At 68.8% G+C, this 55632-nt stretch carries 53 protein-coding genes and 1 riboswitch (2 of these 54 cut by a window edge); of the genes, 13 read left to right on the forward strand and 40 right to left on the reverse strand.

The window, feature by feature from the left end:
* Both B146_RS0103440 and B146_RS0103445 read left to right on the forward strand, forming a co-directional pair.
* On the forward strand, positions 1-79 hold the final stretch of the coding sequence (locus tag B146_RS0103440) for an SDR family oxidoreductase (RefSeq protein WP_019995019.1). Its footprint begins 815 nt before the window's first position; the window shows 79 of its 894 coding nt (coding positions 816-894); the start codon falls outside the window, past its left edge; the stop codon is at positions 77-79.
* Positions 80-292: 213 nt separating this feature from the next.
* Entirely contained in the window at positions 293-664 is a 372-nt protein-coding gene (locus B146_RS0103445; RefSeq protein WP_244498122.1) for a septal ring lytic transglycosylase RlpA family protein, read from the forward strand.
* Between the two features lie 133 nt (positions 665-797).
* Here the strand turns inward: B146_RS0103445 and B146_RS0103450 are convergent, their stop codons facing one another.
* From B146_RS0103450 to B146_RS0103540, 19 genes are all read right to left on the reverse strand, one after another.
* Positions 798-2219, reverse strand: coding sequence for an HD-GYP domain-containing protein (locus B146_RS0103450; protein WP_019995021.1), 1422 nt, complete (start codon positions 2217-2219; stop codon positions 798-800).
* Between the two features lie 206 nt (positions 2220-2425).
* Complete coding sequence (locus tag B146_RS0103455; protein WP_019995022.1) at positions 2426-2944, reverse strand: Ros/MucR family transcriptional regulator; 519 nt, start codon at positions 2942-2944, stop codon at positions 2426-2428.
* A 432-nt stretch (positions 2945-3376) separates the two neighbouring features.
* Positions 3377-4048 (reverse strand): thiaminase II, encoded by a 672-nt coding sequence (tenA, locus tag B146_RS0103460; protein ID WP_019995023.1) that lies wholly within the window; start codon positions 4046-4048, stop codon positions 3377-3379.
* Positions 4045-4698 (reverse strand): TenA family protein, encoded by a 654-nt coding sequence (locus tag B146_RS0103465; protein ID WP_019995024.1) that lies wholly within the window; start codon positions 4696-4698, stop codon positions 4045-4047. The genes tenA and B146_RS0103465 overlap by 4 nt, the downstream gene beginning before the upstream one ends.
* A complete protein-coding gene (gene thiD, locus B146_RS0103470) occupies positions 4695-5543 on the reverse strand; it encodes a bifunctional hydroxymethylpyrimidine kinase/phosphomethylpyrimidine kinase (protein ID WP_019995025.1) in 849 nt (282 codons plus the stop codon). The genes B146_RS0103465 and thiD overlap by 4 nt, the downstream gene beginning before the upstream one ends.
* Positions 5540-6481 (reverse strand): ABC transporter substrate-binding protein, encoded by a 942-nt coding sequence (locus tag B146_RS0103475; RefSeq protein WP_019995026.1) that lies wholly within the window; start codon positions 6479-6481, stop codon positions 5540-5542. Before B146_RS0103475 ends, thiD begins: the two co-directional genes overlap by 4 nt.
* Positions 6439-7269, reverse strand: coding sequence for an ABC transporter permease (locus B146_RS0103480; protein ID WP_019995027.1), 831 nt, complete (start codon positions 7267-7269; stop codon positions 6439-6441). Before B146_RS0103480 ends, B146_RS0103475 begins: the two co-directional genes overlap by 43 nt.
* A gap of 145 nt (positions 7270-7414) precedes the next feature.
* A riboswitch (TPP riboswitch) is annotated at positions 7415-7556 on the reverse strand.
* Positions 7557-7868: 312 nt separating this feature from the next.
* On the reverse strand, positions 7869-9254 hold the full coding sequence (locus B146_RS0103485; protein WP_019995028.1) for a UDP-glucose dehydrogenase family protein: 1386 nt from the start codon (positions 9252-9254) through the stop codon (positions 7869-7871).
* Positions 9255-9491: 237 nt separating this feature from the next.
* Positions 9492-10295, reverse strand: coding sequence for a 3'(2'),5'-bisphosphate nucleotidase CysQ (cysQ, locus tag B146_RS0103490; RefSeq protein ID WP_019995029.1), 804 nt, complete (start codon positions 10293-10295; stop codon positions 9492-9494).
* 125 nt (positions 10296-10420) lie between these two features.
* A complete protein-coding gene (locus B146_RS24930; protein WP_019995030.1) occupies positions 10421-10747 on the reverse strand; it encodes a hypothetical protein in 327 nt (108 codons plus the stop codon).
* Positions 10748-10957: 210 nt separating this feature from the next.
* Positions 10958-11485 carry a hypothetical protein gene (locus tag B146_RS0103500; RefSeq protein WP_019995031.1) on the reverse strand — a complete coding sequence of 176 codons (528 nt, stop codon included), beginning with the start codon at positions 11483-11485 and terminating at the stop codon, positions 10958-10960.
* Entirely contained in the window at positions 11482-11877 is a 396-nt protein-coding gene (locus B146_RS0103505) for a response regulator (RefSeq protein ID WP_019995032.1), read from the reverse strand. The genes B146_RS0103500 and B146_RS0103505 overlap by 4 nt, the downstream gene beginning before the upstream one ends.
* Before the next feature lie 17 nt (positions 11878-11894).
* Entirely contained in the window at positions 11895-12941 is a 1047-nt protein-coding gene (locus B146_RS0103510) for a protein-glutamate methylesterase/protein-glutamine glutaminase (RefSeq protein ID WP_019995033.1), read from the reverse strand.
* Positions 12938-13801: a CheR family methyltransferase gene (locus B146_RS0103515; RefSeq protein ID WP_051091483.1), complete on the reverse strand. Its 864-nt coding sequence runs from the start codon at positions 13799-13801 to the stop codon at positions 12938-12940. Before B146_RS0103515 ends, B146_RS0103510 begins: the two co-directional genes overlap by 4 nt.
* 2 nt (positions 13802-13803) lie before the next feature.
* Complete coding sequence (locus B146_RS0103520; protein ID WP_019995035.1) at positions 13804-14268, reverse strand: chemotaxis protein CheW; 465 nt, start codon at positions 14266-14268, stop codon at positions 13804-13806.
* Positions 14269-14274: 6 nt separating this feature from the next.
* Entirely contained in the window at positions 14275-16518 is a 2244-nt protein-coding gene (locus B146_RS0103525) for a chemotaxis protein CheA (protein ID WP_019995036.1), read from the reverse strand.
* 13 nt (positions 16519-16531) lie between these two features.
* Positions 16532-16897 (reverse strand): response regulator, encoded by a 366-nt coding sequence (locus B146_RS0103530; protein WP_019995037.1) that lies wholly within the window; start codon positions 16895-16897, stop codon positions 16532-16534.
* Entirely contained in the window at positions 16897-17652 is a 756-nt protein-coding gene (locus B146_RS29695; protein WP_019995038.1) for an STAS domain-containing protein, read from the reverse strand. The genes B146_RS0103530 and B146_RS29695 overlap by 1 nt, the downstream gene beginning before the upstream one ends.
* Positions 17652-19640 (reverse strand): methyl-accepting chemotaxis protein, encoded by a 1989-nt coding sequence (locus B146_RS0103540; protein ID WP_019995039.1) that lies wholly within the window; start codon positions 19638-19640, stop codon positions 17652-17654. Before B146_RS0103540 ends, B146_RS29695 begins: the two co-directional genes overlap by 1 nt.
* Before the next feature lie 475 nt (positions 19641-20115).
* Between B146_RS0103540 and B146_RS0103545 the strand changes: the two genes are divergently transcribed.
* From B146_RS0103545 to B146_RS0103580, 8 genes are all read left to right on the forward strand, one after another.
* Positions 20116-20394, forward strand: coding sequence for an STAS domain-containing protein (locus B146_RS0103545; protein ID WP_019995040.1), 279 nt, complete (start codon positions 20116-20118; stop codon positions 20392-20394).
* A gap of 91 nt (positions 20395-20485) precedes the next feature.
* Positions 20486-20854: a response regulator gene (locus tag B146_RS0103550; RefSeq protein ID WP_026358289.1), complete on the forward strand. Its 369-nt coding sequence runs from the start codon at positions 20486-20488 to the stop codon at positions 20852-20854.
* Between the two features lie 5 nt (positions 20855-20859).
* The gene (locus tag B146_RS24935) at positions 20860-22917 is read left to right on the forward strand and encodes a chemotaxis protein CheA (RefSeq protein WP_019995042.1); all 2058 of its coding nucleotides are present in this window, start codon (positions 20860-20862) and stop codon (positions 22915-22917) included.
* 11 nt (positions 22918-22928) lie between these two features.
* Positions 22929-23393, forward strand: coding sequence for a chemotaxis protein CheW (locus B146_RS24940; RefSeq protein WP_019995043.1), 465 nt, complete (start codon positions 22929-22931; stop codon positions 23391-23393).
* 66 nt (positions 23394-23459) lie between these two features.
* Complete coding sequence (locus tag B146_RS24945; RefSeq protein WP_019995044.1) at positions 23460-23981, forward strand: chemotaxis protein CheW; 522 nt, start codon at positions 23460-23462, stop codon at positions 23979-23981.
* A gap of 4 nt (positions 23982-23985) precedes the next feature.
* Complete coding sequence (locus B146_RS0103570; RefSeq protein WP_019995045.1) at positions 23986-24882, forward strand: CheR family methyltransferase; 897 nt, start codon at positions 23986-23988, stop codon at positions 24880-24882.
* A 5-nt stretch (positions 24883-24887) separates the two neighbouring features.
* Positions 24888-26000, forward strand: a complete 1113-nt coding sequence (locus B146_RS24950) for a protein-glutamate methylesterase/protein-glutamine glutaminase (RefSeq protein ID WP_019995046.1) — start codon at positions 24888-24890, stop codon at positions 25998-26000.
* 55 nt (positions 26001-26055) lie between these two features.
* A complete protein-coding gene (locus B146_RS0103580; RefSeq protein ID WP_019995047.1) occupies positions 26056-27807 on the forward strand; it encodes a hypothetical protein in 1752 nt (583 codons plus the stop codon).
* 77 nt (positions 27808-27884) lie between these two features.
* Here the strand turns inward: B146_RS0103580 and B146_RS0103585 are convergent, their stop codons facing one another.
* The gene (locus B146_RS0103585) at positions 27885-28766 is read right to left on the reverse strand and encodes a LysR family transcriptional regulator (protein WP_019995048.1); all 882 of its coding nucleotides are present in this window, start codon (positions 28764-28766) and stop codon (positions 27885-27887) included.
* Positions 28767-28875: 109 nt separating this feature from the next.
* On the opposite strand from B146_RS0103585, the gene B146_RS0103590 reads away from it, so the two are divergent.
* Together B146_RS0103590 and B146_RS0103595 are read left to right on the forward strand one after the other, a co-directional pair.
* A complete protein-coding gene (locus B146_RS0103590) occupies positions 28876-30372 on the forward strand; it encodes a CoA-acylating methylmalonate-semialdehyde dehydrogenase (RefSeq protein WP_019995049.1) in 1497 nt (498 codons plus the stop codon).
* Between the two features lie 251 nt (positions 30373-30623).
* Positions 30624-31550: an AEC family transporter gene (locus B146_RS0103595; RefSeq protein WP_019995050.1), complete on the forward strand. Its 927-nt coding sequence runs from the start codon at positions 30624-30626 to the stop codon at positions 31548-31550.
* Positions 31551-31552: 2 nt separating this feature from the next.
* Here B146_RS0103595 and B146_RS0103600 read toward each other — a convergent pair whose 3' ends face one another.
* The 16 genes from B146_RS0103600 to B146_RS0103675 all read right to left on the reverse strand — a co-directional run bounded on the left by B146_RS0103600 (position 31553) and on the right by B146_RS0103675 (position 49183).
* On the reverse strand, positions 31553-32197 hold the full coding sequence (locus B146_RS0103600; RefSeq protein ID WP_019995051.1) for a nucleoside triphosphate hydrolase: 645 nt from the start codon (positions 32195-32197) through the stop codon (positions 31553-31555).
* Between the two features lie 42 nt (positions 32198-32239).
* Positions 32240-33772: a siroheme synthase CysG gene (gene cysG, locus B146_RS24955; RefSeq protein WP_019995052.1), complete on the reverse strand. Its 1533-nt coding sequence runs from the start codon at positions 33770-33772 to the stop codon at positions 32240-32242.
* On the reverse strand, positions 33744-36416 hold the full coding sequence (locus tag B146_RS0103610) for a nitrate reductase (RefSeq protein ID WP_019995053.1): 2673 nt from the start codon (positions 36414-36416) through the stop codon (positions 33744-33746). The genes cysG and B146_RS0103610 overlap by 29 nt, the downstream gene beginning before the upstream one ends.
* A 6-nt stretch (positions 36417-36422) precedes the next feature.
* Entirely contained in the window at positions 36423-36776 is a 354-nt protein-coding gene (nirD, locus tag B146_RS0103615) for a nitrite reductase small subunit NirD (protein ID WP_019995054.1), read from the reverse strand.
* Complete coding sequence (gene nirB, locus B146_RS0103620; RefSeq protein WP_019995055.1) at positions 36773-39229, reverse strand: nitrite reductase large subunit NirB; 2457 nt, start codon at positions 39227-39229, stop codon at positions 36773-36775. Before nirB ends, nirD begins: the two co-directional genes overlap by 4 nt.
* Positions 39230-39411: 182 nt before the next feature.
* The gene (locus tag B146_RS0103625; RefSeq protein WP_019995056.1) at positions 39412-40212 is read right to left on the reverse strand and encodes an ABC transporter ATP-binding protein; all 801 of its coding nucleotides are present in this window, start codon (positions 40210-40212) and stop codon (positions 39412-39414) included.
* A gap of 33 nt (positions 40213-40245) precedes the next feature.
* Positions 40246-41151, reverse strand: a complete 906-nt coding sequence (gene ntrB / locus B146_RS0103630; protein WP_019995057.1) for a nitrate ABC transporter permease — start codon at positions 41149-41151, stop codon at positions 40246-40248.
* A 77-nt stretch (positions 41152-41228) separates the two neighbouring features.
* Positions 41229-42539, reverse strand: a complete 1311-nt coding sequence (locus tag B146_RS0103635) for a CmpA/NrtA family ABC transporter substrate-binding protein (RefSeq protein WP_019995058.1) — start codon at positions 42537-42539, stop codon at positions 41229-41231.
* A 345-nt stretch (positions 42540-42884) separates the two neighbouring features.
* The gene (locus tag B146_RS0103640) at positions 42885-44138 is read right to left on the reverse strand and encodes a CmpA/NrtA family ABC transporter substrate-binding protein (RefSeq protein WP_019995059.1); all 1254 of its coding nucleotides are present in this window, start codon (positions 44136-44138) and stop codon (positions 42885-42887) included.
* The gene (locus B146_RS0103645; RefSeq protein WP_019995060.1) at positions 44135-44737 is read right to left on the reverse strand and encodes an ANTAR domain-containing response regulator; all 603 of its coding nucleotides are present in this window, start codon (positions 44735-44737) and stop codon (positions 44135-44137) included. The genes B146_RS0103640 and B146_RS0103645 overlap by 4 nt, the downstream gene beginning before the upstream one ends.
* A 92-nt stretch (positions 44738-44829) precedes the next feature.
* Positions 44830-45258: a GlcG/HbpS family heme-binding protein gene (locus tag B146_RS0103650; protein WP_019995061.1), complete on the reverse strand. Its 429-nt coding sequence runs from the start codon at positions 45256-45258 to the stop codon at positions 44830-44832.
* 101 nt (positions 45259-45359) lie between these two features.
* A complete protein-coding gene (locus B146_RS0103655; RefSeq protein WP_019995062.1) occupies positions 45360-45611 on the reverse strand; it encodes a DUF2798 domain-containing protein in 252 nt (83 codons plus the stop codon).
* A 144-nt stretch (positions 45612-45755) separates the two neighbouring features.
* Positions 45756-47015 (reverse strand): Hsp70 family protein, encoded by a 1260-nt coding sequence (locus B146_RS0103660; RefSeq protein ID WP_019995063.1) that lies wholly within the window; start codon positions 47013-47015, stop codon positions 45756-45758.
* 260 nt (positions 47016-47275) lie between these two features.
* Entirely contained in the window at positions 47276-48346 is a 1071-nt protein-coding gene (locus B146_RS0103665) for a catalase family protein (RefSeq protein ID WP_019995064.1), read from the reverse strand.
* Between the two features lie 105 nt (positions 48347-48451).
* Positions 48452-48964, reverse strand: coding sequence for a hypothetical protein (locus B146_RS24960; protein ID WP_019995065.1), 513 nt, complete (start codon positions 48962-48964; stop codon positions 48452-48454).
* 27 nt (positions 48965-48991) lie between these two features.
* Complete coding sequence (locus B146_RS0103675) at positions 48992-49183, reverse strand: hypothetical protein (RefSeq protein WP_019995066.1); 192 nt, start codon at positions 49181-49183, stop codon at positions 48992-48994.
* Positions 49184-49257: 74 nt separating this feature from the next.
* Here B146_RS0103675 and B146_RS29700 point away from each other — a divergent pair, with 74 nt between their 5' ends.
* A complete protein-coding gene (locus B146_RS29700) occupies positions 49258-50418 on the forward strand; it encodes an MBL fold metallo-hydrolase (protein ID WP_019995067.1) in 1161 nt (386 codons plus the stop codon).
* On the opposite strand, the gene B146_RS0103685 is transcribed toward B146_RS29700, so the two are convergent.
* The 4 genes from B146_RS0103685 to mutM form a co-directional block, all read right to left on the reverse strand.
* Positions 50394-51464 carry a lipocalin-like domain-containing protein gene (locus tag B146_RS0103685; protein WP_019995068.1) on the reverse strand — a complete coding sequence of 357 codons (1071 nt, stop codon included), beginning with the start codon at positions 51462-51464 and terminating at the stop codon, positions 50394-50396. The genes B146_RS29700 and B146_RS0103685 overlap by 25 nt on opposite strands.
* Positions 51464-53995: an FtsX-like permease family protein gene (locus B146_RS0103690; protein WP_019995069.1), complete on the reverse strand. Its 2532-nt coding sequence runs from the start codon at positions 53993-53995 to the stop codon at positions 51464-51466. Before B146_RS0103690 ends, B146_RS0103685 begins: the two co-directional genes overlap by 1 nt.
* Positions 53992-54732 (reverse strand): ABC transporter ATP-binding protein, encoded by a 741-nt coding sequence (locus B146_RS0103695; protein ID WP_019995070.1) that lies wholly within the window; start codon positions 54730-54732, stop codon positions 53992-53994. Before B146_RS0103695 ends, B146_RS0103690 begins: the two co-directional genes overlap by 4 nt.
* A 112-nt stretch (positions 54733-54844) precedes the next feature.
* A protein-coding gene (mutM, locus tag B146_RS0103700) for a bifunctional DNA-formamidopyrimidine glycosylase/DNA-(apurinic or apyrimidinic site) lyase (protein ID WP_026358292.1) crosses the window boundary here: on the reverse strand, positions 54845-55632 show its 3' portion. 118 nt of this gene lie beyond the right edge of the window; only the last 788 of its 906 coding nucleotides appear in the window; its start codon lies beyond the right edge, outside the window; it ends in the stop codon at positions 54845-54847.

Here is a 55632-nt window from a genome sequence, read left to right on the forward strand (position 1 = left end):
AAACGAGCGTCTTAAATCGCTCGGATACGAATTTTTTTTCCCGACATTTCGTGAAGGGCTGGAAGCCCTGAAGCCCTGAATTGCAGGGGATTCGATCACCGATTATTTCATAAATATTTCATTAGGTTATTTTTCGTGATGGAACCGTCCCTTTTTCGCCTTTTCCGGCCGGCACTCCGCCCTGGTCGAACGGCGGGGGCCACGAGGGGATTTCGTTAAGGAATTCAAAGGCTCGGCCCGCGCCCGTATGAAACGGATCAGGTCCGGACATTTGAACGCAAGAACGCTCGTCGTGGCAGCTTCCACCTTGGCCACGCTCACTCTCCTCGCCACCCCCCAGGCGGCCGAGGCCGCCGGCAAGACCACCTGCGGGGGCGCCTCCTGGTATGCGCTGACATCGCGCACCGCGTCGGGCGAGAGAATGAACCCATCGGCCATGACGGCGGCCCACAAGACGCTGCCGCTCGGCTCCAAGGTGAAGGTCACGAACCTGCGCAACAACCGCTCGGTGGTCGTTCGCATCAACGATCGCGGTCCCTTCATCAAGGGCCGGCTGATCGACCTTTCGAAGGGCGCCGCCGCCAAGCTCGGCTTCGTGTCCGCCGGCCACACCCGCGTTCAGATCGAGCCGGCCGACGGGTCGGGCACGATGAGCTGCGGCTGAGCCTTTTCGCCTGCCTTGAACTATTCCGTCCAGACCGCCGCTCGGCGGCTCGGGACGCGACCGAACCGGGCGGCGCATGGCCGCCCGTTCATCCTTTTCCCGGTTTCCGTCCTCCGCCCCGGCGGGCCGCTTGTCAGGCGACGATCCGCGTGGGAAGGGCGCCTTGTCCGGCCTTCAGTTCGGCCGCCGCGCCCGCGCCGACCAGCGACAGGTCGATCCGCGCCAGCCCCTGTTTCAGGGCGGCGACGCAGAGCGGGTCCACCGCCGTGCCGGTTTCCTTGTCGAGAATGGCGAGCGCCTGGCTGATCGGCATGGCTGCGCGATAGGGCCGCTCGGCCGTCAGGGCGTCGAAAATGTCGGCCACCGTCACGATCCGTGTTTCCAGGCCGATCTCGTCGCCCTTCAGCCCGCGCGGATAGCCCTTGCCGTCGAGCCGTTCGTGATGGCCGCCGCCGATTTCGGCGAGCTCGGCGAAGGCCGTGATCTGGGACAGGATCGTCTCGCTATGGCTGGCATGGAGCCGGACCTGCGCGAATTCCTCGTCCGTCAGCGCGCCCGGCTTGTCGAGGATCGTGTTGGACACGCCGAGCTTGCCGATATCGTGCAGGAGCGCCGCGCGCTTCATCTTGCGCCGCTGCTCGGGCGAGAAGCCGAGCGCCTCGCCGATCAGATCCGTGAACAGGGCGACGCGCTTGCAATGGCCCGACGTGAAGGGGCTCTTGGAATCCACCACTTCCGAAAAGGCTTCCGCGATGTCGTCGAGATAGGCGTCGTCCACGAGGGCCGAGAGGTCCTCCTCGGGCGGGAACAGCGCGGCCTCCGGGCCTTCCAGCTGGCTCCAGAAGCCGACCCGGCTCGCGGCCGCCTCGAAGGCGCGCACGAGCGCGGGGTCGAACCAGCGCCCGCTGCGCGCCGTCACCTCCGCCAGCGCCGCGTTCCGCCCGCCGCCCCGGTGAAAGACGTCGGCGACCTGCGACAGGAGCGCGATGCGGGCATAAAGCGGAATGGCCTCGCCCGCGCGGCCGAAGGGCCGGCCGTGGCCGTCCCAGTGCTCGTCCAGCGCATGGATGCCGAGCGCCACGGGCTCGGAAAAGCGCAGGCGGCGGGCGATCGCCGCGCCCCGGTCGCAGCGCGTCTCGATCAGCTCCTGCGCGATGTCGCCGCCATTGCGGAAGATATGGGCGATGGCGCGAAAGCGCTCGGCGAGGCCCGCCGTCAGGCCGGTCTGTTCGATCACGAAGCGCAGAACCTGCGGCAGCCCGTCGTCCAGCCGCTTGAAGGCCCGTTTGAAGGCGACGTCGTCGGCGAGATAAAGCTGGCAGAGCCGCGCAGCGTTGGAGGAGCAGCCGAGATCCTTCAGCGTGATCGTGTGGCGCAGGTCCTGAAGCGCGGCGGCGTCGAGGCCGATCTCCAGCCCGACGCGCGTGCCGATAAAGGCGGCGCGCACGCAATGACCGGCCGGCTGGCCTTCCGTCATGTCGAGGGCATGGCTGAGCGCGCCGACGAGTTCCGAAAGCCGGACGGACGGCGTGGATGGGGGAAGGATGGAGAGCATCGACACCGGCGGAAGAGATTCTGCCGGTGAGCCTAGTATGGCGAGATTAAGGCCTGTTTACGGAACAAGAAAATCTCTGACGGAAAGGTCGTGCCGTCATTATTTTCCAAGTCGTCGACAACCAATCGGGTCCGCGGGCAACGAAAAGCCCCCGCCGGGCGAACCGACGGGGGCTGAAGGGCCGAGGGGGGCGCCGGGCGTTCGCCTCAGGCCTCCGCCGCCGCCTTGGGCTTGCGCGGCGCTGCGCGGCGCTTGGCGGGCTTTTCCGCTTCCGGCTCGGGCTCAGGCTCGGGAGCGGCCGCGACTTCGGGCGCGCTGATCTTGCGGCCGAGGCCGATGCTCTTGGCGAGCTCCGAGCGCTTGGCCGCGTAATTGGCCGCGACCATCGGATAATCGGCGGGGAGCCCCCATTTCTGGCGATAGGCTTCCGGCGTCAGATTGTAATGCGTCATCAGATGGCGCTTCAAAGATTTGAACTGCTTACCGTCTTCGAGGCAAACAATATAATCCGGCGTGACCGACTTCTTGACCGGAACCGCAGGGACAAGAGGCGCCGCTTCGGCCTGCGCCGCGTCGGCGGGCGTGTCGAATTTCAGCGCGTCAAACACAATGCCGATCAGGCTGGGGAGATCGTCTCGCGGGACATGGTTGTTGCTGACATAGGCTTTGACGATCTGCGCTGCGAGATGGCGGCGCGACGAAACCTGGTCCGAGTTGTCTTCCATATCCTGACAGACCTTTCACCAGTTGGAAGTGCCACCGGGAGACGTGGCGCGAATGAACTGGTTTGTATTTGCCTTCAACGTTCTTCTGTTTCAAGCCGATACTGAAAAATCACCGGACGTTTTGCCCTGTGATCGCTTTTCGGAACCCGATCGAGTTGGATATCTGAACGCGAGAGACGTGGTGCCCCTGCCGAGTGCACGCGGTGCGGGTGGCGGCTCGCGGAATCGAATCACCCGAATGCTTTTGCGAGCGACCTTGAGCGAAAGTAGGGCGGCGCGTCCAACTTGCGTGGACGAGCAAGAAGGTCGGGATCGCCGGAACTGCAGCAAGGCAATTCAGTAAAATGAGGAGAAAAATGGGCGCGATGGAACAAGGTTTTCTTCGCCGGCTCGATGCGCGAACCGGCGAAGCGGGCGAAAGACGCCGTTTCGTCAGGCTTGCGTCTCGAGACCCATTTGCCAGAAGTCGGCCTCCAGCCGGCAGGCCTGCGCGAACATCTCCCCCAACGCGCCGAAGCGCCGCTCGGTGAGCGAGCGGGCGGCGAGATCCTCCAGATGAAGGCGCGCCGCCTCCGCGACGCCCTGATAGGGCGCGCCCGCATATTCGCCGATCCAGTCGCGATAGGGATGCGCGGCGAGAGCGTCGGGCGTCAGCGCGGCGGCGAGCCGGGCGCCGATCTCGCCATAGCCGATGACGCAAGGGGCGAGCGCCACATGCAGGTCGAGAAGATCGCCCGACGCGCCGCAATCCAGCACGAAGCGCGTATAGGCCGTGGTGGCCGGTTCCTCGCGCGCCCGTTCCAGATCCATCGCCGACAGGCCCCAGCGCGCCGAAAGGCGCACATGGAGGTCCAGTTCGACATCGAGGATCGCCGAAAGCGCGCCTTGCGCCCGGCGCATGTCGGCGAGCGTCCGGCTCTTGTAGGCGGCGAGCGCGTTGGCCCGCGCGAACTGGATCAGGAACAGGTAATCCTGCACGAGATAGCGCCGGAAGGCGGCGTCCGGCAGCGTCCCGTCGCCCATCCGTCGAACGAAGTCATGCTCGACATAGCGGCTCCAGTCCGCGCTCGCGGCCCCTTTCAGCCGCTCGAACACGGCGCTCATGCTGGCCTCGGCGCGTCGTAGGCGGCGTCGAAAAAGGCGCGCTCCAGCGCGACCGCTCGCCGGAACAGGGTCTCGCAGAGCGCGCGCTCCTGTGGCCCGACGCGGTCGAGCTCGATGCGCAGAAAGGCGACGAAGTCGCGAAAGCCAGGATTGTCGTGCAGCGTGATCCATTCGCGATGGACGAAGCCGTCGGGCAGAGGCGTGGGCGCGCGGGAGGCCCAGTCGAGATAGAGCCATTCGGCGACGGCGAGGACGCTGAGCGCGGCGGCATAGGAGCGATGCTCCGCCGCGTCCCGCATCAGGGCCTTGAACCCGGCCGTGGCGGCGCTGTCCGGCTCGCTCGCGCGCCGTTCGGCCGAGACGCCGAGCGCCTCGAAGGCGCGCTCGAAATAGGTGTTCTCCTCGCCCGCCACGAGGCCGGCGAAGCGCGCGAGCCGCAGGCGCGACTCGAAGCGGTCGCTCGTCGCCATCGCCGCGCCGATCAGCATCAGGAACCGGTCCACGAAGCGATGATCCTGGACGAGATAGCGCGCCATGATGTCGGGCGCGAGCGTGCCGTCCATGAGCTCGCGGGTGAAGCGATGCGTCGCCGCCTCGCTCCAGTCGGGCTCGGCGAGATCGCGAAGATGCTCGGTGAAACGCTCGCTCATGGCTTGTCTCCTTCCCGGCCTTCAGGCCAGAGGGCGTGGAAATGATGGACGGGACCCCGGCCCGACCCGAGCCGCCAGCCTGCCCCGGCTTCGAGCGCGCCTTGCAGGAAGAGCCGCGCCTCGCGCACCGCGTCTTCCAGCGCCAACCCTCGGGCAAGGCCGGCGGCGATCGCGGCGGCGAGCGTGCAGCCGGTGCCGTGGTCGTTCCGTGTGTCGACGCGCGGCAGGGCGAGGCGAAGCTCGCCCGCCTCCGACAGGAAGAGATCGACGCTTTCCGCCCCTTGCCGGTGGCCGCCTTTGACCAGAACCGCGCGGGGGCCGAGCGCGCGAAGCCGCAGCCCCTGCGCGCGCTGGGCCGCTTCGCTTTCGGCCGGGCGCTCGCCCAGAAGCAGCGCCGCTTCCGGCAGGTTCGGCGTCAGCACCTCGGCGAGCGGCAGAAGCTCGTCCTGGAGCGCGCCGGTCGCGTCCTCGTCCATCAGCCGGTCGCCCGAGGTCGCGACCATGACCGGGTCCACCACCGCGCGGCGGCCATGGGCGCGCAGGCGCTCGGCGATGGCGCGGATCACCGGCACGCTCGACACCATGCCGATCTTGATGCCGCCGACCGCGAAATCGCCGAGCACCGCGTCGATCTGCGCCGCAACGATGGCGGGCGACAGGGTTTCCACGGCCGAAACGCCGCGCGTGTTCTGCGCGGTGACGGCGGTGAGGACGCTGGTGCCGAAGACGCCGAGCGCCGAGAAGGTCTTCAGATCGGCCTGGATGCCGGCCCCGCCACCCGAATCCGACCCCGCGATGGTGAGCGCGACCGGGATCGCGCCGGCCTGCGCGCCTTGAGCGTTCATCGCTTCAGCTCCACGGCGTAATCGGCGACGGTCGGAACGGCCGAGAGGACGCCCTCGTCCTTCAGAAAGGCGGCGAAGCGCTCGGCGCGCACCGTGTCGAGCGCGCCGGGCCGCTTGGCGAAGCGCGGCAGCGTGTCGGCGAAGGCGGTGCGGTTCAGTGTGTCGTCGAGATCGGGATAGGCCTTGAGGAAGAGCGGAAGCGCCTCGTCCGGGTGGTTGGTCAGAAACAGCGTCGCCTCCTCCACCGCGTCGAGAAAGCGCGGCAGGCGCGGGTCGGCGAGCTTGTCGCGGCTGGTGACGAAGATCAGCTCGTCATAGGGCGGCACGCCGTTTTCCTCGGGGTAGAAGAAGCGCCCCTCGTGGTTCTCGAGGCGCATCTGCGTCGCCTCGAAATTGCGATAGGAGCCGATGGTCGCGTCCACATTGCCGGAGGCGAGCGAGGCGGTGAGCGCGAAATTGACGTTGACGAGTTGGACGTCGGAGAGCTGGAGGCCGGCCGAGCCGAGCATGGCCGAGAGAACCGCTTCCTCCACGCCCGCCACGGAATAGCCGATCCGCTTGCCCTTGAGGTCGGCGAGCGAGCGGATCGGCCCGTCGGCGAGCACCGCCACCGTGTTCAGCGGCGTTTCCACCAGCGTGCCGAAGCGCACCAGCGGCAGGCCGTTGGCGTGGTCGAGGAGGAGATTGGGCTGGTAGTGAACCGCCACATCCGCCTGACCGGCGGCGACGAGGCGCGGCGGGGCGGACGGGTCGGCGGGCGGCACGAGATCGACGTCGAGCCCATGGCGCTCGAAGAAGCCCTTTTCCTTGGCGATCACGAGCGGCGCGTGGTCCGGGTTCACGAACCATTCGAGAAGCACGGTGAGCTTGTCGGCGGCGAGCGCCGGGCTGGCGATCAGCGAGAGGGCGAGCGCTGCGGCGGCGCAGAGGGATCGCATGAGGCGGGTTTCCTTCGAAACAGGAGGGTGGAAAGGGGAGGGGCGGCGTCCTCGCTCGCCCAGGGGGCAAGGCGCGGGGCGAACTCGTCCACCAGCGCGCGCAGGAGCAGCGTCATGGCGGCGAGCAGGATCAGCGCGGCGAACATGAGATCGGTCTGCATCCGCGCATTGGCCTGGATCATCACGAAGCCGAGCCCGCCGGATGCGCCGACCCATTCGCCGATCACCGCGCCGAGCGGGGCGAGCGGGGCGGCGACGCGCAGGCCCGTGACGAGGGCGGGCATGGCGAGCGGAATGCGCACGAGGCGCAGCGTCTGCCAGTGCGTCGCGGCCGTCAGGGCGGCGGCGTCCACGAGGTCGGGCTCGGTGCGGCGCAACCCGTCGGCAAAGGCGGAGGCGACCGGAAAGAAGATGACGAGCGCCGCCATCACCACTTTCGAGACGAGGCCGAAGCCGAACCAGAGCACGAGAAGCGGCGCAAGCGCGAAGACGGGCATGGCCTGAAGAACGAGAAGAAGCGGCCAGGCGACGCGGCCGAGGCGCGGCCAGAGCACGGTGCCGAGCCCCGCCGAGGCGCCGGCCAGCGCGCCGAGCGCGAGGCCGAGCAGCGTCTCGACGAGGGTCAGCCAGCCCTGCGCCAGAAGAAAGCCCGACCGCGCCCAGAGCACCGCGCCGACGCGAAGGGGCGAGGGCAGCATGTAGGGCGGCGGCGCGGCGAGCGCGACGAAGAGCCCCCAGGCCAGAAGCACGGCGAGAAGGCCCAGAAGGGTGGCGCGAAGGGCGCGCATCGGCTCCGCCCGTCAGGCCGGATGGGGACCGGGGCGGGGTGTTCTGTGTGGGGGCGGCGTGCGATGGCGCATATGATCTCCTCAGCCCCGACAAAGGGTCCGCAAGAGATCCGGAGTGAAGCGAAGAAGGTGCGCGGGCCGCCGACAAGCCGCCCATTCCCGTTCCTACGCCGGTATGACCCGGATCAGGTTCAAGGGTTCGGCTCGCGCCATCTCAGCGCCCTGGAGCGGCGCGGGTCCCTCGAAAGGGCCAGCCATCGCTCCGAGGCACACCCCTCGGAATGATCGAAGTGATGCAGGGCAGGGGCGGCTTTGTCAACCGGCGCGCGGATGCGCCGGACGGCCGGGGGGCCGGCGGCTCATGGCGCCGCGCCCGTTCGAGACGCCGCGGGCCATGACGAGCCACCCCGGACGCCGCGCCTGTCGAAATGGCGTTCCCTGAAGAGGACGATGTCTGCGACCTCGCATCTGGCCGGGTTCAAGCCGGGCTTGGGGGCCTCCCATGAGGAACGGAGCGATCCTCTCCGTCCCCATGTGGGGCGCCCTGCGGAAAGCCAATCGATTCAAGACGCAGGGCGAGGAAATGACGCCCTGTCCCGTCAGGCCACTTCCAGAGCGGGTGCGGCCGGCGCGGGCGCGGCGACGCCGGCGCGGCCGATCGAGACATAGCCGAGGCCGGCCCTCGCCATGTCGGCGGGCGCGAACATGTTGCGGAAATCGACGATCAGGGGCCGGCGCAGGGCGCGCTTGTAGTCGGCGAGCGGACGGTCGGCGAATTCCCGCCATTCGGTCGCCAGGACGCAGAGATCGGCCCCATTGAGCGCCGCGTCCATGCTCGGCGCATAGGCCACCGCGTCGCCCAGAAGCTCGCGCGCATGCGCCATGCCCTGCGGGTCGTAGGCGCGCACGATCGCGCCGCGCGCGGCGAGTTCCTCGGCCACGAGCAGGGCGACGCTGTCGCGCACGTCGTCGGTTTCCGGCTTGAAGGTGAGGCCGAGCAGCGCGATCACCTGACCGCGCACGTCGCCGCCGGCCGCCGCCACGACCTTGGCCACCATGCGATGGGGCCGGGCGCGGTTCACCGCGATCACCGCTTCCACGATCGTCGCCGGGCTCAGGGCCTTTTCGCCCAGATGCACCATGGCGAGCGTGTCCTTGGGAAAGCAGGAGCCGCCATAGCCGGGGCCGGGCTGGAGAAAGGCGCGCCCGATGCGCCGGTCCGACCCCATGCCGCGCGCGATGTCGGCGATGTTGCCGCCGACCTTCTCGCAGAGATCGGCCATCTCGTTGATGAAGGAGACCTTGGTGGCGAGAAACGTGTTGGCGGCGTATTTGATGAGCTCGGCCGAGGTGATGTCGGTCGCGATCAGCTCATGCCCTCGATCGGTGAAGGGGCGGTAGAGCGCGCGCAGGGCGGCGAGGGCGCGGGGCGTCTCGGTGCCCACCACGATCCGGTCGGGCCGCATGAAGTCCGACAGCGCGTTGCCCTCGCGCAGGAATTCCGGGTTGGAGGCGATGTCGAAATCGAGCGCGGGATTCTCCTGCGCGATGAGGCGCCGGATTTCGCGACCCGTGCCGGCCGGCACGGTGGACTTGGTGACGATCACGGCCGGATGGGTGAGCGCGCGGGCGATGTCGCGGCTGGCGGCGAAGACGTATTGAAGGTCGGCGTTCCCGTCGAGCTTGCGGGTGGGCGTTCCCACCGCGATCATGACGAGATCCGCGCCGGACAGGGCCTCCGCCACGTCGGTCGTGAAGCCGAGCCGGCCGGCCTCGACATTGCGCCGCACGAGATCGGCAAGGCCTGGTTCGTAGATGGGAATCTGGCCGGCCCGCAGGCTTTCGATCTTGCTCGCTGCCCGATCGACGCAGACGACGCGGTGGCCGACCTCCGCGAGACAGGCGCCGGATACGAGACCGACATAGCCGGTGCCGATCACGGCGAGCTTCAGGGCGGGACGTTCAGGCGGTGGCATGTCGCGCATGGCGCACTCCATCCTTGCCGAGACCAAGTTCGCCGACCGCGCCTTCTTGCAGGCGCAGCATGAAACAGGGGCTTTTTACGCCTCGCGGTCAGTCTCGACAATCGAGGGAAGTGTGAAACTTTTATGTTTGCTTGGAAGCTCGGCGCGATCGGCCCTGCCGTTCCTTCGAGGACTCCGCAGCCCCGCCTTTAAGCTCTGCCGGCCGAAGTATTCGCCTGCGTGTCGTAGTGGGTGCGGTCAGTCCGCGAGAGCGAGAAGCGCCGGGTCGCCGAAGGCCAGAAAGGCGCCGTTCTCGAAATCCGTCTCCGGGCTCGCGCCGCGTTTGCCGTAGCGCAGCGGCTCGCCGCCGGGCGTGACGACACGGCCGCCCGCGCTCTCCAGAATGGCCTGTCCCGCCGCCGTGTCCCATTCCATCGTGCGGCCGAAGCGGGGATAGAGATCGGCCTCGCCCGCCGCCAGAAGGCAGAATTTCAGCGACGAGCCGCGCGTCGCGATATGGCGGATCGCACGGCGCGCCAGCCAGTCGGCGGTCTCGGGCGAGGGGTGGGAGCGGCTGGCGACGGCGACGGGCTCGGGCGGCGCGGCGCGCACGCGCATCGGGCGGCGGTCCGCGACCGTGCCCTCCGCCGTGACCTCTCCCTGCCAGGCCGAGGTGCCGTCGCCCGCGAAGATGCGGTGGAGGCAGGGCGCGAGGATGACGCCGGCGACGGGAACGCCCCGCTCGATCAGGGCGATGTTGACCGTGAACTCGCCATTGCGGCCGACGAACTCGCGCGTGCCGTCGAGCGGGTCCACCAGAAAGAAGCGCTCGGCGATGTCGGGAACGCGGCCGGCCGACGCTTCCTCCTCGGCGACCACCGGAACACCCGGAAACTCGCGGGCGAGCGCTTCGAGGATGATGGCCTCGGCGACGCGATCGGCTTCGGTGACGGGCGAGCCGTCCGCCTTCCATTCCGGGGCGATGCATCGCTCGTAGATCGCGGTCGCGGCCGCGCCGGCGCGGAGCGCTGCGCAAACGAGGGGGGCGAGAGGGTCGGACATGGCGCTCGGGGCCTGGCTAGCGAAGTCGAAGCACCCGACTTCTCATTGTTTCGACCGGGCGCGCAAGGCCCGCGCCGCTCCGGCCCGGCCGCGCGGAGCTTTAGCTCAAGCTGGTACGGGGCGGCTCAGAAGAAATCCACTTCGCCCGATTCCGCCTGCTCTTCCGCTTGGCCGAGAAGGCGCGCGCGAAGGCCCGACAGGGTCATCGCCTCGAAACAGCCGGCGGGAGCTTCGGCCTCGCCCGCCGAGGCCGCGAGGCATCGCAGAAGCGCGCCGAGTTCGGCCAGATGCTGCGAGGACGTGTCGATGGTCTGCGCGCTGACGAGCGTCTCGTCGGCCGGGCGGCCCTCGGCGAGGGCATGGAGACCGCGCACGGCCTCGGCCTGTTCGGCGAGTTCGCCGCCGATCCGTTCGAGAACGAGCGACAGGCGCGGAGCGATCGTGTGGGGCATGGCGATGTTCCTCGGCCTCGATCGGCCGTGATGAAGAGGGGCCCGGATCGGGCGTCCGGCTCGGCGACCGGAGGGCAGACCCGTCCCGAACCAGATCGGGGCGGGCGTCGGGGCGGGGTGGTCCCTCGCCGAAGAGGCGCTCCGGGCCGCCGCGCGGCGCGGGAGCCTTCCTTCGCGACGTCCGGATGCGAAAGCCGACCCGGCCTTCGCTCAGAAGAACTCGACCTCGCCGAGATCCCGCTCCTTGGGCAGCGGGGCGGCGGTGGGCGTCGGATCGGGCGCGTTGATATAGAGCTGGCGCGCCCGTCCGGTCGCCGGCCAGAACTGGACGCGCCGAACCTGATTGCCGCCGAGGCTCGCGCCCACGAGCGGAATGTTCTCCATGGCGAGAAACCGCTTGGCGAAGGCGCCGTTGGCCACGCCGATCTCGCCCCGGCCGAGCCCGGTGCAGGCTCCGCCGAACAACTTGCCGAGCAGCCGCTCGCGCCGCGCGCCGCGCTCCAGAAGTCCGTTCACCAGCACTTCCATGAGGTAGACGCCGTAGCGTTCCGCCTCCCCGCTGCGCGGGCCGTCGTCGCCCGCGAGCAGGAAATGGTTCATGCCGCCGGCCGAGGCCAGGGGGTCGAAGATGCAGGCGGCGACGCAGGAGCCCAGGATCGTCGTCAGGCAGACGCTCTCATGGACCCCGAAGCAGATCTCGCCCTGTGGGACGTGAATCCGCTCGTCCGGCCCCCTCATCCGGGCAGATTGCCGGTAACCGCCTGGATGGCCTTCTGCAGCGCGGCGGGCTGCACGGGCTTGGGCAGGTAGTTGTTGACGCCGAGCTTCACCGCCTTCTGCAGCACTTCGCGATCGCCCGAGCCGGTCAGGAGAATGAAGGGCGTGATGCGCGTGGCCGGATAGGTGCGGATCGCCTGGAGGAGCTGCAGGCCGTTGAGCTTGGGCATGTTGTAGTCGGACACGACGATATGAGCCGGGCTCGACATCATCATCTTCAACGCTTCCTCGCCGTCCTTGGCGAAGGGGATGTTGGCGAAGCCGATCTGCTGCAACGCGTCCCGCATCAGAAGGCGGCTCGTGGTCTGGTCGTCCACGATCAGGATCTTGATGGTCTGCTTGGTGAGCGACATGGAGTGAGGCCTTCGTATCAGGCGCCGAAGACGGCGCGGTGTATCGTTTCGAGTGGATGTTCTTCTTCGATGGCGCCGAGCGCGAAGGCCGCGCGGGGCATTCCATAGACGAGGGACGATTCTTGGTTCTGACCGATTGTCCTCCCTCCGGTCTTACGAATCTCCAAAGCTCCCTGCGCCCCGTCGCTGCCCATGCCGGTCAAAATCACCGCAAGGCTTCTTTTTCCGAAACGACGCGCTACGGAGTGGAACAAAACGTCCACGGAGGGGCAATGACCGCTGACCGGGGCCGCTTCCACCAGCGAGCAGACCGGCACGGCGCCGGTCGCCATCAGGTGTCGCTTGCCGCCGGGGGCGATGTAGATCGAGCCCCGTTCCAGGGGCATGCCGTCCTCGGCCTCCACCACGCGGGCGGGCGACAGCCGCTCCAAGCGCTGGGAGAAGCCGCGCGTGAAGCCGGCCGGCAGATGCTGCACGACGAGCGTCGGCGGGGCGTTGTCGGGCCATTCGGAAAACAGCGCCGTCAGGGCCTCGATGCCGCCCGTGGACGCGCCGATGGCGATCACCTCGGGCTCGACGCGCGCGGAGGCCGCGCGCTGGCCGAGCGGGCGCGGGGCGTCCTGGCGCTGTTCGGCCGTGCGGGCCCGCCGGGCCGAGATGCCGAGAAGACCCTGCCGCGAGGCCGCCGCCGCGCGCAGGGTCTGGCCGAGCCGCGCGAAGGCTTCGTCCTGTGCCCGCCGGGGCTTGGCCAGACAGTCGAACGCGCCGATCGACAGCGCCTCGATCGCGGTCGCCGTGCCCGGCCCGGTCTGGTTCGACACCATGACCACGGGCATGGGGCGCAGGCGCATGATCTTTTCGAGAAACTCGATGCCCGGCATTCCCGGCATCTCGACGTCGAGCGTGACGACGTCGGGGTCGAGCGCCTTGATCGCGGCGCGCGCCTCGCTCGCCGTTCCCGCCTCGCCGACGACCTCGATGTCCTCCTCTTCGCGCAGCGCCGTGCGGATCAGCATTCGCATGGTCGGCGAATCGTCGATCACCAGCACACGAACCGGCGTCATTTTGCGTGTCTCCGATAGGTGGTGGTGGCCTCGTGCGAGAAGAGCTGTGCCGCCGCGCCCGTGATGCGCTCGGAATGGCCGGCATAGAGCCAGCCGCCCGGCCGGATATGCTGGGCCATGCGCACCCAGAGCGCTTCGCGCAACGGCTGGTCGAAATAGATCGCCACGTTGCGGAAGAAGACGATGTCGAACTGCCCGTTCATCGGCCAGTCGTCGAGAAGGTTCAGCTCGCGGAACGTAATGAGCGCGCGCGCCTCGGGGCGCGCTTCCGACAAGCCGTCCTCGCGCGGGGGAAGAAAGGCGCGCTCGCGATCGGCCTTCGGCACGGCGGCGAGCGTCGCCTCGTCGTAGAGGCCGGCGCGCGCGGTGGCGAGGACGTTGCGATCGATGTCGGTGGCGAGAATCTTCACGTCGTGGCGCGCCGCGTCCGGGGCGACGGCCAGAAGCGAGAGGGCGATCGAATAGGTTTCGTGGCCCATGGAGCAGCCCGCGCTCCAGATCCGCACGCGCTTCCCGCGCGCGGCCTCGGCCATCAGCCCCGGCAGGACCTCGCGACGCAGATGCTCGAAATGGTGCGGCTCGCGCAGGAAGAACGTGTAGTTGGTGGTCAGCGCCTCCACCATCTTCTTCAGCTCGCTCTTGCCCGCGGCCGACTCGACGAGGTCGCAATAGGTGCTGAAGGACGCGATGCCGACCGCCCGCAGCCGCTTCACGAGACGCGAGTAGACGAGCGAGGTCTTGGCGTCCGCCAGATGAATGCCGGCCTCGTCGCGAATGATGCGCGCGATGCGGCCGAACTCGGCCACGGAGAGTTCGGGGTCGTCGGATGCTCGGGTTGCCGGGGAAAAAGCGAGCGACATCGTCAGTTCAGCCTCAGCCGCTCTGGCAGCATCCGCTCGGGCATGATGCGGGCGATCATCCGGTCGTCCATGGCGATCACCGAGGAGACGAAGGCCTTCGCCGAATCCTGCGCCAGATCGGGCGCGCCCTGGAGCAGATCGGGCGAGATCGACAGGATGTCGGACACCGCATCCACCAGAAGGCCGAAGGTCTGGTCCTCCGCCTGCACCACGACGATGACGTGGCGGGGGGTCGGCTCCTCCAGCGGCAGGCCGAGGCGCGCGGCGAGATTCACCACCGGCAGGACCGTGCCGCGCAGGTTGATGACGCCCAGGATGTAGTGCGGCGCATGGGGCAGGGTGGTGGCCGGCGTCCAGCCCCGGATTTCGCGCACCGCCTTGATGTCGACGCAGAATTCCTGGGAGCCGACGCGGAAGGCCACCATCTCGACCCCGTGGCCGATGGATTTGCGGGCCGTGTTCGACATGGGTGCTTACTCCGCCGCGACGTTGTCGATACCGAAGATGAAATTGTCGAGCGTCCGGTCGCCCGCGATGGCCTCGACGTCGAGGATGAGCGCCACGCGCCCTTCGCCCGAGATCGTGGCCGCCGAGATGCCCGGCACCGGGCGATAGTTCTTCTCGAGGCTCTTGATGACGACCTGCCGCTGGCCGCGAATGTCGTCCACCAGGAGCGCCACGCGCCGGTTGTTGTCGCAGTCCACGAGAACCGCGACCGAGGTCAGCGGATCGACGGGCGCCTTGCGATAGCCGAGCTCCACGCCGACATCGATCAGGGGCACGATCTGGTCGCGCACGTGAACGGTGCGGCCCTGGCCGACATACTGGATGTCGCCGGGCTGCGGGCGGAAGGTGAAGACGATGGTGCTGAGCGGCACCACCAGCGTTTCCTCCTCGACGCGCACGATCATGCCGTCGAGCACGGCCAGCGTCAGCGGCAGGCTCATGGTGAAGGCCGAGCCGAGACCGGGGCGCGAGGAGATGGACAGGCGTCCGCCCAGCGCCTCGATCGAGGATTTCACCACGTCCATGCCGACGCCGCGCCCCGAGATGGACGAGACGGTGGTGGCGGTGGAGAAGCCCGGCAGCATGACGAGCTGGTCGGTTTCCTCGTCGGACAGAACCGCGTCGGGCGGGATCAGGCCCTTGTCGATCGCGATCTGCTTGACCTTCGGCCGGTTGATGCCGCCGCCATCGTCGGAAATCTCGATGATGATGCGGCCCGAGCGATGGGCGGCCGAGAGCGTCACCGTGCCTTCGGCCGGCTTGCCCTTGGCGACGCGGTCGTCCGGCTTTTCCAGGCCGTGGTCGATCGCGTTGCGGATCATGTGGGTCAGCGGGTCGGACAGGCGTTCCACCACGGTCTTGTCGACCTCGGTGTTCTCGCCATGGGTGACGAAATTGACCTTCTTGCCGGTGGCCGAGGCGGTTTCGCGCACGAGGCGCGGCATGCGCTGGAACACCGACTTCACGGGCTGGGCGCGCACGGCCATGACGCTGTCCTGCAGCGTGCGGGTCAGGCGGTCCAGTTCCTCGATCGAGCTGACGACCTCGGAGCCGGTCGGCAGACCCGCTTCCTCGACCTTCTGCGCGAGCATGGTCTGCGTGGTCACGAGTTCGCCCACGAGATCGATCAGCTTGTCGACCCGGTGAAGCTCGACGCGAATGACGACGGCGGGCGCTTCGGCCTCGCTCTTGCTGCCGGCTTTGCCCTTGTCGTCCTTGTCGTCCTTGCTCTCCGCCTTCGCGGGCTCAGACGGTGCGGGGGCCGGCGTCAGCGAGGGGAGGGGGGAGCCCTCCGCCTTGTCGCTGGTCTCGGAAGGGGCTTCCGTGGCGATCTCGCCCTGGAGGCGAGCGAGAAGATCGGCCACCGACACGCCGCCGGCATCGTCGCCGCCGAAGTCGGGCACCGAGCCGCCACGCGCCTTGATCTCCAGTTCGCAATCCCATTCGGCGAATTCGAAGATCTCGCGGACCTTGGCTTCCGTGGCGTTCTCGCCGTCGAGTTCGACCTCGAAGGACAGATAGGCGCCTTCCGGGTCGATCTCGTCCAGCGCGGGAACGGCGGACGTGTCGCAGCGCACCACGGCCTCGCCGAGCGAGGCGACCTCGCGCAGGAGAACCGCGGCCTCGTTGGCCTTGGCGTAGAGATCCTTGTTCGGCTTGAAGCTGATGCGGATCGCCGGGCCGTCCTCGTCCTCGGCGGCGGGCGCCTCGGTGGCGAGGCCCATCGCGCCCCAGTCCATCGCCACCGGCGTGAACTCGAAATCGGCAAGGCTGAGGCCGCCATCCTCGTCGTCGCCGTCCTCGGAGGCCGAATGACCGCCCTTGGGGCCGCCGATCAGCGTTTCGAGTTCGACGATCAGCTCCTTGGAGCGCTCCTGGTCGCCGTCGCCGCCGTCGCGACCGGCGGCCACGAGGTCGCGCAGATGGTCGGCCGAGCGTAGCATGACCGGCATGACCGTACCGTCGGCGGCGAGCCGATGGGCGCGCACCTCGTCCAGCACGGTTTCGAACGTGTGGGCGAACTTGACCAGCTTGTGCAGGTCGAAGGCGCCGGCGCCGCCCTTGATCGAGTGCACCGCGCGGAACACGCGGTTCACCGTGTCGTCGTCGGTCTCGCCGCCTTCCATGGCGGTGAGGCCGTCCTCCAGTTCCTGGAGCTGGTCGTCGCATTCCTGGAAGAAGACGACCCTGATTTCGTCGAGTGCGCTCATGGGTGAAGGGTCCTCAGGCGACGACGCGGTTGATGGCGGCGATCAGCCGGGCGGGGTCGAAGGGTTTGACGATCCAGCCCGTGGCGCCGGCCTTGCGGGCGCGGTCCTTCTTGGCCGTGTCGCTTTCCGTGGTCAGGACGATGATCGGAATGGCGCGCTTGGCGGCATCGACGCGCACGGCCTCGATGAATTCCAGCCCGTTCATGCGCGGCATGTTGATGTCGGTGATGATGGCGTCGGGCTCGCTGGCGCCCAGCACTTCCAGTCCGTGGAGCCCGTCCTCGGCCTGGATGACCGTGAAGCCGGCCGGCTCCAGGGCCGAGCGGAGCAGCTCGCGCATGGTGCGGGAATCGTCGACGGTGAGGATGGTCTTGGGCATCAGGCGGCGGTCCTCTGGAACAGGTCGTCGCGGCTCAGGCCCATGAAGCCGAGATCGCGATCGAAGGCTTCGGACGCGCCCTGGAGCCGGATCGGAACGCCGTCCGCCGCCCAGGTGCGATCCGCCGACAGGAGAAGCTGAAGGCACTGGCCGCCCAGACGCTTCACCTCGCCCGCGTCCAGCGCCAGCGGCGTGCCGCGATGGTTGAGGAGCGCGGCGTGCAGGGCGCCGGCGGCGGTGAGGTCGAGAACGGCGGGCAGCGACAGAAGCGCCTCGTTCTCCGCCGGCTCGGCGGGGAGGGCGGCCGGCGCGCTCGGCTCGGCACCCGCCGGCAGGGCGCCGACGCTCGCCAGAAGCAGCGCCATCTGCGCGTCGAGATCGGCCGGCGGGGCGTCCTCTCCGGCGACGCCGGCCAACTCGGCAGGCTCGCTCGGATCGGCGTCGCCGAGGTCGGCGGCGTCGGTCCCGTCGTCGGCATCCTCCGCCGCGACAAGCACCGTCTCGTCGGAGGCGTCCTCAACGACGTCGTCCGAGGCGTCCAGCTCCGGCGCGCTCGCCAGGTCGTCGGCCGCGTCCGCTTCGCCGCTCTCGGCCGACAAGGCGGCCGCGTCCTCGGCTTCCGCCGCTTCGGCGTCCTGCGTCGCTGTAAGGGACGCGTCGCTCGCCGCCATCATGGCGAGAATTTCGGGGGGCAGGGCGACGACGAGGTCGTCCTGTGGTTCAGGCGTGCCGGTGGTCGGTGTCTTCGAACCCATCAGAATTCCTCCCAACCCAGATCTTCGGACGGAGCGGCGGCGGCGGCGGCACCACCACCCGAGGCGGCGGCGACGGCGACCGGGCGGGCGACAGGGGCCGGCTCGGCGGCGCGCGGCGCGGGAGCCGGGGCCGCCTGCGGCTTGGCGGTGGTCTTCATGGCGGCGGACATGGAGCGCAGCTGCGCCACGGCGCCGTTGGTCCCGTCCACCTGGAAGGAGGACACGAGACGTCCGAGTTCTTCGGTCTCGGCGCGCAGCGACAGCGTGGCGGCGGTGGTTTCCTCCACCATGGCCGCGTTCTGCTGCGTGACGCGGTCCATCTTGTTCACGGCGTCGTTGACGTCGGCGATGCCGATCGACTGTTCGCGCGCCGAACCGGCGATCTCCTGCACCAGGGCGTCGATCTGCGTCACCTGCGCGGCGATGCGGGTGAGCACCTCGCCCGAGCGGTTCACGAGGTCCACGCCGTTGCCGACATGGGTCGAGGACGTGCCGATCAGCGTCTTGATTTCCTTGGCCGCTTCCGAGGAGCGCTGGGCGAGCGCGCGCACTTCGAGCGCCACGACCGCGAAGCCGCGACCGGCATCGCCCGCTCTCGCCGCTTCGACGCCCGCGTTCAGCGCCAGGAGGTTGGTCTGGAAGGCGATCTCGTCGATGACGCCGATGATGCGGGCGATCTGCTGCGAGGACTTCTGGATCGCGTTCATCGCGTCCACCGCCTCGCGCATGACCTCGCCGGAGCGCTCGGTGTCCTGCCGCGCGGCGGCGACGGACGAGGCGACCGACGCGGCGTTCTCGGCCGAATGCTTCACCGTCGCGGTGATCTCGTCGAGCGCCGAGGCGGTCTTGTCGAGGCTGGCGGCCTGCTGCTCCGTGCGGCGCGACAGGTCGTCCGAGGCATGGCCGATCTCGCTCGTGCCGTTGGCGATCGAGGACACGGACTGCGCGACGCGGCCGACCATGTCGTGCAGATGGGTGACGGCGGCGTTGAACTCGTTGCGAAGCTTGGCGTAGCGCGGCGGGAACTCGGCCTCGATGCGGCAGGTGAGGTCGCCACCCGACAGGCGGGTCAGCCCGTCCTGGATGGCCTGCACCACGTCGGCCTGCTCGCCGACCGTGCGCAGGCGCTCGGTCTCGGCTTCCTGCTCGCGGTTGGCGCTCGAGGAGCGCAGGCTCGCCAGTTCGGCTTCGAGGGCGAGCGCGCGCTGGCGGGCGGCGCGCAGCGCCTCGCCGGTGCGGGCGAGCGCGCCGATCTCGTCGGCGCGGCCGATCGCGCCGGGCTGCGCGTCGGACGCGCCCTCGGCGAGGCGCGCCAGTTCCTCGCTCGTGCGGCGCAGCGGCGAGGCGATGCCGCGAAGGAGAAGCGCGCAGGACAGGCCGGCGAGAACCAGCGGGAAGCCGATCGCCAGGGGAAGGGTCGTGTTGGCCGTGGCGCGCGCTTCCTCGCGGTGGGCGAGGGCGGTGGCGAGCGCGCTTTCCTCGCTTTCGCGCAGCGAGCGCACGAGCGACAGCATGGGCGCGGCGTCCGGGCCGCTCGCGGGCGCCGCGAGAATCTCCGTGCGGGCCCGGGCGGGCGCCGCCGGAGCGGCGACCGCGCCGCCGAGCGCATGATCGACATCGCTGCGGAAGTCGGCGTCGAGGCTCTTCAGGCGCTCCAGGCGCGCCGTGTCGGTGGCCGAAAGGAAGCGGCCCTGCAGCGCGCCGACGGCGGCCGACAGGTCGGAACCAGCCGTCTTGAACTGCGCCTCGGCACCGTCGTTGCGCTGCTGAACGAGCGCCATGGCCGCCGTGCTGCGAGCGAGCACGGCCCGTTCCAGCGCATCGGTCGCCCGGGCGCGGTCCAGAAGCTCGTCATAGGAAGCGTTCGCCGCATCCGTCGCGGCGGCGGTCTGATGGATCGCGACCCCGCCCATGCCGACGCCTGCCGCAGTCAAGCAGAAGGCCAGAAGGAGCTTGCGGGAGGTGGAGATGTTCTTGAACGCGAGCATGGCGTCTCCGGAGCAGGCGCGTGCGGCGACCGCGATTGGCGATACGGGCGAAACGAGCGCTCCGGCGGGGAAGGCGGATCGGCGACGCGCCGCCCTCGAGGGAGGCGTGGGGGCTCGGCGTCCGGGCGCCGGGCTTGTTCGCCGATCGGATTCCACGGGGAATCGATCGTCTTTCCACCCTGTTGTATCGGCCAACCTATAAGATTGTGTTGAATTGCACTTGCCTGATTTCGGCAAGAAATCGTTCATCTTTCTTGCGTCCCCAGCAACCATCCGATGCTTGGGTGTTCCGGTCGGGGAAGGTCATCCTTTCGAAAGGATTGCTGGCGGCGGTTGCTTTGAATGGGTGGTCGTAGGGAGAAGAAAAGCTTTCGTTGACTCTGAAAGCATTCCGCATCGAAGAGCTGGGTCGCTTAACGGCTGCGCAATCTGTTTTCGACATTTTGAACTGGTCCGAAAGCGAGGCCAAGTCGCGATGTCTTCTTCTTCCAACACAATCGCCCTGTCCGGCGCCTGCGAGCTGTCCCGTCTCGTGGATGTGCGCGCCGAACTTCTCGATTTCGCCGAGCGGAATCCCGAAGGGCCCGTGCATCTCGATCTCAAGGCCGTGGATCGCGCCGATATCGGCCTCGTTCAGCTGGTCGCGAGCTTTCGCGCCTCGCTGGCCGCCAAGGGGCGCGAGCTGACGCTCGTCCTGTCCGAGACGGTCGAGCAGCTGTTCCAGAGCGCCGGCGCTCCGGTGCCCGGGCGCTGATCGCCCCGGACACCAGGGACCGCGCGGCTTCCTTTTTCTTCCTTCCCTTCCTCCCGAACGTTCAATCCCCGAAATCAGAAAGGTGCAGTCCGTGACAAAGTCCGTACTTTGCGTCGATGACTCCGCCAGCATCCGTCAGATGGTGTCGTTCACGCTCGAAAGCGCCGGCTACGCGCCCGACACGGCGGTGGACGGTGCCGATGCCCTGACCAAGCTGGATCAGAACAAGTATCAGCTCATCATCACCGACCTGAACATGCCCAATCTCGACGGGATCGGCATGATCAAGAAGGTCCGTGAGATGCCGCAGCACGCCGGCGTGCCGATCGTCATGCTGACCACCGAGTCCGACGAGGGCAAGAAGCAGGAAGGCAAGGCGGCCGGCGCCACCGGCTGGATCGTCAAGCCTTTCGATCAGACCAAGCTCGTCGCCGTCGTCAACAAGCTGATCGGAGCCTGACGTCCATGGGCGGCGATATGCTCGAAGTCTTCCTCAACGAAGCGCGTGATCTTCTGGAACAGCTCGAAGCGGCGCTGCTCGACTTGGAAACGCGGCCGAACGACCGCGAACTCATCAACACGACCTTCCGGGCTCTTCACACGCTGAAGGGTTCGGGCGGCATGTTCGGCCCGCCCGCCATGGCGGCCTTCGCCCATGAGCTGGAAAACGCCTTCGAGAAGGTGCGCCAGGACAAGGCCCCGGTCACGCCCGCCCTTGTCAGCCTGCTTCTCCAGTCGGCCGACCAGATCCGCAAGCTCCTGTTCGAAAGCGACGGCGACCATTCCGCCGAAAGCCGCCGCCTGGCGGACGCGCTTCTGGCCGAAGTCGCCGACGGCGCCGCGGCGCCCGTCGCAGCCGCCTCGGGCGCCGCCCAGCCGGCGATGCAGGCCGCTGTCGCGGAAACGCTCCAGCGCTTCCGCATCCGCATGTCGCTCGAGCGCAGCGCGCTGGCCTTCGGCACCAATCCCTTGGCGCTGATCGACGAGCTGCGCGATCTCGGCACGCTCAGCGTCGTGGCCGACACATCGGGCGTGCCGGTGCTCGAAGAGCTCGTCCCGACCGATCTGCACATGGCCTGGGACATGGAACTGGCGACCTCGCGCGGCCGCTCGGCGATCGACGACGTGTTCATCTTCGTGGACGGCCCGGACGCGGTTCGCATCGAGGAACTCGCCGCCGAAGCCGCGCCCGCCCCGGTTGCCGCGCCGGCTCCGGTCGCCGCCGCGCCCGTGGCCGCCGCGCCCGTCGCTTCCGCTCCGGTTGCCGCTCCCGCAGCGCCGGCGCCCAAGAGCGAAGCGCCCGTCGCCGCCAAGGCGCCCGCCAAGGCCGAAGCGCCGGGCGAGGGCAAGGCCGCCGCTGCGGAAGCCAATGTCCGCGTCTCCGCCTCGCGCCTCGACATGCTGCTCGATCAGGTCGGCGAACTCGTGATCGCCCAGGCCCGCCTGTCGGCGCTCGCCCGCAACCGCCACGACCCGGTTCTCACCACGGTGGCCGAGGAAATCGAGCGCCTGTCCTCGGACCTGCGCGACTCGGCCATGGGCATGCGCATGGTGCCGATCGAAACGCTGTTCGGCCGCTATCGCCGCGTCGTGCGCGACATCTCCTCCGATCTCGGCAAGGACATCGACCTCCAGTTCTCCGGCGAGGAAACCGAACTCGACAAGACCGTGCTCGACCGCCTCGGCGATCCCATGGTCCACATCATCCGCAACAGCTGCGACCACGGCATCGAGTCGGCCGAGCGCCGCGAGGCGGCCGGCAAGCCCAAGCGCGGTCTCCTGCGCCTGTCGGCCCGCCAGGCCGGCACCGAGGTCGTCATCACGATCGAGGACGACGGCGCCGGTCTCAACCGCGCCCGCATCCTGGAAAAGGCGCAGGCCGCCGGTGTCGTGCCGGAGGGCGTGACGCCGCCCGATCGCGAGATCGACGAGCTGATCTTCCATCCGGGCCTGTCCACGGCGGCCGCCGTGTCCAACCTGTCGGGCCGCGGCGTCGGAATGGACGTGGTGCGCCGCACCATCACCGAGCTGCACGGCACGATCGAGATCGACACGCGCCCCGGCGAGGGGACGCGCTTCATGCTGCGCCTGCCGCTGACGCTCGCCATCATCGACGGGCTCCAGGTCGCCATCGGCGACGCCCAGTGCATCCTGCCGCTCACCAGCGTCGAGGAATGCGTGGAACTGGCGGCGGTGGAAACCCGCGCCTCGGGCGGCCGCAACTTCGTGGACATCCGTGGCACGCTCGTCCCGCTCCTGTGGATGAACGAAGTGTTCGGCACGGCTGAGCGCGGCGCCATCGTGGTGGTCACCGAAAGCGAGGCCGGCAAGCTCGGCGTCGTGGTGGATCAGGTGGTGGGCCAGCACCAGACGGTGATCAAGCCGCTCTCGCCGCTCCACGCCAAGACGCCGGGCCTCGTCGGCGCGACGATCCTGGGTGACGGCGCGGTCGCCCTCATTCTCGACGTGAACCCCCTTGCACGGTTCGTGGGCCAGCCCCGCGCCGACCGCATCGCCGCCTGACGGAGCCTCCCATGTCGCAGATCGCAGAATCCGCCGATCCCTCCCTGCAGGACTACCTGACCGTCGCTCTCGGCGAGGACCTGTTCGGCATCAAGGTGGCGCTGGTGCACGAGGTTCTCGACCCGCCCGCGATGACGCGGGTGCCCAACGCGCCGGCCTTCGCGCCGGGCCTCGTCAACGTGCGCGGCAATGTCCTGCCGCTCATCGACCTTCGCAACCGCTTCGGCATGGAGCCGACCGAGGACACCGAATCGACCCGGTTGATCGTGTCCGAGGTCGCCGCCGCCGGCGAGACCTTCCATGTCGGCATCAAGACCGACGCGGTGTTCGAGGTCATCCACGTTCGCCCCGGCGAGGTGGAAGCCATGCCCGAATACGGCACGCGCTGGCCGAGCCGCTATCTCGACGGCGTGGTGCGCCAGGACGGTCGCTTCGTCGTGCTGCTGGATGTCGAGCAGCTCCTCGAGGACGCCTGATCCGGACCCGCTTCCGCGCCGCCCTTCCCCTTTCGCTCCGCCGAGCCGACTTCACAGGATGAGAGCATGAACACGCCCTTCCACTCCTCCCGCGCCGAAGACGAGGAGGCCGACAGCAACAACGAGATGCTGACGTTCCAGCTCGGCTCCGCCGCCTTCGCCGTCAATGTGCGCCAGGTCCGCGAAGTGCTCGACTACAAGCCGATCCAGCGCATGGCCAACGCGCCGGAAAGCCTGCTCGGCATGATCGACGTGCGCGGCGTCGGCGTTCCGGTGGTGGATCTCAAGCGTCGTCTCGCCATGCCGGCGAGCGAAACGCGCGAGGTCGGCGCCGAAACCCGCATCGTGGTCCTGGAGTTCGAACTCGACGAGCATCTCCACACGCTCGCCGTGATCGCGGACGCGGTTCACGAAGTGGCCGACCTGTCGGACCAGACGCTCGAAGCGCCGCCGCATGTGGGCGAGGCCTGGAGCAACGAGTTCGTGCAGGGGCTCGGACGGCGGGGCGAGTCCTTCCTCACCCTTCTGAAGGTCGAGAAGCTTTTCGGCGCGAGCGACCGCGCGCTCCTCAAGGCAGAGGCGGCCTGATCCGATGCAAGGCGCCGCTCGCTCCTCCACCTACGCAGATCCGGCGCCCGAGGCGATCCCCCAATGGACCCGCGTGGAACTCGGCGACAAGGCTTTCGAAGCCCTTGTCCGCCTCGTCCACGAACATTGCGGCATCACGCTCTCGTCCGTGAAGAAGACCATGCTGGAAACGCGGCTGCGCCGCCGCCTCCATGCCAATGGCCTCGACAATTTCGACGACTATGTCGCGCTTCTGCGCTCGCCGACCGAACGGGGCCGCGAGCTTCAGGGCTTCGTCGACACGGTCGTCACGAACGAGACCTCGTTCTTTCGGGAACGAACCCATTTCGACTATCTGGACGCGGCCGAACTCGACCGGCTCGTGGCCAATGCCGGGACGCGCCAGCTGCGCGCCTGGAGCGCGGCCTGCTCCTCGGGGCAGGAGGTCTACACGCTCGCCATGGTTCTGGACGCCGCCTCGGAAGGGGCGACGCGCTGGGACTGGAACATCCTGGCGACCGACATCTCGGTGAAGGTCCTGACGGCCGCGCGCGAGGCGATCTACCGCGCCGAGGACGTGGCGAGCGTGCCGCAGGCGCTGCGCGACCGCTACGTGCTGCGCTCCAAGGACCCGAACAGCGAGGCCGTGCGCATGGCGCCCGAGCTGCGCCAGCGCGTCCAGTTCGGCCAGCTCAACCTCATGCACAACGAGTATCACGTGAAGTCGAAGATGGACGTCATCTTCCTTCGCAACGTGCTCATCTATTTCGAGCCGAAGACGCAGGAAGCCGTGGTGGCGAAGCTCTGCCGCCACCTTCGCCCGGGCGGGCTCCTGTTCCTCGGCCATTCCGATACGACACGATCGGGCAGCCTGCCGCTGCGCCTCGTTCGCGGCAACATCTATCAGCGTCTGGAGGACTGATCGCCATGAAGCCTATTCGCGTCCTCATCGTGGACGACAGCGCGAGCGTCCGTCAGGTCCTGTCCGAGATCGTCGCGGCCGAGCCCGACATGGAAGTGCTCGGAACGGCCTCCAACCCCTATTTCGCCGCCGAGCGGATGCGCGACGAGGTGCCCGACGTCATCATCTGCGACATCGAGATGCCGCGCATGGACGGCATCACCTTCGTCCAGAAGCTGATGAGCCAGCGCCCGATCCCGGTCGTGATCTGCTCCTCGCTCGCCGAGGCCGGCTCCAAGATGGCGCTTCAGGCGCTGGAAGCGGGCGCGGTCGAGATCATCGCCAAGCCCAAGATGGGCACGCCGCAATTCCTCATGGAATCGCGCACCCGCATCGCCGACGCCGTGCGCGCCGCCTCGCACGCCACGGTGCGCGCCCGCAAGCCGCCGGCCGCCGCGATCACCCCCCAGGCCAAGCTGACCGCCGACGCGGTTCTGCCGCCCTCCAACGGCCGCCCGATCGACCGCACCACCGACAAGGTCGTGGTGATCGGCGCCTCCACGGGCGGAACCGAGGCGCTGCGCCGCATCCTGGAAGCGCTGCCCGCCGACGCGCCGGGCATCGCCATCGTCCAGCACATGCCCGCCGGCTTCACCTCCGCCTTCGCCAAGCGCCTCGACGGCCTGTGCCAGATCGAGGTCCGCGAGGCGGTGACGGGCGATCGCCTCATGCCGGGCCTCGCGCTGATCGCGCCGGGCAACCAGCATCTTCTCCTCCAGCGCTCCGGCGCGCAGTATCATGTCGAAGTGCGCGACGGGCCGCTCGTCACGCGTCACCGCCCCTCGGTGGACGTCCTGTTCCGCTCCGCCGCCCGCTCGGCCGGCGCCAACGCGCTCGGCATCATCATGACGGGCATGGGCGACGACGGCGCCAAGGGCCTTCTGGAACTGCGCCAGACCGGCGCGCACACGATCGGCCAGGACGAGGCGACCTGCATCGTCTACGGCATGCCCAAGGAAGCCATGAAGGCGGGCGCCGTGGAGCAGGAACTGCCGCTCGACCGCATCCCGACCGAGATCGTGCGCTTCGGCCACGATCAGCCCCTTCGTTCGGCGGCCCGCGCCGCCCAGGTCCGGTGATCCCGCAATGGCTCGCTCCGCTGCTCTTTCCGTCTCCGCCCCCGCGGACCCTTCCATGCTGAACGACCGGCAGACCGGCCCGCTGCGCGAGCTTCTGGCTGATGTCCACCAGTGGAACGTCTCGTCGGAGGCCGTGTATCTGGGCGCCGGCAACGATCTTCAGACGCTTCACCGCCGCATCGGAACGGTGCGCGACTCGATCCGCCAGTCGACTGAGGCCGTCGCCTCGGACGAGGGCGACCGCGTCGAGACGCTGCTCGCCGAAGCCGCGTCCACCGCGACGCAGCTCGAAACGCTGGCCGGCGAGCGCTCGCGCATCCTGCGCGTCCTGTCGGAGGGCGTCGTGACCGCCGCCGAGGGCGCCTCGGCCGTCGCGCTCGTGTTCCGCCTTCTCGACTATGTCGTGCTCGTCGCGCGCACCCATGTCGAGGGCATGACGCAGGCGCGCGACGTGCTCGTGCCCTTCACCGAACATGTCCACGAACTCGTCGGCTCGGGCCAGACGGTGGCCCGCGCGCTCGACGCCCGCGTTCGCACGGTTCAGGGCCATATCGCCGAAAGCCGCACGATCGACGCGCGCGTCGGCGGCCGGGCGCTCGTGGGCGAGGCGAGTCTGGCCTTCCAGTTCCGCTCGCTCAACCGCCGCCTGTCGCAGGAGCGCGACGCCGCGTCCACGACGCGCGAAGCGGCCCATCGCTCCTTCTCGGTGATCCGCGACGCGGTCGGCGGCCTCGTCATGGGCCTCCAGTTCCACGACATCGCGCGCCAGCGCCTGGAACACACGCTGACCAATCTGGAGCGGCTCTTCGTTCTGGCCGAGACCGGCGTCCTCACCCCCGACAGCGCGCCGATGGAAGGCAAGTCGCGGCTTCTGGCGATCCGCCGGATCGTGGAGCTCGAGATCGCCCAGCTCACCAGCCTGACCGAGCTCTACGAGACGAAGATGGGCGAGGTTCACGCCAATCTCGACGTTCTCGCCGGCGAGATCGTGGAAAGCGACCGCATCCTGTCCTCGCTCTTCTCGGACGAGAGCGGCAAGGGCGGCAAGAGCGCCATCGCCGTCCTGGAAGCGGAAGCGGTGAAGGTGCGCGAGCGCTTCGAGCGCGGCGAGGCCGACCGGCGCCAGCTCGACGCCTCGCTCCACGAATGCGTCGAGGCCGCCGGCCCGCTGATCGCGATGACCGACGAACTCGCCTCGCTGGAACACACGCTGCGTCTGGCCGGCTTCAACGCCGCCGTGCGCGCCGCCCATGTGGACTCGGGCGACGAGACGATCGGCTATATCGCCCGCGAAATCCGCGAGCAGGCGACCGTCGCCAAGTCCCAGGCCGATCTTGTGCGCGAAGGCATCGAGATGGCCGTGTCGGCGACGCGCGAGCTGGAAGACACGATCCTGCCGCGCATCGCCGAGGCCGAGACCTGGATCGCCGAGCGCTTCGTCACCGCGACCGACATTCTCTCGCGCATCGAGGCGGCCTGCATGGAGCGCCTGCGCGACGCGGCCACCAATGCGCGCGGGCTCGACGAGCGCATCCGCACCATCGCCAGCCTGATGACGCCCCATGTCGAAGGCTGCGCCCTGATGCGCCGCACGATCGGCCAGCTTCAGGTGATGCTGGAAGGTCTGCCGGACGAGCCGATCTCGCCCGAGGACGCGCTGCGCCTGCACAGCCTTCTGGCCACGCAGTACACGATGGCCGAGGAGCGCGCGATCTTCGAGGCCTCGTTCCGCGGCGTCGGCCTGCCGCCCTCCGCCATGGCGGCCCCCGCACCCGCGAGCGACGATCTCGACGATTTCCTGTTCTGACGGGCGCTCGTCTCTCCTCTCGAAAACGGCCGGCCGGGCAGGGTGCCCGGCCGGCCGTTTTCGTTTGGGGGGAAACGTCAGCCGAACAGCGCGCGCTCGCCTTGAACGAGCTCGGCGATGAAGTCGGCGACCGCGCGGATGCGCGTCAGCTCGCGCGAGGTCTCGTGCGTCACCAGCCAATATTCGCGCCGGATCTCGCAGTCGGGCAGGACCCGCTCCAGCCCCGGCCGCCCGCCGGCCATGAAGGCGTGGAGAATGCCGATCCCCGCGCCCGCCGCGACGGCTTCCAACTGCCCGAGCGCGGAGGAAATCTCGACCCGGCTCTGCCAGTCCGGCAGGATTTCGCCGGCATAGTGCAGCGACGGGCTGTAGACGAGATCGTCCACATGGCCGACGAGGCGATGGGCGCGCAGCTCCGCGACGCTGCCGGGGCGCCCGAACCGGTCGAGATAGGCGCCAGCGCCATAAAGGCCGAGCGCGTAGGACACGAGCCGGCGCGCCACGAGCCGCCCCTGCGAGGGCCGCTCCACGGTGATCGCGATATCGGCTTCGCGCCGCGAGATCGAGAAGGCGCGCGGCACGGGCACGAGCTGCACGGTCAGCGCCGGATGCCGCTCGGCCAGCGCGCCGAGGCGCGGGGCGAGGAAGGCCGTGCCGAACCCGTCCGGCGCGCCGATCCGCACCGTGCCGGACAGCTGCGTTTCCGGCTGGCCGAGGCTCGCCCGCGCCCCCAGCATCTCCGCTTCCATGCGCTCGGCGGCGGCGAGAAAGCTCGCGCCCTCGCGCGTCGTCTCGCAGCCGTTCGGCCGCCGGTCGAAGAGCTTGGCGCCGAGCGCGGCCTCCAGCGCGTCGAGCCGGCGCCCGACGGTGGCATGGTTCAAGCCCAGCCGGCGCGAGGCCGCCAGAATCTGCCCCGCCCGCGCGACGGCGAGAAACACGCGCACATCGTCCCAGTTCATGTCCGGTGACTCCAGGGCTTCAATTGGCGCACAACGGGTGCGCATAGGATCTGCTTGATTTCAAGTCCGCGCTGCGGCTCTCTCCTCTCCAGACAAAGGGAGAGAAGCCATGAACGAGATCGGTCACTTCATCGACGGCGCGCGCGTCGCCGGCACGTCGGGCCGCACGGCCGACGTCTTCAACCCGGCGACGGGTCAGGTCACGGCGCGCGTCGCGCTGGCGAGCCGCGAAGAGCTGCAGCAGGCGGTGGACGCCGCGCGCGCCGCGCAGGTGAAGTGGGCGGCGGTCAACCCGCAGCGCCGCGCCCGCGTCTTCATCAAGTTCGTGGAGCTTCTCAACGCCAACATGCAGGAGCTCGCCGAGCTTCTCTCCTCCGAGCACGGCAAGACGGTCGAGGATTCCAAGGGCGACATCGTGCGCGGCCTCGAAGTCTGCGAGTTCGTGATCGGCATTCCGCACCTGGCCAAGGGCGAGTTCACCGAAGGGGCCGGCCCCGGCATCGACATGTATTCGATCCGCCAGCCGGTCGGCATCGGCGCGGGCATCACGCCCTTCAACTTCCCGGGCATGATCCCGATGTGGATGTTCGCGCCGGCCATCGCCTGCGGCAACGCCTTCATCCTGAAGCCCTCCGAGCGCGACCCGTCCCTGCCGATGCGTCTGGCCGAACTCATGATGGAAGCCGGCCTGCCCAAGGGCGTGCTTCAGGTCGTCAACGGCGACAAGGACGCGGTGGACGGCATTCTGGAGCATCCCGAGATCGGGGCCGTCTCCTTCGTCGGCTCGACGCCGATCGCAGCCTATGTCTATGCCGGCGCGACGGCGCGCGGCAAGCGCGCCCAGTGCTTCGGCGGCGCCAAGAACCACATGATCATCATGCCCGACGCCGATCTCGATCAGGCGGCGGACGCCCTGATCGGCGCGGGCTACGGCTCGGCCGGCGAGCGCTGCATGGCGATCTCGGTGGCGGTGCCGGTCGGCGAGGCGACGGCCAATGCACTGGTCGAGAAGCTGATCCCCAAGGTCGAGGCGCTGAAGATCGGCCCCTATACCGACAGCTCGGCCGATTTCGGCCCGGTCGTCACCAAGGCCTCGCAGCAGAAAATTCTCGGCCTCGTGGAAAAGGGCGTGGCCGAGGGCGCGACGCTCGCCGTGGACGGGCGCGGCTTCACCATGCAGGGCTATGAGGACGGGTTCTTCGTCGGCGCCTGCCTGTTCGACCATGTCACGCCCGAGATGGACATCTACAAGGAAGAGATCTTCGGCCCGGTTCTCTCGGTCGTGCGCGCCAAGGACTACGAAGAAGCGCTGTCGCTGCCGACCCAGCATGAATACGGCAATGGCGTCGCCATCTTCACGCGGGACGGCGATGCGGCCCGCGACTTCGCCTCGCGCGTGCCGATCGGCATGATCGGCATCAACGTGCCGATCCCGACGCCGCTCGCCTACCATTCCTTCGGCGGCTGGAAGCGCTCCTCCTTCGGCGATCTCAACCAGCACGGCCCGGATTCGATCAAGTTCTGGACCCGCACCAAGACGATCACCAGCCGCTGGCCGTCAGGCATCAAGTCGGGCGCGGAATTCTCCATGCCTGTGATGAAATAATCCCGAGCTTTCGGGAGGAGGGACCGCCGGTGCGAAAAGGCATCGGCGGTCCTGCCTCGACCCCGGACCGCCGGCGGATGGGTGGCGTGCACCAAGAGCCTCGCCTCGACGCGCAGGGTCTTGCCGGCTGAACGAGCCGAGGCTTCCGGCCTCGCGCCCGTCCCTTTCCATCGCTCCCCAAACCTGCGAAAGGCCGGCGGTGCCCCCGCCGGCCTTTGCCGTTCGTTCCTGCCTCCAAGCGACATGCCCCGATGATCCAGACGCTCGTTTCCGTGCTGACGCCGGTCTTCTTCATGCTGGGGCTCGGCTTCGTGTCGGGCAAGCGGCACTGGGTCAATCCGCATGGCACCGACATGCTCGGCGCCTTCATCGCCAAGTTCGCGCTGCCCGTGTCGCTGTTTCTGGCCATCGTCACCGCGCCGCGCCATCTGCTCGCGCCCGAACTCGTGCCGACCGTGGCCTATGCCGCCGCGCTTCTGTCGGGTTTCGCCATCGCGCTTTACACCGCGAGCCGCGCCGGCTTCTCGCCCGTCACCGCCGCGCTCTACTCGCTGACGGCCGGCATGCCCAATCTCGGCGGCATCGGCCTTGCGCTGTTCCAGTCGCTGGAGGGCTCCGAGGCGGCCGTTTCGCTCGCCGTCGCCAATCTCGTCGGCACGCTGACGGTGATCCTCGCCTGCTTCGTGCGGCTGGAAATGCAGGGCGGGGGGCATCCGCTGCGCGCCGTCTCGGCCGCGCTCCTGAAGCCGATGACGATCGTTCCGACGCTCGGCTTCGTGGTGGCCTTTCTCGACCTGCCCTTCCCGGACCTCTTCGTCTCGGCCCTGCGCCCCCTCGCGCAGTCGACCGCCGGGGCCGGCCTGTTCCTGACGGGTGTCATTCTCTCGACGCAGCGCCTTCGCCCGACGCGGCCCGTGATGCTCGGCGCGCTCGCCTCCAACATCGTGCAGCCCGCAGTCGCGCTTATCGCCTGTCTGGCGCTGCATCTGCCGGCGCATCTCGAAGCGCGGGCGATCATCGCCATGGCCATTCCCGCCGGCTTCGTCGGCACGATCCTGTCGGCGGTCTATCGCGAGGGCGCGGAAGAAGCGGGCGGCGTCCTCGTCGCGTCCTCGGCGCTGTCGATCGTCACGCTGCCGCTCTGGATCGTGCTCGCGCTCTGGATCGGCGGGGCCTGAGGTCAGGCCGCGCCGTCGCTGCGGATGGCGATGTCGGCCGGGCGGCTGTTCGACAGCACGAGGCGCATGTTCGGCAGATCGTTGCCTTCGAGCTTCTCGACCAGCGCGTCCGGCGTGTAATCATAGCCGAGCCAGCGCTGCGTCAGGCGCTCGATCAACACGTCCTCGCTCGCCTCGATCATGATCGTCAGGTCGAAAAGGGCGCCCAGATCCCGCCAGCCGGGCTCGTCCAGCAGAAGATAATTGCCCTCGGCGAGGATGATGCGCACGTCCGGCGCGATGATGCGCGCGCCGGCCCGCGCGATCTCGATGGAGCGGTCGAACACGGGGACGGCGACCTCGCGCCCGTCGTCCGCGCGCAGGCGTTCCAGCATGGCGCGGAACCCGTCGAGATCGAACGTGTGCGGCGCGCCCTTGCGCGGGCGATGACCGCGCGCGTTCAGCACCAGATCATCGAGGTGATAGCCATCCATGGGCAGAATGTCGGCGACGCCCGGCCGGCGCGCGTTGAGGCGCTCCTTCAGCGACTCGGCCGTGGTGGACTTGCCCGAGCCCGGCGAGCCGGCGATCGCGACGATGCGCCGGCGCTCGCCGTCCTCGCTCAAGAGCGCGTCGGTCAGGCCAGCCAGCGTGGAGCGTTCCGTCATCGTCCGATTCCTCCCATCCGGGCGGAATGGGGCTCGCCCGGTTCAGGAGGCCTTTGCCTGAAGGCGCGAGATTTCGCCAGCCCCCCGGTCGCGCTCCGGCTCGAAGCCGGCGAGGCTTTCCGGCTCGCAATCGGCGAAGACGCGGCCGACGCCGATCAGGATCGGCCGCTCGATGCCGATGCGCCCGACGATCTCGGCGAGCGTCGCCAGCGTGCCGACGAGCCGCGCTTCCTCGGGCCGCGAGATGGAGGCGGCGACGGCGACCGGCGTCTCGGCCGGCAGCCCGTGGCCGATCAGCTCAGCGGCGATGCGCGGGGCCATGCGCCCGCCCATGTAGAAGATCGTCGTGGCGTGATCGTCGGCGAGCGCCTGCCAGTCGAGATCATCAGGCAACCCGCCCTTCTGCGAATGGCCGGTGACGAAGCGCACCTGCTGCGCGCGGTCGCGGTGTGTCAGCGAGACGCCGAAGCCGGCGGCGAGCGCGGACGCCGCCGTGATGCCCGGCACGATCGCGACCGGAATGCCCTCGCGCTTCAGTTCGGCGATTTCCTCGCCCGAGCGGCCGAAGACCGACACGTCGCCCGACTTCAGGCGCACGACATGCTTACCGGCTCTGGCGAACTGCACCATCATCCGGTTGATGTCTTCCTGCCGGCACGAGTCGCGGCTGGCGCGCTTGCCGACCAGCATGCGCTTGGCCTCGCGGCGGGCGAGTTCCAGGATGTCGTCCGAGACGAGATCGTCGAACAGGATGACGTCGGCGGCCTGGAGCGCGCGCACGGCTTTGAGCGTCAGAAGCTCGGCCTCGCCGGGGCCGGCGCCGACCAGCGTCACGCGCCCGCCGGCCTGCGGGCGGCTGACGAGATCGCGCACGAAGCGGCGCGCATCGGCCTCGGCCACGTCGTCCGGCGCCTTGCGGGTGAAGGCCTCGTCGGAGAAACGCTCCCAGAAGGCGCGGCGCGCCGGACCGGGCTGGAGCCGGTCCATCACCTCGGCGCGCACCTTGGCGGCGAGCCTGGCCCAGCCGGTGAGCGTTGCGGGCAGAAGCGTTTCGATGCGCCGGCGAATGGCCTGGCCGAGGATCGGGGCCGCGCCGTCGGTGGAAATGCCGACCACGACCGGCGAGCGGTTGACGATCGTGCCAAAGCGGAACTGGCAGAAATCCGGCTTGTCGATGACGTTGACAGGAACGCCCGCGCCCTTCGCCGCGCAATAGAAGCTCTGCGCCTCCGACTCGCTTTCGCAGTCCGCCACAGCGAGGGCCGCGCCCTCGAAACAATCCAGCGCCCAGGGCCGGTCGTGATGCCGGATCGCGCCGTCCGCGAAGGACAGGGCGAGAACGGTGCGCATCTCCTCGGTGAGATGCTCGGCTTCGCAATAGAGATCGACATGGGCGCCGGAGGCCGCCAGGAGTTCCGCCTTCCAGGCCGCGCCGTCCGAGCCGCCCACCATGGCGACGCGCTTGCCCTTCAGGTCGAAGAAGACCGGGAGCGTCGCAAGCTCGCCCATGCGCTGCGGGCGCGTGCGAGCAGCGGCGGCGGTGTCGTCAGCGGAGTTCGAGAACGCGCTCGGCATCGATCAATCCCTGGAGTTCCGTACGGCAGGAGCCACAATTCGTCCCGGCCTTCAAGTCCCGGCCGATGGCCGAAACACTCGTGCAGCCCTTTTCGCGGATCGCCCGCCTGATGTCGTTGGCGCCGACGCCAAAACAAGAGCAGACGAGCGCGCCGGGATCGGGCCTGTCGGCGCCCGGCCGCCCGGCCAGAAGCCGGAAGCGCGTGGCCGATTCCATCGGCGCGCCCGACAGGCACGAGACGGCATAGGCGCGGGACACGGCCACAGGCTCGGGCGACAGCCAGAGGGCGCCGAGAAAGCGCCCGTCCTCGAAGGCGGCGAAGCGGTGATGCCCCGCTCGGTCGGCATAATGCAGAAGCTCGGCCGCCTCGGGAAGGCCGAGAAGCTCGCGCGCGAAAGCCTCGGTGTTCTCCAGCTTTGCCGTGCCGGCGAGTTCCATGCGCCAGCCGCCATCGGCCCGCGCGCGCGCCCAATAGGCGCTGCCAGCGGGGACCGGCTCGGCAAGCGAGACGGCGAACCCATGCCACGCCGCGTCGAAGCGGCGGAGCGCGGCGGGCGCGGCCTTCGAGGCCGGCTGGCCGGACACGGGGTCCGTGCGGCCGGGCACGAGGGCGTTGATACGCGCCGCGCCGGAGAACTGCTCCGTCCAGTGCATGGGGGCGAACAGCGTGCCGGGGCGCACGCGCTCGGTCAGAAGCGCGCGCAGGATCACGGTGCCATGGTCGGTTTCGACTGTGACCAGATCGGCTTCGGAGATGGAAAGACGCGCAGCGTCTTCGGGGTGCAACTCGCAGAAGGGCTCGGCGAGATGGGCCGACAGGCGCGCCGAGCGGCCGGTGCGGGTCATCGTGTGCCACTGGTCGCGAATGCGCCCGGTGTTGAGCACGAAAGGGCGCTCCGGCGAGGTCGCGGGCGCGGCGGCCGGCGCGACGGGGAGGAAGCGCGCCTTGCCGTCCGGGGTGAAGAAGCGGCCGTCCGCGAAGAAGCGCGGCTTCGACGCGCCATCGGCCGCGACGGGCCATTGCACAGGCGACAGTGCCTCGTAAGCCGGCTCATCCAGCGTTGCGAGGCCGGACAGCTCGAAGTCCCTGATACCCTCGTTCTCGAAGGCCGAGAGCGCAGCATGTTCGCGGAAGATCGCGGCCGGCCCGTCGAAGGCGAAGGCCGCCTCATGCCCCATGCGCCGCCCGACCTCGGCCATCTGCCACCAGTCGGGCTTGGCTTCGCCGGGTGCGGGGAGGAAAGCGCGCTGGCGGGAAATGCGGCGCTCGGAATTCGTGACCGTTCCCGCCTTCTCGCCCCAGGCGACGGAGGGCAGGAGGACATGGGCATAAGGAACGGTGTCGGTGTCACGAACCACGTCCGACACGACCACCAAGGGGCAGCGCTCCAAGGCCTGCCGCACGAGGTCGGCTTCGGGCAGCGAGTCCACCGGATTGGTGCCCATGATCCAGATGGCTTCGACGCGTCCGTCATGCACGGCGCGGAAGAGATCGACTGCTTTCAACCCGGGCTTAGCCGGCAAAGCGGGTGCGTTCCAGAAGCGGCCGACGATGTCTTCATGCGTGGGATTGCCGATCGCCATATGCGCGGCAAGCTGGTTGGCGAGCCCACCGACCTCGCGCCCGCCCATGGCGTTGGGCTGGCCGGTGACGGAGAAGGGACCGCAGCCCTCGCGTCCGATCCGGCCGGTCGCGAGATGACAGTTCAGGATCGCGTTGACCTTGTCCGTGCCCCCGGCCGACTGGTTGACGCCCTGGCTATAGACGGTGACGGTGCGCTCGGTCTCGGCAAACAGCGCGAAGAAGCGCTGGAGCGCCGGCTGATCCAGCCCCGTCTCGGCGGCAAGGCGCGTCAGATCGCGATAGGGCAGGGCGGCTTGGAGCGCGGCGTCGAAGCCTTGCGTGTGCGCTTCCACGAAGGCCCGGTCGATCCGCCCGGCCGCGCTCAGATGCGCGAGGAGCCCCAGAAACAAGGCCGTGTCGCCGTCCGAGCGGATCGGCAGGTGCAGGTCGCTTTCCGCCGCCGTGACGGTGCGGCGCGGGTCGATCGTGACGAGCTTCATCGACGGCCGCGCGGCCTTGGCCGCCAGCAAGCGCTGGAACAGGACCGGGTGGCACCAGGCGAGATTGGAGCCGACGAGAACGAGAAGGTCGGCCGCCTCGAGGTCTTCATAGGTGTTCGGCACCGTGTCCGAGCCGAAGGCCCTGACATGGCCGGCGACCGAGGAGGACATGCAGAGGCGGGAATTGGTGTCGATATTGGCCGAGCCGATGAAGCCCTTCATCAGCTTGTTGGCGACGTAATAATCCTCGGTCAGGATCTGGCCGGAAACATAGAAGGCGACGGAGTCCGGGCCCTTGCGCCTGATCGTCTCGGCAAAACGATCAGCCACATGATCCAGCGCCGCGTCCCAGGACACGCGGCTCCCCGCGATTTCCGGGTGGAGCAGCCGGCGGTCGGGGATCAGCGTTTCGGCCAGCGCCGAGCCCTTGGAGCAGAGCCGGCCGAAATTGGCGGGGTGCTCCGGGTCGCCCGAGATGGCGATCGTGCCGTCGGGCTTGGGGCTTGCGAGCACGCCGCAGCCGACGCCGCAATAGGGGCAGGTGGTGCGTGTGGCCTGGGGCGCTCGCAGGGCTTCCATGAGGAGTTACTCCGCCGCCATCGCGTAGGCGCTCGCCCGCTCGATCAGGAGTTCCAGCGCGCCCTCCGCCCCGACGCGCACCGGGAAGGTGCGCACCTGTCCCTCGTCCGGCCCCTGCACGAGGCCCGTGTCGAGCGCGATGACCTGATTGTGGAGGGGGCAGGTGACGGAGCCGCCATGGACGATGCCCTGAGAGAGCGGCCCGCCCTTGTGCGGGCAGCGATCTTCCGTGGCGAAGACCTTGTCGTCCATCGTGCGGAACACGGCGATGCGGCCCAGCGGGGAGTTGACGCAGCGCGCGCCGCGCCGGGGAATGTCGTCGAGGCGGCCGATCGCCACCCAGTCGGAAACGGTGCTCATTCTGCGGCCTCGCGGAAGGGGGTGATGTCGGCCATGGGCTTGAACTCGTGGGCGGCGACGCCCTTCGACGCGCGCTCGGCCCAGGGATCGACCTGCGCGAATTGCTGCGAGTAGACGAAGCGCTCGAAATAGTGCTGGCGCTTTTCGAGATCGTCCACGATCGCGGCCTTGATCGACGCCATGCCGACCCGCTTCAGCCACTTGTAGATGCGCTCGAGATAATGGCCCTGCTCGCGATACGCTTGAGTCAGTGCCGCGATCACGACGACCGCTTCGTCCTCGGTGTCCACATGGCAGAGAACCTGCGTCCCGTGGATGTCGAGCCCGGCGGCGCCGGCAAAGTGGATGTCGTAGCCCGAATCCACGCAGATGACGCCGATATCCTTGCAGGTCGCCTCGGCGCAGTTGCGCGGGCAGCCGGAGACGGCGAGCTTCAGCTTGGCCGGGGTCCAGGAGCCCCACATGAACTTTTCCAGCCGGATGCCGAGGCCGGTGGAATCCTGCGTGCCGAAGCGGCACCAGTCGGAGCCGACGCAGGTCTTCACCGTGCGCAGGCCCTTGGCATAGGCCGCGCCCGACACCATGCCGGCGGCGTTGAGATCGGCCCAGACGGCGGGCAGGTCCTCCTTCTTGACGCCCAGCATGTCGATGCGCTGGCCGCCGGTGCATTTCACGGCGGGGATGGCGAACTTGTCCACGACATCGGCGATGGCGCGAAGCTCCGCCGAGGAGGTCATGCCGCCCCACATGCGCGGCACGACGGAATAGGTGCCGTCCTTCTGGATATTGGCGTGGACGCGCTCGTTGATGAAGCGGCTCTGCTTGTCGTCCTGATACTCGCCCGGCCAGTCGGCGAGGAGATAATAGTTCAGCGCCGGGCGGCACTTGGCGCAGCCGCAGGAGGTCTTCCACTCCAGTTCCTGCATCACGGCCGGAATGCTCTTCAGCCCCTTGGCCTGGATCAGGCGGCGGACATCGCCATGGCCGAGATCGGTGCAGCCGCACATGGGCTTCACGGCCTGCGCGTTGAACTTGTCCCCCAGCGTCACGCTCATCAGCTGCTCGACGAGGCCCGTGCAGGAGCCGCAGGAGGCGGACGCCTTGGTGTGGGCGCGCACTTCGTCCAGCGTGGTCAGGCCCTTGGCCGTGATGGTGCCGGTGATCTTGCCCTTGCAGACGCCGTTGCAGCCGCAGATCTCTGCGTCATCGCCCAAGGCTGCAACGGCCGCCATAGGGTCCAGCGGGGACCCTCCCTGATAGCTCTGTCCGAAGATGAGCGTGTCGCGCATCTCGGTGATGTCGGACTGCTTTTTCATCAGGTCGGCGAACCAGCCGCCATCCGCCGTCTCGCCATAGAGAACCGCGCCGAGGATCTTGTTGTCCTTGACGACGAGGCGCTTGTAGACGCCGGCCGTCGCGTCGCGCAGCACGATCTCCTCGCGGTCCGGGGCATCCGCGAAGTCGCCGACGGAATAGAGATTGATGCCGGTAACCTTGAGCTTGGTCGGCGTGTCGGAATGGCGGAAGCCGTCGCCCGCTTGGCCGGCGAGGCGGCGCGCGGCGATCTCGGCCATCTGATAGAGCGGGGCGACGAGGCCGTAGACGCGCCCGTCCAGCTCGACGCATTCGCCGAGCGCCGAGATGTTTGCGTCGGAGGTCAGGAGCTGGTCATCCACATGGATGCCGCGGCCACAAGCGAGACCCGCTTCCTTCGCCAGCCCCGCCGAGGGGCGGATGCCGACCGCCATGACGATCAGCGTCGCGGGAATGACGCGCCCGTCCTTGAGCTGGACGCCCTCCACCTTGTCCGTGCCGAGAATGCTCTCGGTGTTGGCGTTGCAGATCACCTCGATGCCGCGCTTTTCCAAAGCGCGCTGGAGGAGATAGCCGGCGGCGGGATCGAGCTGGCGCTCCATCAGCGTCGGCATGAGATGAAGAACCGTGACCTCCAGCCCCTGTGCGCGCAGGCCTGCCGCCGCTTCCAAGCCGAGCAGACCGCCGCCGATGACGACCGCCTTGGCTCTCGACTGCGCGGCGAGGATCATCGCCTCCACATCGTCCAGATCGCGATAGGCGAGAACGCCGGGCAGGTCCTTGCCGGGCACGGGCGGAATGAAGGGCGTCGAGCCCGTCGCGATCACGAGATGATCGTAGGATTCCGTCACGCCATGGTCCGACGTCACCGTCTTGGCCTGACGGTCGATCGCGACGATCCGGTGGCCCTTGTAGAGGGTGACGCCGTGCTTGATGTACCAGCCGTCGCCATGGATCACGATGTCGTCGAACTGCTTTTCGCCCGAGAGAACCGGCGAGAGCATGATGCGATCGTAGTTCACGCGGGGCTCCGCGTTGAAGATCGTCACCTCATAGGCGCCGGGGGCGGCCTCGAAGAGATGTTCCAACATGCGGCCGGGCGCCATACCATTGCCGACGACGACGAGTTTCTGGGTCATGAGTCTCATCCCGAGAAGGAAAGGTGAGATGGAGGGCCGGGCGCGGCGTCGGTGGCGCGCCGAGCGGTCAGGAGAGTGTCAGGCCGCTTCCGTGGAGCGTCACGCAGCTTCGTGAAGCGTCACGCAGCTCCGGCGAAGCGTCACGCAGCTTCGCCTGAGCGTCAGGCAGCTTCCGCCAAGCGTCAGGCCGCTTCCACGAAGCGGTTGCGCTCGTACAGGAACTTCAGCACGGCCTGCCGGCACTTGAGATAGGTCGCGTCGGTGGCGAGCTTGATGCGGTCGCGCGGGCGGGCGAGCGGCACGTCGAGGATTTCGCCGATGCGCGCCGAGGGGCCGTTGGTCAGCATGACGATGCGGTCCGACAGGAGCACGGCCTCGTCCACGTCATGCGTGATCATCATGACCGTGGTGCCGAGATCGTTCTGGATCTGCATGACCTGATCCTGGAGATGGGCCCGCGTCAGCGCGTCCAGCGCGCCGAAGGGCTCGTCCAGAAGCAGGATCTTCGGCTCCATGGCGAGCGCGCGGGCGATGCCGACGCGCTGCTTCATGCCGCCCGAAATCTCGCTCGGGCGCTTGTCCTTGGCATGGCCCATATGGACCAGCTCCAGATTGCGCATGACCCATTCGCGGCGCTCAGTGGCCGGTTTGGTCCGCGAGAACACCTTGTCCACGGCGAGCGCGACATTCTCGTAGACCGTCAGCCAGGGCAGGAGCGAGTGGTTCTGGAACACGACGCCCCGGTCCGGCCCCGGCTGGTCCACCACCTTGTCCTCCAGGAGGACGACGCCGGTCGTGGCGACGGTGAGGCCCGCCACGATGTTGAGGAGCGTGGACTTGCCGCAGCCGGAATGGCCGATGATCGAGATATATTCGCCCTTAGTGACCGTGAGGTCGATGCCTTTCAGGACATTGGTCGTGGCGCTGCCGCGCTTGAAGGTCATGTCGACGCCTTCGATGGACAGGAACGGCTTGGGGGTCATGGCGGTTCGCTCCGGGTCTTTGTGGGAAGGGCGTCAGGCGGCGGAGGTGCCGCGGGTGACGAGGCGGCCGATGAGCGCCACGATCCGGTCGAGCACGAAGCCGACCACGCCGACATAGGCGAGCGCGACGATGATGTCGGAGATCAAGGAGGAGTTCCAAGCGTCCCAGATGAAGAAGCCGATGCCGACGCCGCCGATCAGCATTTCGGCCGCGACGATAGCCAGCCACGACAGGCCGACGCCGATGCGAAGCCCGGTGAAGATGTAAGGGGCTGCCGCCGGCAGCATGATCTTGGCGAAGAATTCGAGCCCGTTGAGGCGCAGGACCGCCGCGACATTGCGGTAGTCCGACGGGATGTTGCGGATGCCGACTGCCGTGTTGATGATGATCGGCCAGACGGCGGTGATGAAGATCACGAAGATCGCGGCGGGCTGGCCGTCCTTGAAGGCGGCGAGCGACAGCGGCAGCCAGGCGAGCGGCGGCACGGTGCGCAGAACCTGGAAGATCGGGTCGAGGCCGCGCATGGCGAGGGTGGACTGGCCGACCAGCGTGCCGAGCGAGATGCCGACGACGACGGCGATCGCATAGCCCACCGCCACGCGCTGGAGGCTCGCCCAGATCTGCCAGCCGAGGCCGACATCATTGCCCGAATTCACGTAGAACGGATGGACGATCAGGTCCCAGCTGTCCGACAGGATCTGGGTCGGCGCGGGAAGCGCAGCGCCGGGCTGGGAGCAGACGAGTTCCCAAAGCCCGAGCAGCACGGCGAGCGTGACCAGAAAGGGCAGCGTGTTGGCGGCCATCTCGCCGCCCCGGCGGCTTGCCGCGGCCGCGAAGGTCGCGCGGGGACGCGGCAGGGCCACGATCTCGGCCTTTGCGCCAGCGGCGGCCGGAGCGGGCGCTTTGGCGACAGGCAGCTTGGAAACGGTCTGGGACATGGAACCCTCACGCCATCGGGCGGAACAAAGCGAAACGAGGAAGGGGCGGCCTCGTCGAGCGGGCCGCCCGGAAGGGATCAGGCGACGCGCTTGATGGAGAGGCTTTCGAGATAGGCGGACGGATTGGCCGGATCGAAGCTCTTGCCGTCGAAGAAGGTCTCGACGCCGCGCGAGGTGCCGGTAGGAATGTCGCTGGCGGCAACGCCGAGGTCTTTCGCCGCCGCGCGCCAGATGTCCTCGCGGTTGACCGCTTCCACCAGGGCCTTCGTGTCGGCGTCGGCCGGCAGGTAGCCCCAGCGCTGGTCCTCGGTCAGGAACCAGAGGTCGTGGCTCTTGAACGGGTAGGAGGCGTTGTCCCGCCAGAATTTCATGATGTGGGGCGAGTTCTCGACCACCGGCCGGCCATTGCCGTAGTCGTATTCGCCCGACAGGCGCTTCACGATGTCCTTGGCCGGCACGTTGAACCAGGCGCGCTTGCCGACGATTTCGGCGAGTTCGGTCTTGTTCTCGGCCTTGTCGCACCATTGCTGGGCTTCCAGAACGGCCATGGTCAGCGCCTTGGCGCTGTTGGGATGAGCGGCCACCCAGTCGGCGCGCATGGCGAGCGACTTTTCGGGATGGTTGTTCCAGAGTTCGCCCGTTGTCAGCGCGGAGAAGCCGATCTTCTGGCCGACCATCTGCTCGTTCCAGGGCTCGCCCACGCAGAAGGCGTCCATCGTGTTGACCTTGAGGTTCGCCACCATCTGCGGCGGCGGCACGACGATGGTCTCAACGTCGGTGTTCGGGTCGATGCCGGCGGCGGCCAGCCAGTAGCGCATCCAGAGATCATGCGTGCCACCGGGGAAGGTGACGGCGACCTTGGAGGGCTTGCCAGCGGCCTTGGCCTTGGCGAAGCCCTCGCGCAGAACGCCCGCATCCAGCCCGACCTTCAGATCGGCGAAGGCGTTGGCGATCGAGATGCCCTGGCCGTCGAGATTGAGGCGGGCGAGGATCTGCATGGGCATGGGGCCGCCTTGCGTGATCTTTCCCGCATTCATGAGATAGGGCATGGGCGTCAGGATATGCGCGCCGTCGATGCCCGAGCCGGCCGAACCGAGCACGAGATTGTCGCGCGTCGTGCCCCAGGAGGACTGCTTGACGACCTCCACATCCGCCATGCCGTGCTTGGCGAAAAGGCCCTTTTCCTTGGCGACGATCAGCGGCGAGGCGTCGGTCAGCGCGATGAAGCCGAGAATGGCCTTGGTGGTTTCCGGGCCCGCGCCTTGCGCGAAGGCGCCGGCCGGGAAGCTCGCGCCGATGGCCGAGAAGAGCGCTGCCGTTCCCGCGCTGGCCGCCGTGCCCTGAAGGAAGCGTCGACGGTTGATGCCAGTCTTCGAGATGTCGGACATGCCATTCCTCCGGTGAGATCGGGTGAGGGATGCGGAAGGGGAAAACGAAAAAACGCCGCCGTCTGGAGCCTCCCCGACCGATCGGATGGGAAGGCGGCAGAACGCGCGACGTCACTGTCTTCGCGGATGCTTCGCCGGAGCGAGGCCTCTTTCGGCCCGTCGTCCTTGGCGGGTCTAAGGGCTATTGAAGCGGAAGCATGGGACTTTGGAAAGTCCAAATGTTCAGCATGAAGGCACGCTCAATAAATGTGCAATCGGCGTGCAGGCCCGAGTTTACAAGGGTTTTAAACTGCCTCGTTCCCATGCTCTTCGCGTATGCAGCATGAGGAAATGAAGGGCAGTGCGTCAGTCCCGGGACGGGGCGAAGGCGCCGTCACCCAACTGGCGACGGATCGGGAAGCCCTCGACATAGGCCTTGATCGCGTCCGGCGTCAGTTCGCCCACCGGCGCGGTTTCACGTGAATCCCCCGATGCCGCGTCTTCGAACGCGGCGTCATGGAGATCGGGCCGGAAGGCGCCGGCGGCGCGGCGGGCCATGTCCTCGCCGAGGGGCACCTGTCCCCAGCGCACCATCTGGCTGTAGACCCAGAGTGCTTCGGACGGGCGTGGGCGGTTGGCCTCGCCGCGATGGAAGGTCAGATAGTTCGGCAGGTTGCGGCGCGTTCCGTCCCGGTCCACCCGCAGGTCGCCTGCGAGGATGCTCGCGAGCGAGGCGGCGTCGCCGCCGAGATGCTCCGGCCGCGCGAGGATCGAGGCGAGTTCCACCCGGTTCTCCGCTCCGTCGCACCAGAGCGCCGCCTGCCTCAGCGCCCGCAGGAGCGCCGCGCCGAGTTCGGCGTTCTCGGCCCACCAGTCCGGCCGGACGCCCAGCACCTTTTCCGGCGAGGACGGGGAGATGTCGGCCTTCACCGCGACGATGCGCCCGACGCCCGCTTCCACCGCGCCGACATTCCAGGGCGCGTTGACGCAGAACCCGTCGATCGCGCCCGAGCGCAGGGCGTCCACCGTCAGCGGCGGCGGGACGACGGTCATGGCGACGTCGCGATCCGGGTCGATCCCCGCTTCCGCCATCCAGAAGCGGAACTCGTAATTGTGCGACGAGAACGGGTAGGTCATCGCGAAGGTCAAGGGCGCCTCGCCCGCCGCCGCGCGCTGTCGGACCACGCGGGCGAGCGCACGCGCATGGGCGGCGGGCTCCTCGCCGTCCTCCCCGTCCGCCGCCTCGCGCATCGCCTCGAACAGGCGCATGGACAGCGTCACCGCATTGCCGCCGAGGCCGAGCGAAAAGGGCGCGATGACGGGATAGGGATTGGAGCCGAGGCCGAGCTGCGAGGCGACCGCCATGGGTCCGAGAAGATGGGCCGCGTCGAACTGGCGGAAGGCGAGCCGATCCCGGATGTTGGACCAGGACACGTCCCGCACGAGATCGAGCCGCAGCCCTGCCGCGCGGTCGAGCCCGAGGGCGGCCGCCGCGATCGGCACCGCCGCGTCCACCAGCGGAATGAAGCCGAGGCGCACGGTCGGCAGCGTGGACAGGTTGGACAGGGTGGCGGGGCCGGACAGGGTGGAGGGGGCCGAAAGGGAAGGGGTCGAATTCATCGCTTCACCTCGCCGCCGAAGAGATCGGCCGCCGTCACGATGCTGCGCGCGATCTCCACCAGCTTCCGCTTCTCGTTCATCGCCGTCTGGCGCAGGAGGCGGTAGCTTTCTTCCTCGCTGAGGCCCCTGCGCTGCATCAGGATGCCCTTGGCCTTTTCCACGATCTTGCGATCGGCGAGTTCCGAGCGCGCCTCGTGCAATTCGCGCTCCAGCCGCGAATAGGCGTGGAAACGCAGGACGGCCATGTCGAGAATCGCCTTCACGCGCTCCTTCTTCAGCCCGTCCACCACATAGGCCGAGACGCCCGCCGAGATCGCGGCCTCCATGGAGGCGGCGTCCGAGCGGTCGACGAACATGGCGATGGGGCGCTGAACGGTGCGCGACACCTGAAAGAACTGCTCCAGCCGGTCGCGATTGGGGTTTTCGAGATCCACCACGATCACGTCGGGACGAAACTGCTCGATCTCGCGCACCAGACCGTTCATCGCGGCGACGACGCGCACGCGCTCATGCCCGGCCTCGCGCAGCCCCTCCTCGATGATGGTGGCCCGCGCTCGGTTTTCGTCGACGATCAGAACGGCAAGGGCGCTGGGCTCCATCTGCGCATGTTTTGCGCAAGCCGCACGAGGAGGCAAGGGAGGTCCTGCTGCGGCGCGGCAAAAATTTAGCCGCGCCCTCAAGCGGGAGCGCGTCAGCCCTTGTCGGCGGTGAGGCCGGCGGCTTCGATGCCGGCGACTGCGGCCGTCTCGTCATTGTCCGACGTGTCGCCGGTGATGCCGACCGCGCCGACGATCGCGCCATCGCGGCGGATCAGGACGCCGCCCGGCACCGGCACGAGCGAGCCGCCGGCCAGCGCGTTCATGGACTGGATGAAATAGGGCTGCTCCTCGGCGCGCTTCCACAGGGCGCGCGAGCCCATGCCCATCTGCACCGCGCCATTGGCCTTGCCGATGGCGATGTCGGGCCGCATGCGCGAGGCGCCGTCCTGCCGCTCCAGGGCGACGAGCGCGCCGCCGGCATCCAGCACCGCGACGGTCAGCGGCTTCAGCTTCAGCTCCGCGCCCTTGGCGAGCGCGGCGGCGATGATGGTGCGGGCGGTGTCGAGCGTCAGCGTCGTCATGAAACGGCCTCTCGTTAAGGGAGGCCTGTCCTAACGCGCGCGGGCGCGGCTCGCAAATCGCGGGGGCCTGGAAGGCGGGAGCGCATCGCGCTCCCGTTCCGCTAGCGGGAGGCAGGGCTCTCCACGAGGAGGCCCGCGAGCCGACGCACGAGCGGCATGACGACGAGAAGCGTCGGAAAGGCGACGAGCCAGGACAGGCCCCAGCCCTTCAGCCATTGGGTGGGCAGGTCGGCGGACAGGCCGAGCGCCCGCGCCGTGGAAATGGCCGAAACCACGCCGCACATCATGAGCGAGAGAAGAAACGGAACCACGATCGAGGCATGGCGCGGGGGAAGCTTGCGGAAAGCAGGCATGACGACACTCCCTAGGCCTGCCGGAACGGCGAAGGCCAGCTTGAGCGTTGGTTCACGTTAACGCTTACGGAGCGGATGCACGCAGGGACGATTCCATGGTGCGGCGCGGCGGTCAAGCGCCGCGACGGGGAAGGCCTGCCCGCCTCAGCCGAAGCGGCGCGCCGCGTCGAGGCCGAGGCCGAGGCCGACCGAGCCGAAGGCGTCGGAATGGGCGATGCGGGCGCCGGGAAAGCGCGCCACAGCCGCGCCCTGCACGGCCGGCACCTGTGCGCCGCCGCCCGTCAGGATCACCGTGTCCACCGCCTCCGCCTCGACGCCGCCGAGATGCAGCGCCTCGGAAATGGCGCGGTCGATCTTCTCCACGAGTTCTCCCGTCGCCGCCTCGAATTCGCCGCGCGTCACCGCCGTTTCGAGCGCGAGACCGGGCTCCTTCAGCTGGATGGCGGTCGCGGCCTCGTCCGACAGGGCGATCTTGGCGCGCTCCACCGCGCCGGCGAGGCGGTGGCCCGAGCGATGCGCCAGCATATGCTCCATGCGCCCGAGCTTCTCGGGCTCGGCCGCTTCCTTGCGCAGGGCGCGGATGTCGGCGAGGATCTTGGGCGTATAGAGCGTGTTGATCCGGTGCCAGGTCGCCATGTCGTTGAAGTACCAGACCGGCATCAGGCGCTTGCCGTCGGCGGTCGAGGAGCCGAGGCCGAGCAGCGGCTGCATCTTGGCGATGTTCAAGAGCCGATCGAAATCCGTGCCGCCGACATGGACGCCCGTCGTGCCGAGAATGTCGTCGGCCCGGTCGGGATTGCGGGCGCGCTCGGGCGACAGGCGCAGGAGCGAGAAGTCCGACGTGCCGCCGCCGATATCCACTACCAGCGCCAATTGCTCGGCATTGATCGTGCTCTCGAAATAGAGCGCGGCGGCGACCGGCTCGAACTGGAACTCGATATGGCGGAAGCCCTGCGCGCGGGCGGCGGCTTCGAGCTGCCCTTGCGCGTTCGCGTCCGCCTCGTCGCTCTCGTCCACGAAGCGCACGGGGCGGCCGAGCACGATGCTGTCGGTCTCGCCGCCGGTCTCCGTTTCCAGCTTCTGGCGCAGATGCTTCAGGAAGCGGCCGATCAGGTCCTCGAAGGTCATGCGCTCGCGCCCGACCTGCGTCGTTTCCTTCATCAAGGCCGAGCCGAGAATGCTTTTCAGCGCGCGCATGAAGCGCCCTTCGGCCCCGTCCACATATTCGAACACGGCGCGGCGCCCGAAATAGGTGTGCCCGTCCTCCAGGCTGAAGAACAGCGCCGAGGGGATCGTCAGATGCTCGCCTTCCACCGGCAGAAGCCGCGGCGCACCGCCCGGCGCGCAGAGCGCGAGGGTGGAATTGGTGGTGCCGAAGTCGAGGCCGGGAAAGAAGCGGGACATGGAGCGGCTCGCGAAACGAGGGCTTCGCGGCACCCGGAACGGCGCGTCGAAGCTCATGGCAAACGGGCGGCCCGTCTATCGTATCGCGCCGCACAATGAAAGGGCGAGCCTTGCGCGAAACGGCCCTGGCTGGCCTGCGTGCTTTCCATCAGTGCGCGACGCGAGGCGTGCCCCAAAGCTCCTGCCCAACGGTCGAAACGAAAAAGGGACGCCGAGCGACGCCCCTTTCCTGTCGGCTGACGCGCAGGACCATCGCCGCCTTACGCCGGCTCGTGGATCGGGCAGCGGTTGAAGCGGGCGCGGAACTCGGCGGAATGCTGGTAGGCCGAGCGGCGGGCGCGGTTGATGTTGCCGAGCGGCTGATGGGCGGCAAGGCCGGTCCAGACGCTGAAGCGCATTTCCTCGTCCACCGCCCGCACGCGCCTCTCGTCCCAGCTGTCCTGCGGATCGACCGTGATGGTCGCGACCGTCTGGAACGGCGCTTCCTCCTCGTTCCACTCGACGGTCGGGTCTTCCACCGGCTGGCGCTCCAGATCGCGGCAGAGCTGGACGCGCAGCTCCCACACGCCCCGGCGCGCGCGCATCTCGGCCTGCACCGTTTCACGAATGGCGTTCGGCCGGTCGGTGGCGTCGATCTCCTTGTCTTCCAGCTCGGTCAGGTCGGCCGAGACCGGCACGATGCTGAACTTGGCGATATAATCGCCGTAACGGAAGGGCGTGACGCTGTAATAGGTCTGGCCGAGCGGATCGACATTGGGCGCGCCGCCGAGCGACTGGAGCTTGGGGCTTTCGATGCCCACCGTTTCCAGCGCCTTGCTGACGCCGCGCAAAACGCTCGACATCACCGTCTTGGTGCCTTCGAGCCGGTCCGTGGTCTTGGCCAGCATCTTCAGATTGCCGAGAAACTGATCGGCCGTCTTGGTCTGGAAGACCGGGCCGTTGACCATGACGAAATCCTGCGTCGTGCCTTCCGCGCCGGGCAGGCGCTCGCCCTCGACATCCAGAACCTTCAAGGCGAGGCCGCGCGGCAGCGAGATCGCGTCGGGCAGGATGTCGCCGGCATTGGTGGACAGGCGCAGGAAGACCTTGTGCTCGCCGGGCTTGGCGAAAAGCCCCTGCGCGAGTTCCGGGGCAAGGCCCTCGTGAACGCGCATCGTGCCTTCCAGAATGCCATGCGCCTTGGCATGAACCGAGCGCACGGCATGGCCGTAGTCGTGCGCGGTGGTCTCCAGGATCGTGTCGAAGGTCTCGTTCAGACCGGCTTGTGTTTCCTTCTCGTCGGGCTGCACGGTTTCGACGGCGGGGGAATAGCGGACGGGCGCGGCTGTCATGACCTTGAACCTTTCCAAACGCCTTGGGGGCTTGGTCGGCTAAGCTTCGGCCAGGCCGATGAGTTCCATCGCGCGCGAGAGATTGAGGCTGTCCATGGACAGCCTCTAGGGTTTCCAGACCCAGAGAAAGATCGCGACGCCGAAGAGATAGGTCCAGGTGAAGCCGAAGATCCAGGGCGTGTGCAGGGCGAAGCGCGCGCCCTGCCGGAAGCGCAGGTCGAGCGTCGGGTCGAGCGGCGAATCCGCCCGCTCCACCGGCCAGAAGGGCGCGAGCGCGCGGTGGCGGTCGATGAGCTCCTGCTGCCGCCGGTGCCAGGCCTCGATCTCGCCCGCCGAAGCGCGCAGGCTCGCCCAGGCATCGACCGACAGGACGAAGCCGAGGATCGACAGGGGCAGGGGCACGAGCAGCGTGAAGAGGCCGGGCTTCGACCAGCCCGCCGCCATGGAGGAGGCATAGGCGATCACCAGAAAGGACTGCGCCGTCAGATAGGCCGACAGGCGCGCCGACAGAATCTCGCCCTCGAACCGGATTTCGCTGCGATATTGCGACAGAAGCGCGGACGGGTCCGGCGTGTTCGCCGGCTGCGGGCCTGCGGCGCTTGCGCCGGCCTCGCTCATGGCCGCGCGGCCCTTCGCTCGGCCGGATCACCCCTTGGCATGGTTCGCCTCGCCGGATTCGCCGGCCAGAACCGCCTGGAGATTGCTGACGATCAGCTCCACATTCTCGCGGCTGGCGCTGATTTCGAAGACTTCGGCTTGATCGTCCACGATATGGATCACGAACGTTCCGTCGGTGTTCTCGCTGGCAAAACCGGTGAGGTTGCGGCGCTCGGTCATGGGGCGTCTCCGTCGCTGGAAGGGGGCGGGGCGGCCGGGTGGGGCGCCGTCGCCGGATCAAGGGAAAGGCATCCATGAGCGCTTTGGTTCAGCCCCGTCTCGTGAACGACGCGTTCGGCGATTCCACGCTCTATCTCGACTTCGCCTTCGGCCGGCGCGCCATGCTCTTCGACCTCGGGGACATCCACGCCCTGTCGCCGCGCGAGATCGGCCGCGTTACCCATGTGTTCGTGTCGCATCTCCACATGGATCACTTTGCCGGCTTCGACCGCCTCTTGCGCCTTCGATTGAACGTGCCGGGCCGCATCCGGCTCGTCGGGCCGCCGGGCCTTTGCGAGGGCGTGGCGCACAAGCTCGCGGCCTATCGCTGGAACCTCCTCGGCGAGACCTCGCCCGATTTCGCGCTGGAGGCGCTGGACTGGCGGGAGGGCGGCTTCGTCGCGGCCGGCCTGTTTCGGGCGCGGGCGGGTTTCGCGCAGGCCGACTTAGAGCTGGGGATGAAACCTCCGGGCGGAGGAGGGTCGAGAGATTTTCGTTCGCTCGCTAGGAGCGAAGCGCAGTCGATGCCGGCGGCATCGGCGAGCATTCACGACGAAGCGAGCGACGGAAAGATCCGACCCGCCGACCCCGCGAGGTTTCGTCCCCAGCTCTTAAGCTTGCCCGATCTTCCGCCCGGCGTGGTCCTCGCCGAGCCAGGTCTCCTGGTAGAGGCGGTGCCGCTCGACCACGGAATTCCCTCGCTCGCCTTCGCCCTGCAGGAACGGCTGCGGGTGAATGTCCACAAGGCGAGGCTGGACGAGATGGGGCTTGCCGTCGGCCCCTGGCTTTCCCGCGCCAAGGAACGTCTGCGGGCCGGCGAGGGCGGGGACGTGGAGGGGCCGGAGGGGCAAGCGCTTTCGCTGGAGGCGCTGGTTCAGGCCGGCGCGCTGCAAACGGCCGATGGCCAGCGCGTCGCCTATGTCACCGATGCGGGATGGAGCGAGGCGAACCGCAAGGGTATCCGAGCCATCGCGAAGGACGCCGACACGCTCTTCATCGAAGCCGGCTTTCTCGACGCCGATCGCGCCATCGCCAATGGCCGGCACCATCTGACCGCCGCGCAAGCCGGCACGCTCGCGCGCGAAGCCGGCGCGCGGCGCGCCGTAGCCCATCATTATTCGCCCCGCTACGAGACGCGGGAAGCGGAACTGAGCGCCGAGTTCGAGGCGGCCTACAGGCGCAGCGGCGAGGCGTAGCCGGTGAGTTCCAGATAGCCGCGCGCGCCCGGCGCCGACACCGCGCCTTCCCAATAAACAGGCAAGCCGCCCGAGCGCCCGTCGAGCTCCTGGTCGGGAAAGAGCGGCTTCAGATGGAAGCTCCGCTCGCCCTCGGGCAGGCGCAGGGTCAGGCGCTGCTCCACGGGATAGACGGCGTCGGTGCGCGGCGAACGCCAGGTCTGGAGCGGCTCCAGCGCCACGTCTTCCGGCCGAAACCGCGTGATCGTGCCGTCCGCCCGGCGATAGGAGCCGCCGGCATAGACCGTGCCGCCGTCGCGTCCGCGAATGCGAAAGGCGACGAGCGCGCCGCCATCGTCAAGATTGAGCCCCGTCCAGTCCCAGCCCGACGCCTCGGCTGAGAGAAGCGTCGAGGACCATTCGCGGTCGAGCCAGGCCTCGCCCGTCACCGCCTCGGCTCTCCCCTCGCACGTGACGGTGCCGGAGACGGCAAGATGCGGCATGGAATAGTAGTAGCTGGCCTCGATCGGGTTCGGCCCCTTCTGGCTGTAGCCGTTTTCGCCCTGAAGGAGGATCGGCTGCGTCGGCTGGAAGGCGAGGTCGAGGGCGAATTCGCCGGTCGCGACCTCCGTCGTGAACCGCCCGTCCGCTTCGCGCCGGAAGCGCCAGTCCTGCAGCGTCACGTCGGCATCCGCCTCCGCGGCTTGCGCGAGGCCGAATCCGGCGCGGGCCGAGCGTTCGCCATGCAGGAGATGCCCGACCGCCGGGTCCGACAGGCCGGCATGGGCAAAGAGGATCTGGCTCGGCGAAAAGCGGCTCGGATTGGCCGGGTCGACGTCCGGCCGGGTGCGGAAGAACGTCACCTGAAAGCCGAGATCGCGCCCGTCAGCGGTCTTCAGCCAGCCGGTGACATACCACCATTCGGTGCGGAAGTCGGGATGGGCGCCATGGTCGCGCGGGAAGGCGAGCGCCGCCCCCGGCACGACCGGCGGATAGGCGATCTCGGCCGCGCGTAGGGGCGCGGCGAGCGTCGCGAAAGCGAGGAAACAGGCCAAGATCTGCCGCATCACCAATCCTCCCGCACGGCCAGAACCGCGCTTCGATGCGTCGCCCGCCGGCCGGCGAGGATCGCTGTTCCCGCCGCCGCCAGAACCAGCGCGGCGACCACGAGCGGGACCGTGCCGAGGGGCAGGCGGGTCGCCATGGTCCAGTTGAAGGATTGCGGGTTGATGACGTGGATCAGCACCTGCGCCAGCGCGAGGCCGAGGAGCACGCCGGCAATGCCGCCGACGAGCCCGAGCAGCGCGCCCTCGCGCGCCAGCATGGCGAGGATCTGGCCCTTGGTGAGGCCGAGATGGCGCAGCATTCCGAACTCGCGCGAACGCGCCAAGGTCTGCGCCGAAACGGTGGCCGCGACGCCGGCGAGGCCGACGAGAATGGCGACGCCTTCCAGAACATAGGTGACGGCGAAGGAGCGATCGAAGAGATCGAGCGCGAAACGCCTCAGCTCGGCCGGGCGCGAGGCGGTGACGCCGGGCCTGATGGCCTCGGGCAGGGCGGCGACGAGCCCGGCCTGCACGGCGGCTTCGTCCGCGCCGGGGTCCAGCATCGCCATGGCCTCGTCGCGCGTCCGGTCTCCCGTGAGGCGCGTATAGTCGGCTTCGGGAAGGATCACCGCGCCGGCCTGCCGCGCATAGTCGCGCCAGATGCCGGCCACCGCAAAGCGCTCCGCGCCCGTGCCGATCGGCAGGGCGATCGTGTCGCCGAGGTCCCATCCGTAGAGGCGCGAGGCGGGTTCGGAGACATAGACGGGACGCGTGCCGGGAGCGGGCGTCCGTGGCCCCTCGATCAGCGTCAGGAGCCCTTCCGGGCGGGCCGGGTCGACGGGCCGCGCGATCAGCGTCACCGGCGGCTCGTCGGGCTCGATCGTGAGGGGAAACTGACGGCTGAAGGTGAGGCTCGCGACACCCGGAACGGCGGCCATGCGAGCCTGCGTCTCCGGGTCGAAGCCGGCGCCCTCCGCGCGCAGGTAGAGATCGGCCGAAAGCACCTGTCCGAGCCATTCGTCCACCGCGCCGCGAAAGCTCGTGACCATCGTGGCCATCGCGATCATCAGGGCGGTCGAGGCGACGATGCCGCAAAGCGCGGTCGCCGCCTGTCCCGGCGCGCCGTGGAGATGGCGCGTGGCGAGCTGGCCGGACACCGAGCGGCCCTTCCGCCGGGCGAGCGGGGCGAGGAGGAGGCGCGACAGGAAGGGCACGCCCGCGACGCCTCCCGCCAGCATCAGCGCCATGCCGACAAAGCCGAAGACGGGAAGCCGCGCCACGGCCGGCAGAAGCGCGGCGCCGACGCCGAGCGCCAGGAGAAGGGCCGCCGGCTTCCAGGGGACCGGCTTGCGCGGATCGAGAAGATCGCCGCTGTTCTTCAGCGCGGCGGCGGGCGCGGCGCGCGAGGCGGCGCGGGCCGGCAGGATGCTGCCCGCGAGCGCCGCCGCAAGGCCGAGCGCGAAGAAGAGGAGCGCCGCGCCCGGCTGGAACACGATGCGCGAGGCGCCGCTGAAATAGCCGGCGCCCAGATCCCCGCCGAAGAAGCGCAGCGCCAGAACGGCGAGGCCGTAGCCTGCGGCAAGGCCCGCAACCGCGCCGAGAACGCCGATCAGGAGCCCTTCCAGCGCCACCGCGGCCACCACGCCGCGCCGGGGCAGGCCGAGCGTGCGCACGAGCGCGAAGGCGCGAAGCCGGCGCGCGACCGACAGGGACTGCGCGGAGAACACGAGAAAGCCGCCGGTCAGCAGCGCCACCAGCGCCAGCATGTCGAGATTCACGCGATAGGCGCGCGACAGGGCGCTCCCTTGCGCTTCCTCGGTCTCGCTGCTCGCCAGCGTCGCGCCTGCGGGAAGAAGCGCGCGCAGGGCCGGCTCGGCCGCGTTGCGATCGCTCAAAGCAAGGTCGATCCGGTCGATCGTTCCCAAGCGATCGAAGCGCCATTGCGCGCTGGCGATGTCGATGACGCCGAGAGCCTGACCTTCCGGCACGCCGGGCAGGGCGCCCGCGACGCGAAAGCGCGCCGTCCGGCCATGGGCGGACAGGGTGATGGTCTGCCCGACGCGGGCGCCGAGCGCGGCTTGCGCGGCGCGCGAGAGATAGAGCGCGTCGGGGTCGAACACGTCGTTGTTGGTCGTGTCCGGGCCGCGGGGGCTAAGACCGACGAGGCTCGGCGTCACGCGGATGGCGCGCATCACGTCGAGCCCGAGCAGCGTCAGCGCGCCGCGCTCGGTCCGTGCCTCCAGGCTCACCACGGGGCTGGCGTCGCGCACGCCGGCCGCCCGCGCCACCTCGCCATAGACGGCTTCGTCGAGGCCGAGCGGGGTCGCGGCGCGGATCGACAGGTCGGCCGCTCCGTTCACCGCCCGCACAGCACCGCCGAAGGCGCTGAGCGCCGAACCGTTGACGAGATGGACGGCAAAGCCGAGCGCGACGCCGACCGCGATGGCGAGGGCGGTGGCGAGAAAGCGCGAGGGATGGGCGCGCCATTCGCCCGAGATCAGCCAGCCGAGCGCCAGCCGCGCATCGGCGAGGTCGGAGCGAACGCCGCTCACGCCGAGGGGCCTTCGCTGGCGCGCAACCCGTTCCGGGTCAGCACCAGAATTCGGTCCGCGATCGCGGCCGTGGCGCGGCTGTGGGTGACGATCACCGCCGCCGAGCGCCGCTCGCCGGCCTGATCACTGCGCACCTGCTCGGCGAAGAGGGAGAGGATGCGCCCGGCCGTTTCGGGGTCGAGATTGCCGGTCGGCTCGTCGGCCAGAATCAGGGCGGGCCGGTGGATCAGGGCGCGGGCGATGGCGACGCGCTGCATCTCGCCGCCCGACAGGTCGCGCGCATAGTCGCCGCCGCGCGTGCCGAGGCCCACCGCTTCCAGCATGGCCTCGGCGCGCGTCTCGATCGCGGCGCGCTTGTTCGAGACCAGCGCCAGCGGCAGGGCGACGTTCTGGCGAAGCGTCAGATAGGGAAGGATGTGGAAGGCCTGGAACACGAAGCCGATGCGCTCTCGCCGCAGCTTGGTGCGCGCCGCCTCGTCCAGGGTGCCGAGCAGGGTCCCTTCGATCCGAACCTCGCCCCGATCGGCGTCGTCGAGCCCGGCGAGGATATTGAGGAGCGTCGACTTGCCGACGCCCGATTCCCCGACGATCGCGACGAGTTCGCCCGGCCGCACCGCAAGGTCCAGCCCGGAAAAGAGCTGCCGGTCGGCGCCGACCGATTTGGCAAGATCCTCCACCAGGAGCGCCGCGTCGGCGACGTCTCGCTCCTTGGAGGGCTGCGTTCGGGTGTCGTTCAAGCTCTCGCCTCGCATTCGCCGCGTCCCCCCAATCGTAGGCCGCAGCCTCCCCGCGCATAGGGGGCGCGACAGGGCGACTCGGGGGCGAACGTCTTGGCCGGGTCCGTTCGGCTCAGCGCTGGCAGACCGGGCAGAAGAAGGTCGAGCGGCCCGATTGCACGATGCGCGCGACGATGCCCCGGCAGCCCTCGTGCCGGCAGGGCTCGCCTTCGCGGTCGTAGACGTTGAAGCGGTGCTGGAAATAGCCGAGACTTCCGTCGGCCTGCCGATAGTCCCGCAAGGTTGATCCGCCGGCCTCGATCGCATCCGCAATGGTCTCGCGAATGTGAAGCGCGAGCGCGTCGAGCCGCTGCGTCGCCGTGCCGTCCTTCTTCACGAGCGTCCCCGCCTCGCGCCGGGGCGACAGGCGTGCGCGCCAGAGCGCTTCGCAGACATAGATATTGCCGAGACCGGCGATGATGGTCTGGTCGAGAAGCGCGGCCTTCAAGGGCGCGGCCTTGCCGCGAAAGCGCGGCGCGAGATCGGCGCCCGACAGCGTGTTGCCGGTCGGCTCCAGCCCGAGCGCGCGAAAATGCGGGTGGTCGGCCATCTCGGCGCGGGGAAACAGCGTCATGTAGCCGAAGCGGCGCGGGTCGTTGAAGACGATGCGCGCGGGCGTGCCGTCCGGGCGCCGGATGTGGAAGAGAACGTGGTCGTGCAGCTTGTCTTCCGAGCGGGCGAGGTGAAAGGCCGCACCGGCCACCGGCTCGGATGCCTCTGCGCCCGCCGTCTCGATGCGGAAGGAGCCGGACATGCCGAGATGCATGGCGAGCACGAGATCGCCCTCGAGATCGGCCAGAAGATATTTCGCCCGCCGCGACAGGCTCTCGATGCGCCGCCCGCCCACGCGCTCGGCGAAGC

Source organism: Aureimonas ureilytica DSM 18598 = NBRC 106430, assembly GCF_000382705.1.
GTDB classification, from domain to species: Bacteria; Pseudomonadota; Alphaproteobacteria; order Rhizobiales; family Rhizobiaceae; genus Aureimonas; species Aureimonas ureilytica.

What these genes read in the sequence shown, in the direction of transcription:
- B146_RS24935 (WP_019995042.1), top strand. Translation starts at nt 20,860, where the DNA reads ATGGGCGGCGATATGCTCGAAGTCTTCCTCAACGAAGCGCGTGATCTT.
- B146_RS29695 (WP_019995038.1), bottom strand. Translation starts at nt 17,652, where the DNA reads ATGGGTTCGAAGACACCGACCACCGGCACGCCTGAACCACAGGACGAC.
- B146_RS0103590 (WP_019995049.1), top strand. Translation starts at nt 28,876, where the DNA reads ATGAACGAGATCGGTCACTTCATCGACGGCGCGCGCGTCGCCGGCACG.
- B146_RS0103610 (WP_019995053.1), bottom strand. Translation starts at nt 36,416, where the DNA reads ATGGAAGCCCTGCGAGCGCCCCAGGCCACACGCACCACCTGCCCCTAT.
- B146_RS24930 (WP_019995030.1), bottom strand. Translation starts at nt 10,747, where the DNA reads ATGCCCCACACGATCGCTCCGCGCCTGTCGCTCGTTCTCGAACGGATC.
- B146_RS0103515 (WP_051091483.1), bottom strand. Translation starts at nt 13,801, where the DNA reads ATGTCGCTCGCTTTTTCCCCGGCAACCCGAGCATCCGACGACCCCGAA.
- B146_RS0103500 (WP_019995031.1), bottom strand. Translation starts at nt 11,485, where the DNA reads ATGAGGGGGCCGGACGAGCGGATTCACGTCCCACAGGGCGAGATCTGC.
- nirD (WP_019995054.1), bottom strand. Translation starts at nt 36,776, where the DNA reads ATGAGCACCGTTTCCGACTGGGTGGCGATCGGCCGCCTCGACGACATT.
- ntrB (WP_019995057.1), bottom strand. Translation starts at nt 41,151, where the DNA reads ATGTCCCAGACCGTTTCCAAGCTGCCTGTCGCCAAAGCGCCCGCTCCG.
- B146_RS0103540 (WP_019995039.1), bottom strand. Translation starts at nt 19,640, where the DNA reads ATGCTCGCGTTCAAGAACATCTCCACCTCCCGCAAGCTCCTTCTGGCC.
- B146_RS24960 (WP_019995065.1), bottom strand. Translation starts at nt 48,964, where the DNA reads ATGAGCGAGGCCGGCGCAAGCGCCGCAGGCCCGCAGCCGGCGAACACG.
- B146_RS24940 (WP_019995043.1), top strand. Translation starts at nt 22,929, where the DNA reads ATGTCGCAGATCGCAGAATCCGCCGATCCCTCCCTGCAGGACTACCTG.
- B146_RS0103675 (WP_019995066.1), bottom strand. Translation starts at nt 49,183, where the DNA reads ATGACCGAGCGCCGCAACCTCACCGGTTTTGCCAGCGAGAACACCGAC.
- B146_RS0103545 (WP_019995040.1), top strand. Translation starts at nt 20,116, where the DNA reads ATGTCTTCTTCTTCCAACACAATCGCCCTGTCCGGCGCCTGCGAGCTG.
- cysQ (WP_019995029.1), bottom strand. Translation starts at nt 10,295, where the DNA reads ATGTCCGACCCTCTCGCCCCCCTCGTTTGCGCAGCGCTCCGCGCCGGC.
- B146_RS0103505 (WP_019995032.1), bottom strand. Translation starts at nt 11,877, where the DNA reads ATGTCGCTCACCAAGCAGACCATCAAGATCCTGATCGTGGACGACCAG.
- B146_RS29700 (WP_019995067.1), top strand. Translation starts at nt 49,258, where the DNA reads ATGAGCGCTTTGGTTCAGCCCCGTCTCGTGAACGACGCGTTCGGCGAT.
- B146_RS0103665 (WP_019995064.1), bottom strand. Translation starts at nt 48,346, where the DNA reads ATGACAGCCGCGCCCGTCCGCTATTCCCCCGCCGTCGAAACCGTGCAG.
- B146_RS0103450 (WP_019995021.1), bottom strand. Translation starts at nt 2,219, where the DNA reads ATGCTCTCCATCCTTCCCCCATCCACGCCGTCCGTCCGGCTTTCGGAA.
- B146_RS0103480 (WP_019995027.1), bottom strand. Translation starts at nt 7,269, where the DNA reads ATGCGCGCCCTTCGCGCCACCCTTCTGGGCCTTCTCGCCGTGCTTCTG.
- B146_RS0103510 (WP_019995033.1), bottom strand. Translation starts at nt 12,941, where the DNA reads ATGACGCCGGTTCGTGTGCTGGTGATCGACGATTCGCCGACCATGCGA.
- B146_RS0103650 (WP_019995061.1), bottom strand. Translation starts at nt 45,258, where the DNA reads ATGACGACGCTGACGCTCGACACCGCCCGCACCATCATCGCCGCCGCG.
- thiD (WP_019995025.1), bottom strand. Translation starts at nt 5,543, where the DNA reads ATGAACGCTCAAGGCGCGCAGGCCGGCGCGATCCCGGTCGCGCTCACC.
- B146_RS24950 (WP_019995046.1), top strand. Translation starts at nt 24,888, where the DNA reads ATGAAGCCTATTCGCGTCCTCATCGTGGACGACAGCGCGAGCGTCCGT.
- B146_RS0103475 (WP_019995026.1), bottom strand. Translation starts at nt 6,481, where the DNA reads ATGCGATCCCTCTGCGCCGCCGCAGCGCTCGCCCTCTCGCTGATCGCC.
- nirB (WP_019995055.1), bottom strand. Translation starts at nt 39,229, where the DNA reads ATGACCCAGAAACTCGTCGTCGTCGGCAATGGTATGGCGCCCGGCCGC.
- B146_RS0103530 (WP_019995037.1), bottom strand. Translation starts at nt 16,897, where the DNA reads ATGCCCAAGACCATCCTCACCGTCGACGATTCCCGCACCATGCGCGAG.
- B146_RS0103655 (WP_019995062.1), bottom strand. Translation starts at nt 45,611, where the DNA reads ATGCCTGCTTTCCGCAAGCTTCCCCCGCGCCATGCCTCGATCGTGGTT.
- cysG (WP_019995052.1), bottom strand. Translation starts at nt 33,772, where the DNA reads ATGCCGAGCGCGTTCTCGAACTCCGCTGACGACACCGCCGCCGCTGCT.
- B146_RS0103465 (WP_019995024.1), bottom strand. Translation starts at nt 4,698, where the DNA reads ATGAGCGAGCGTTTCACCGAGCATCTTCGCGATCTCGCCGAGCCCGAC.
- B146_RS0103525 (WP_019995036.1), bottom strand. Translation starts at nt 16,518, where the DNA reads ATGAGCGCACTCGACGAAATCAGGGTCGTCTTCTTCCAGGAATGCGAC.
- B146_RS0103600 (WP_019995051.1), bottom strand. Translation starts at nt 32,197, where the DNA reads ATGACGGAACGCTCCACGCTGGCTGGCCTGACCGACGCGCTCTTGAGC.
- B146_RS0103660 (WP_019995063.1), bottom strand. Translation starts at nt 47,015, where the DNA reads ATGTCCCGCTTCTTTCCCGGCCTCGACTTCGGCACCACCAATTCCACC.
- B146_RS0103645 (WP_019995060.1), bottom strand. Translation starts at nt 44,737, where the DNA reads ATGGAGCCCAGCGCCCTTGCCGTTCTGATCGTCGACGAAAACCGAGCG.
- B146_RS0103585 (WP_019995048.1), bottom strand. Translation starts at nt 28,766, where the DNA reads ATGAACTGGGACGATGTGCGCGTGTTTCTCGCCGTCGCGCGGGCGGGG.
- B146_RS0103520 (WP_019995035.1), bottom strand. Translation starts at nt 14,268, where the DNA reads ATGTCGAACACGGCCCGCAAATCCATCGGCCACGGGGTCGAGATGGTG.
- B146_RS0103455 (WP_019995022.1), bottom strand. Translation starts at nt 2,944, where the DNA reads ATGGAAGACAACTCGGACCAGGTTTCGTCGCGCCGCCATCTCGCAGCG.
- B146_RS0103570 (WP_019995045.1), top strand. Translation starts at nt 23,986, where the DNA reads ATGCAAGGCGCCGCTCGCTCCTCCACCTACGCAGATCCGGCGCCCGAG.
- B146_RS0103635 (WP_019995058.1), bottom strand. Translation starts at nt 42,539, where the DNA reads ATGTCCGACATCTCGAAGACTGGCATCAACCGTCGACGCTTCCTTCAG.
- B146_RS0103640 (WP_019995059.1), bottom strand. Translation starts at nt 44,138, where the DNA reads ATGAATTCGACCCCTTCCCTTTCGGCCCCCTCCACCCTGTCCGGCCCC.
- B146_RS0103580 (WP_019995047.1), top strand. Translation starts at nt 26,056, where the DNA reads ATGCTGAACGACCGGCAGACCGGCCCGCTGCGCGAGCTTCTGGCTGAT.
- B146_RS0103595 (WP_019995050.1), top strand. Translation starts at nt 30,624, where the DNA reads ATGATCCAGACGCTCGTTTCCGTGCTGACGCCGGTCTTCTTCATGCTG.
- B146_RS0103485 (WP_019995028.1), bottom strand. Translation starts at nt 9,254, where the DNA reads ATGCGCGACATGCCACCGCCTGAACGTCCCGCCCTGAAGCTCGCCGTG.
- B146_RS0103625 (WP_019995056.1), bottom strand. Translation starts at nt 40,212, where the DNA reads ATGACCCCCAAGCCGTTCCTGTCCATCGAAGGCGTCGACATGACCTTC.
- B146_RS0103685 (WP_019995068.1), bottom strand. Translation starts at nt 51,464, where the DNA reads ATGCGGCAGATCTTGGCCTGTTTCCTCGCTTTCGCGACGCTCGCCGCG.
- B146_RS24945 (WP_019995044.1), top strand. Translation starts at nt 23,460, where the DNA reads ATGAACACGCCCTTCCACTCCTCCCGCGCCGAAGACGAGGAGGCCGAC.
- tenA (WP_019995023.1), bottom strand. Translation starts at nt 4,048, where the DNA reads ATGAGCGCCGTGTTCGAGCGGCTGAAAGGGGCCGCGAGCGCGGACTGG.